The 56,910-nt window shown below is 69.0% G+C and carries 52 protein-coding genes and 3 pseudogenes (1 of these 55 only partly in view); 19 read left to right on the forward strand and 36 right to left on the reverse strand.

The window, feature by feature from the left end; genetic code table 11:
* Positions 1–160: 160 nt before the first annotated feature.
* Positions 161–2,707: a magnesium-translocating P-type ATPase gene (mgtA, locus tag AB0I04_RS42695; protein ID WP_360898283.1), complete on the forward strand. Its 2,547-nt coding sequence runs from the start codon at positions 161–163 to the stop codon at positions 2,705–2,707.
* A 157-nt stretch (positions 2,708–2,864) separates the two neighbouring features.
* Here the strand turns inward: mgtA and AB0I04_RS42700 are convergent, their stop codons facing one another.
* The gene (locus AB0I04_RS42700) at positions 2,865–3,326 is read right to left on the reverse strand and encodes an ATP-binding protein (RefSeq protein ID WP_360898285.1); all 462 of its coding nucleotides are present in this window, start codon (positions 3,324–3,326) and stop codon (positions 2,865–2,867) included.
* On the opposite strand from AB0I04_RS42700, the gene AB0I04_RS42705 reads away from it, so the two are divergent.
* Together AB0I04_RS42705 and AB0I04_RS42710 are read left to right on the forward strand one after the other, a co-directional pair.
* Positions 3,298–3,510: a hypothetical protein gene (locus AB0I04_RS42705; RefSeq protein WP_360898287.1), complete on the forward strand. Its 213-nt coding sequence runs from the start codon at positions 3,298–3,300 to the stop codon at positions 3,508–3,510. The genes AB0I04_RS42700 and AB0I04_RS42705 overlap by 29 nt on opposite strands.
* Before the next feature lie 401 nt (positions 3,511–3,911).
* Positions 3,912–4,883, forward strand: a pseudogene (locus tag AB0I04_RS42710) (putative PEP-binding protein); the annotation flags it as partial.
* Between the two features lie 142 nt (positions 4,884–5,025).
* Here the strand turns inward: AB0I04_RS42710 and AB0I04_RS42715 are convergent.
* Positions 5,026–5,249 (reverse strand): annotated as a pseudogene (locus AB0I04_RS42715) (glyceraldehyde 3-phosphate dehydrogenase NAD-binding domain-containing protein); the annotation flags it as partial.
* Positions 5,250–5,484: 235 nt separating this feature from the next.
* Between AB0I04_RS42715 and AB0I04_RS42720 the strand changes: the two are divergent.
* Together AB0I04_RS42720 and AB0I04_RS42725 are read left to right on the forward strand one after the other, a co-directional pair.
* On the forward strand, positions 5,485–6,717 hold the full coding sequence (locus tag AB0I04_RS42720; protein WP_360898289.1) for an acetyl-CoA hydrolase/transferase C-terminal domain-containing protein: 1,233 nt from the start codon (positions 5,485–5,487) through the stop codon (positions 6,715–6,717).
* 524 nt (positions 6,718–7,241) lie between these two features.
* Positions 7,242–7,904: a response regulator transcription factor gene (locus AB0I04_RS42725; protein WP_360898291.1), complete on the forward strand. Its 663-nt coding sequence runs from the start codon at positions 7,242–7,244 to the stop codon at positions 7,902–7,904.
* A gap of 298 nt (positions 7,905–8,202) precedes the next feature.
* On the opposite strand, the pseudogene AB0I04_RS42730 reads toward AB0I04_RS42725, so the two are convergent.
* The 5 genes and pseudogenes from AB0I04_RS42730 to AB0I04_RS42750 form a co-directional block, all read right to left on the reverse strand.
* Positions 8,203–8,778 (reverse strand): annotated as a pseudogene (locus AB0I04_RS42730) (cytochrome ubiquinol oxidase subunit I); the annotation flags it as partial.
* Between the two features lie 52 nt (positions 8,779–8,830).
* Positions 8,831–9,820: a hypothetical protein gene (locus tag AB0I04_RS42735; RefSeq protein WP_360898293.1), complete on the reverse strand. Its 990-nt coding sequence runs from the start codon at positions 9,818–9,820 to the stop codon at positions 8,831–8,833.
* A 71-nt stretch (positions 9,821–9,891) separates the two neighbouring features.
* Positions 9,892–10,449, reverse strand: a complete 558-nt coding sequence (locus AB0I04_RS42740; protein ID WP_360898295.1) for a hypothetical protein — start codon at positions 10,447–10,449, stop codon at positions 9,892–9,894.
* Between the two features lie 213 nt (positions 10,450–10,662).
* Positions 10,663–11,118, reverse strand: coding sequence for a pyridoxamine 5'-phosphate oxidase family protein (locus tag AB0I04_RS42745; RefSeq protein WP_360898297.1), 456 nt, complete (start codon positions 11,116–11,118; stop codon positions 10,663–10,665).
* 127 nt (positions 11,119–11,245) lie between these two features.
* Positions 11,246–12,958, reverse strand: coding sequence for a GAF domain-containing sensor histidine kinase (locus AB0I04_RS42750; RefSeq protein WP_360898299.1), 1,713 nt, complete (start codon positions 12,956–12,958; stop codon positions 11,246–11,248).
* Positions 12,959–13,041: 83 nt separating this feature from the next.
* Between AB0I04_RS42750 and AB0I04_RS42755 the strand changes: the two genes are divergently transcribed.
* A complete protein-coding gene (locus tag AB0I04_RS42755) occupies positions 13,042–13,704 on the forward strand; it encodes a response regulator transcription factor (protein ID WP_360898301.1) in 663 nt (220 codons plus the stop codon).
* Between the two features lie 330 nt (positions 13,705–14,034).
* On the opposite strand, the gene AB0I04_RS42760 is transcribed toward AB0I04_RS42755, so the two are convergent.
* The gene (locus AB0I04_RS42760) at positions 14,035–16,722 is read right to left on the reverse strand and encodes an HAD-IC family P-type ATPase (RefSeq protein WP_360898303.1); all 2,688 of its coding nucleotides are present in this window, start codon (positions 16,720–16,722) and stop codon (positions 14,035–14,037) included.
* A 379-nt stretch (positions 16,723–17,101) separates the two neighbouring features.
* Here AB0I04_RS42760 and AB0I04_RS42765 point away from each other — a divergent pair, with 379 nt between their 5' ends.
* Positions 17,102–17,881: a PIG-L family deacetylase gene (locus AB0I04_RS42765; protein WP_360898305.1), complete on the forward strand. Its 780-nt coding sequence runs from the start codon at positions 17,102–17,104 to the stop codon at positions 17,879–17,881.
* Positions 17,882–17,930: 49 nt separating this feature from the next.
* Here AB0I04_RS42765 and rnhA read toward each other — a convergent pair whose 3' ends face one another.
* From rnhA to AB0I04_RS42815, 10 genes are all read right to left on the reverse strand, one after another.
* The gene (rnhA, locus tag AB0I04_RS42770) at positions 17,931–18,308 is read right to left on the reverse strand and encodes a ribonuclease HI (protein WP_360898307.1); all 378 of its coding nucleotides are present in this window, start codon (positions 18,306–18,308) and stop codon (positions 17,931–17,933) included.
* Between the two features lie 352 nt (positions 18,309–18,660).
* Complete coding sequence (locus AB0I04_RS42775) at positions 18,661–19,149, reverse strand: hypothetical protein (protein ID WP_360898309.1); 489 nt, start codon at positions 19,147–19,149, stop codon at positions 18,661–18,663.
* Positions 19,150–19,500: 351 nt separating this feature from the next.
* Positions 19,501–20,568: a cytochrome c oxidase assembly protein gene (locus AB0I04_RS42780; protein WP_360898311.1), complete on the reverse strand. Its 1,068-nt coding sequence runs from the start codon at positions 20,566–20,568 to the stop codon at positions 19,501–19,503.
* Positions 20,565–21,788 (reverse strand): Dyp-type peroxidase, encoded by a 1,224-nt coding sequence (locus tag AB0I04_RS42785; RefSeq protein WP_360898313.1) that lies wholly within the window; start codon positions 21,786–21,788, stop codon positions 20,565–20,567. Before AB0I04_RS42785 ends, AB0I04_RS42780 begins: the two co-directional genes overlap by 4 nt.
* Positions 21,789–21,825: 37 nt before the next feature.
* Entirely contained in the window at positions 21,826–22,314 is a 489-nt protein-coding gene (locus tag AB0I04_RS42790) for a copper chaperone PCu(A)C (RefSeq protein ID WP_360898315.1), read from the reverse strand.
* Positions 22,311–23,006: an SCO family protein gene (locus AB0I04_RS42795; RefSeq protein WP_360898317.1), complete on the reverse strand. Its 696-nt coding sequence runs from the start codon at positions 23,004–23,006 to the stop codon at positions 22,311–22,313. Before AB0I04_RS42795 ends, AB0I04_RS42790 begins: the two co-directional genes overlap by 4 nt.
* A gap of 142 nt (positions 23,007–23,148) precedes the next feature.
* Positions 23,149–23,826, reverse strand: a complete 678-nt coding sequence (locus AB0I04_RS42800) for a hypothetical protein (RefSeq protein ID WP_360898319.1) — start codon at positions 23,824–23,826, stop codon at positions 23,149–23,151.
* A 64-nt stretch (positions 23,827–23,890) separates the two neighbouring features.
* Positions 23,891–24,085 carry a hypothetical protein gene (locus tag AB0I04_RS42805; RefSeq protein ID WP_360898321.1) on the reverse strand — a complete coding sequence of 65 codons (195 nt, stop codon included), beginning with the start codon at positions 24,083–24,085 and terminating at the stop codon, positions 23,891–23,893.
* Between the two features lie 54 nt (positions 24,086–24,139).
* Positions 24,140–24,760 (reverse strand): TetR/AcrR family transcriptional regulator, encoded by a 621-nt coding sequence (locus AB0I04_RS42810; protein WP_360898323.1) that lies wholly within the window; start codon positions 24,758–24,760, stop codon positions 24,140–24,142.
* 135 nt (positions 24,761–24,895) lie between these two features.
* On the reverse strand, positions 24,896–25,357 hold the full coding sequence (locus AB0I04_RS42815) for a hypothetical protein (RefSeq protein WP_360898325.1): 462 nt from the start codon (positions 25,355–25,357) through the stop codon (positions 24,896–24,898).
* A gap of 58 nt (positions 25,358–25,415) precedes the next feature.
* On the opposite strand from AB0I04_RS42815, the gene AB0I04_RS42820 reads away from it, so the two are divergent.
* The 7 genes from AB0I04_RS42820 (at position 25,416) to AB0I04_RS42850 (ending at position 33,073) form a co-directional block, all read left to right on the forward strand.
* On the forward strand, positions 25,416–26,408 hold the full coding sequence (locus tag AB0I04_RS42820) for a winged helix-turn-helix domain-containing protein (protein WP_360898327.1): 993 nt from the start codon (positions 25,416–25,418) through the stop codon (positions 26,406–26,408).
* The gene (locus tag AB0I04_RS42825; RefSeq protein ID WP_360898329.1) at positions 26,365–27,324 is read left to right on the forward strand and encodes a glycosyltransferase family 2 protein; all 960 of its coding nucleotides are present in this window, start codon (positions 26,365–26,367) and stop codon (positions 27,322–27,324) included. The genes AB0I04_RS42820 and AB0I04_RS42825 overlap by 44 nt, the downstream gene beginning before the upstream one ends.
* 32 nt (positions 27,325–27,356) lie before the next feature.
* On the forward strand, positions 27,357–27,995 hold the full coding sequence (locus AB0I04_RS42830) for a DUF2064 domain-containing protein (protein WP_360898331.1): 639 nt from the start codon (positions 27,357–27,359) through the stop codon (positions 27,993–27,995).
* A 216-nt stretch (positions 27,996–28,211) separates the two neighbouring features.
* Positions 28,212–29,426 carry a molybdopterin-dependent oxidoreductase gene (locus AB0I04_RS42835; protein WP_360898333.1) on the forward strand — a complete coding sequence of 405 codons (1,215 nt, stop codon included), beginning with the start codon at positions 28,212–28,214 and terminating at the stop codon, positions 29,424–29,426.
* On the forward strand, positions 29,423–30,052 hold the full coding sequence (locus AB0I04_RS42840; RefSeq protein ID WP_360898335.1) for a hypothetical protein: 630 nt from the start codon (positions 29,423–29,425) through the stop codon (positions 30,050–30,052). Before AB0I04_RS42835 ends, AB0I04_RS42840 begins: the two co-directional genes overlap by 4 nt.
* Before the next feature lie 12 nt (positions 30,053–30,064).
* Entirely contained in the window at positions 30,065–31,906 is a 1,842-nt protein-coding gene (locus AB0I04_RS42845; protein WP_360898337.1) for a glycoside hydrolase family 15 protein, read from the forward strand.
* Positions 31,907–32,089: 183 nt separating this feature from the next.
* The gene (locus AB0I04_RS42850; protein ID WP_360898339.1) at positions 32,090–33,073 is read left to right on the forward strand and encodes an NAD-dependent epimerase/dehydratase family protein; all 984 of its coding nucleotides are present in this window, start codon (positions 32,090–32,092) and stop codon (positions 33,071–33,073) included.
* A 25-nt stretch (positions 33,074–33,098) separates the two neighbouring features.
* On the opposite strand, the gene AB0I04_RS42855 is transcribed toward AB0I04_RS42850, so the two are convergent.
* The 16 genes from AB0I04_RS42855 to AB0I04_RS42930 all read right to left on the reverse strand — a co-directional run bounded on the left by AB0I04_RS42855 (position 33,099) and on the right by AB0I04_RS42930 (position 51,751).
* A complete protein-coding gene (locus tag AB0I04_RS42855) occupies positions 33,099–34,493 on the reverse strand; it encodes a hypothetical protein (RefSeq protein ID WP_360898341.1) in 1,395 nt (464 codons plus the stop codon).
* 822 nt (positions 34,494–35,315) lie between these two features.
* Complete coding sequence (locus AB0I04_RS42860; RefSeq protein WP_360898343.1) at positions 35,316–36,737, reverse strand: M20/M25/M40 family metallo-hydrolase; 1,422 nt, start codon at positions 36,735–36,737, stop codon at positions 35,316–35,318.
* A 13-nt stretch (positions 36,738–36,750) separates the two neighbouring features.
* Positions 36,751–37,386: a DUF5825 family protein gene (locus AB0I04_RS42865; RefSeq protein ID WP_360898345.1), complete on the reverse strand. Its 636-nt coding sequence runs from the start codon at positions 37,384–37,386 to the stop codon at positions 36,751–36,753.
* 3 nt (positions 37,387–37,389) lie between these two features.
* Positions 37,390–39,237 (reverse strand): RiPP maturation radical SAM C-methyltransferase, encoded by a 1,848-nt coding sequence (locus tag AB0I04_RS42870; protein WP_360898347.1) that lies wholly within the window; start codon positions 39,235–39,237, stop codon positions 37,390–37,392.
* Positions 39,238–39,352: 115 nt separating this feature from the next.
* Entirely contained in the window at positions 39,353–40,519 is a 1,167-nt protein-coding gene (locus tag AB0I04_RS42875) for a cytochrome P450 (RefSeq protein WP_360898349.1), read from the reverse strand.
* Between the two features lie 21 nt (positions 40,520–40,540).
* Positions 40,541–41,542: a methyltransferase gene (locus AB0I04_RS42880; protein WP_360898351.1), complete on the reverse strand. Its 1,002-nt coding sequence runs from the start codon at positions 41,540–41,542 to the stop codon at positions 40,541–40,543.
* Entirely contained in the window at positions 41,542–41,664 is a 123-nt protein-coding gene (locus AB0I04_RS42885) for a hypothetical protein (RefSeq protein WP_360898353.1), read from the reverse strand. Before AB0I04_RS42885 ends, AB0I04_RS42880 begins: the two co-directional genes overlap by 1 nt.
* A gap of 736 nt (positions 41,665–42,400) precedes the next feature.
* On the reverse strand, positions 42,401–43,234 hold the full coding sequence (locus tag AB0I04_RS42890; protein WP_360898355.1) for a class I SAM-dependent methyltransferase: 834 nt from the start codon (positions 43,232–43,234) through the stop codon (positions 42,401–42,403).
* Entirely contained in the window at positions 43,231–43,881 is a 651-nt protein-coding gene (locus AB0I04_RS42895) for a YHS domain protein (RefSeq protein ID WP_360898357.1), read from the reverse strand. The genes AB0I04_RS42890 and AB0I04_RS42895 overlap by 4 nt, the downstream gene beginning before the upstream one ends.
* A 140-nt stretch (positions 43,882–44,021) precedes the next feature.
* Positions 44,022–47,123: a BTAD domain-containing putative transcriptional regulator gene (locus tag AB0I04_RS42900; protein ID WP_360898358.1), complete on the reverse strand. Its 3,102-nt coding sequence runs from the start codon at positions 47,121–47,123 to the stop codon at positions 44,022–44,024.
* 170 nt (positions 47,124–47,293) lie between these two features.
* The gene (locus AB0I04_RS42905; RefSeq protein WP_360898359.1) at positions 47,294–48,499 is read right to left on the reverse strand and encodes an ABC transporter permease; all 1,206 of its coding nucleotides are present in this window, start codon (positions 48,497–48,499) and stop codon (positions 47,294–47,296) included.
* A complete protein-coding gene (locus AB0I04_RS42910; protein ID WP_360898361.1) occupies positions 48,496–49,185 on the reverse strand; it encodes an ABC transporter ATP-binding protein in 690 nt (229 codons plus the stop codon). The genes AB0I04_RS42905 and AB0I04_RS42910 overlap by 4 nt, the downstream gene beginning before the upstream one ends.
* Positions 49,182–49,646: a hypothetical protein gene (locus AB0I04_RS42915; protein WP_360898413.1), complete on the reverse strand. Its 465-nt coding sequence runs from the start codon at positions 49,644–49,646 to the stop codon at positions 49,182–49,184. The genes AB0I04_RS42910 and AB0I04_RS42915 overlap by 4 nt, the downstream gene beginning before the upstream one ends.
* Complete coding sequence (locus AB0I04_RS42920; protein ID WP_360898363.1) at positions 49,564–49,914, reverse strand: peptidoglycan-binding domain-containing protein; 351 nt, start codon at positions 49,912–49,914, stop codon at positions 49,564–49,566. The genes AB0I04_RS42915 and AB0I04_RS42920 overlap by 83 nt, the downstream gene beginning before the upstream one ends.
* Before the next feature lie 410 nt (positions 49,915–50,324).
* On the reverse strand, positions 50,325–50,597 hold the full coding sequence (locus tag AB0I04_RS42925; RefSeq protein ID WP_360898365.1) for a trypsin-like serine protease: 273 nt from the start codon (positions 50,595–50,597) through the stop codon (positions 50,325–50,327).
* A gap of 347 nt (positions 50,598–50,944) precedes the next feature.
* The gene (locus AB0I04_RS42930; RefSeq protein ID WP_360898367.1) at positions 50,945–51,751 is read right to left on the reverse strand and encodes an NmrA/HSCARG family protein; all 807 of its coding nucleotides are present in this window, start codon (positions 51,749–51,751) and stop codon (positions 50,945–50,947) included.
* Between the two features lie 68 nt (positions 51,752–51,819).
* Between AB0I04_RS42930 and AB0I04_RS42935 the strand changes: the two genes are divergently transcribed.
* Complete coding sequence (locus tag AB0I04_RS42935) at positions 51,820–52,248, forward strand: MarR family transcriptional regulator (RefSeq protein ID WP_360898369.1); 429 nt, start codon at positions 51,820–51,822, stop codon at positions 52,246–52,248.
* A gap of 206 nt (positions 52,249–52,454) precedes the next feature.
* Here AB0I04_RS42935 and AB0I04_RS42940 read toward each other — a convergent pair whose 3' ends face one another.
* Positions 52,455–53,099 (reverse strand): helix-turn-helix domain-containing protein, encoded by a 645-nt coding sequence (locus tag AB0I04_RS42940; RefSeq protein ID WP_360898371.1) that lies wholly within the window; start codon positions 53,097–53,099, stop codon positions 52,455–52,457.
* 103 nt (positions 53,100–53,202) lie between these two features.
* On the opposite strand from AB0I04_RS42940, the gene AB0I04_RS42945 reads away from it, so the two are divergent.
* Positions 53,203–55,074: a CocE/NonD family hydrolase gene (locus AB0I04_RS42945; protein WP_360898373.1), complete on the forward strand. Its 1,872-nt coding sequence runs from the start codon at positions 53,203–53,205 to the stop codon at positions 55,072–55,074.
* A gap of 9 nt (positions 55,075–55,083) precedes the next feature.
* On the opposite strand, the gene AB0I04_RS42950 is transcribed toward AB0I04_RS42945, so the two are convergent.
* A complete protein-coding gene (locus tag AB0I04_RS42950; protein WP_360898375.1) occupies positions 55,084–55,203 on the reverse strand; it encodes a 3-hydroxyacyl-CoA dehydrogenase family protein in 120 nt (39 codons plus the stop codon).
* A 234-nt stretch (positions 55,204–55,437) separates the two neighbouring features.
* On the opposite strand from AB0I04_RS42950, the gene AB0I04_RS42955 reads away from it, so the two are divergent.
* The 3 genes from AB0I04_RS42955 to AB0I04_RS42965 form a co-directional block, all read left to right on the forward strand.
* Entirely contained in the window at positions 55,438–55,911 is a 474-nt protein-coding gene (locus AB0I04_RS42955) for a hypothetical protein (RefSeq protein ID WP_360898377.1), read from the forward strand.
* Between the two features lie 194 nt (positions 55,912–56,105).
* Complete coding sequence (locus tag AB0I04_RS42960) at positions 56,106–56,537, forward strand: response regulator transcription factor (RefSeq protein ID WP_360898379.1); 432 nt, start codon at positions 56,106–56,108, stop codon at positions 56,535–56,537.
* A 278-nt stretch (positions 56,538–56,815) separates the two neighbouring features.
* Positions 56,816–56,910, forward strand: partial view of an aldo/keto reductase gene (locus AB0I04_RS42965; RefSeq protein ID WP_360898381.1) — the beginning only. 880 nt of this gene lie beyond the right edge of the window; only the first 95 of its 975 coding nucleotides appear in the window; its start codon is at positions 56,816–56,818; its stop codon lies off the right edge, out of view.

Consider the following 56,910-nt stretch of genomic DNA (forward strand, 5'->3'; position numbering starts at 1 on the left):
GACTTCGATGTCCAGGACACATGAGTGCTCACTTGCCGGCGGCTACCAACCAACCCAGGAGTCTGCCGGATGGCAGGCTCCCAGAACTGATTAGGTACACGGAACGATGAACGGATCGCCGGATCCTCTCACCCCCGAGCGGTCACGTGACACGGATTTGGTGACGCTCGGGCTGACCGACGCGCAGGCGGCGCAGGTCCGCCGCACCGCCGGTCCCAACGCCGTCCGCAGCCATCGGACCAGTCCCTTCGCGGTCCTGCTGCGTCAGCTGCGCAGCCCGCTGCTGATCCTCCTCATCGTCGCCGCGGGTGTGTCCTTCGTCGTCGGGGAGCGGACCGACTCGATCGTCATCGCTGTCATCGTGACGATGAGCATCGGCCTGGGCTTTTTCAACGAGTACCGCGCCGAGCGGGCCGTGAACGCGCTGCACGAACGGCTTCGCCACCGGGCTCTCGTTCATCGCGACGGCCGCCTGGTCTCTCGGGACGTCGCCGAACTGGTCCCCGACGACCTGGTCGAACTGCGGCCGGGCACGGTCGTGCCCGCCGACCTCCGGCTCACCGCGGCCCGTACGCTCGAGTGCGACGAGTCGGTGCTGAGCGGCGAGTCCCTTCCGGTGGCGAAGGGAGCCGGAGACACGGCGCTCATGGGCACGGTGGTCGCGTCGGGCACCGCCACCGGGCAGGTCACCGCCACGGGGGCGCGTACGGCGTTCGGGCGGATCGCGGCCGGTCTGGGGGAACGGCAGCAGCAGACCGCGTTCCAGGCCGGACTGGGCCGGTTCTCGATGCTGCTCGTACGCGTCGCCGCCGTCCTCACCGCAGGTATCTTCGTGGTGAACCTCCTTCTGCGCCGGCCCTTCCTCGACGCGCTGCTGTTCTCACTCGCGATCGCGGTCGGGATCACCCCTCAACTGCTGCCCGCCGTGGTCACCACCAGCCTCGCGACCGGAGCGCGGCGGCTGACCCGCCTGAAGGTGCTCGTCAAGCGGCTGGTCGCCATCGAGGACCTGGGCGACGTCGAGGTGCTGTTCACCGACAAGACCGGCACGCTGACCCAGGCGGACATCACGCTGCGCGAGACCGTACCGGTGGCCGGTGATCCGGGCGACACCACGCTGCTGTACGGCCTCCTGTGCACGGGGATTGGCCGGGCGGAGAGCTCCGACCCGCTGGACGCGGCGTTGTGGCGGGCGCCGGCCGCGCGAGCGCTGTCGGCCGACCGCTACCGGCGCCTCGACGACCTGCCGTTCGACCACGAACGCCGGATGGCGTCCGTCCTGGTCCAGGGCCCGGACGGCGCACGGACGGTCATCACCAAGGGAGCGCCCGAAGCCGTCTTCGCACGCTGCGGCAACGTTCCCGGCAGAGCGCGTGCCATCGCCGAGAGGCGCTTCGCGGAGGGCAGCCGCGTCATCGCGGTGGCCACCCGACCCGCGGGTGACGCTACCGGGAGCCTGACGCGAGCGGATGAGAAGGATCTGCGGCTCAGTGGGTTTCTCGTCTTCGTCGACCCGCCTAAACCGGGTGCGGCCGACGCGCTGGCGCGGCTCGCGGCGGTGGGCGTGACGGTGAAGATCGTAACTGGCGACAACCCGCTGGTGGCACGGAAGGTCTGCGCCGACCTCGGACTCGGGACCGGAGAGGTGCTCACCGGCGAGGACATCGAGGACCTCGATGAGGACCAGCTGCGCCGGGCGATCTCCCGTACGACCGTGTTCGCGCGCATCGGACCCGTACAGAAGGCGCGGATCGTCCAGGCTCAGCGGGAGCATGGCCTGGACGTCGCGTTCCTGGGCGACGGCGTCAACGACGCCCTTGCGCTGCACGCCGCCGACGTCGGCATCTCCGTCGATTCGGCCACCGACGTGGCCAAGGACGCGGCCGACGTCGTCCTGTTGGAGAAGGATCTCGGGGTCTTGGCGGACGGCATCGTCGAGGGCCGCCGGATCTTCGCCAACACGATGAAGTACGTGCTGATGAGCACGGCGAGCAACGTCGGCAACATGTTCTCCGCCGCCGCGGCGTCGGCGCTGCTGCCGTTCCTGCCGATGCTCCCCGGCCAGATCCTGCTGAACAATCTGCTCTACGACACGAGTCAGCTCGCCATTCCCACCGACGCGGTCGATGAGGAGCAGCTCGCCCGCCCCGCCCGCTTCGACCTGAGGCTGATCCGCCGCTTCATGCTCGTGTTCGGCCCGCTCAGCTCGGTGTTCGACCTCACGATGTTCTGGCTGCTGCGCGGCGTCTTCCACGCCGGACCGCCGCTGTTCCGCGCCTCATGGTTCGTGGAGTCCCTGGCGACCCAGACGCTCGTCATCTTCCTCGTACGGACCCGCCGGACACCCTTCTGGCGCAGCAGGCCCGGCGCCGTCGTGGCCTTGGCCGCCCTGGCCGTCGTCGCCGTCGGCGCGGCACTGCCGTTCACCTCGGTCGCGGCCGATCTGGGATTCTCCCGGGTTACCGGCGCGATCCTCGCCGTCACCGCCGGGATCGTCGTGGCGTATCTCGCGCTGGTCGAGCTCATCAAGACGCGGTTCTACCGAGCCCAGCCGGTACCCGGCCCCGGTCGCGGAACGGATCGACACCGGCGCCTCCACCGCCGGGCCGCCCCCTTCAGCATCCCCGCCCCGATCCACCGGTCTGGTGGCCGGCCGCCGCGAACACGGCGCCCGGCCCCGCCGGCCGAGGCCGGCATCGGCCAATAGTGCTGAGCGCCGTCGGCGCGCCGCCATAGGTCCCCGAGGGAGCCTGCGGCCGATCGCGCCGACGTCTCAGGCCGTCACCCACATCAATCAGTGCTGTCTCAGCTCAGCGAGAGCTGACCAACCGGGACGTTCCCCGATCTGAGACTCCGAACCTGGGTCAGGGTCCCGCCTCTGGCAGTGGGACGGTCCATTCCAGGACGGTGCCGGTCGGCCGGTGCGGGCTGAGAGTGAGGGTGCCGCCGAGCTGTTCAGCGCGGTGGCGCACGTTGGCCACGCCGCTTCGGCGGGTGACGGCCGGGTCGATGCCACGGCCATTGTCGATCACGCGAAGTTCCAACAGCGTGTCGGTGACCTCGGCGGCGATCTCCACGGCGGTCGCGCCGGCGTGACGCGCCACGTTGGACAGCGCTTCGCGCAACACGGCCACCAGGTGCTCAGCGTGCTCGGGCGGCACGCGGGTGTCGAGCAGGCCGGTCATGCGCAGGGCGGGGGTGAAGCCGAGGATCTGGCCGGCGCGCTCGACCTCGACGATCAACTGTGCCTGCAGACCGGCCTCACCGGAGCCGTCGTCATGCTGGTGAAGGGCGTAAATGGAGGAGCAGTGGATCAGGGATGTCACGATCACGACCGGCCTGGTCGACACCTACTCCACGCCGACCCTGCTGCGCTTGCTCACCGGTCGCCAGATCGACACGGGACAGTTCGTGACCCATCGCTTCTCCTTGAGCGAGTTCGACCGGGCGTACGAGGTGTTCTCGGCCGCCGGTGAGACGGGAGCGCTGAAGGTCGTCCTGACCCGCTGAGCGGGTCGGCCGCCGGTCGGCCGGCACACCGAAATGGAGCACCGTCGAAGACGCAGGAACATCACCCCGATCGGTTCGGGGCGTCGGCGCGGGATCGCTGCCGATCGGACGAGAGGGATGAGATCACATGTTCTACGGCGACCACATGAGCGGATGGGGGTACGGCTTCATTTCCATCGGCATGGCGCTGTTCTGGGCGGCGCTGATCGTCGGTGTCCTCCTGCTCGTGCAATACCTCGGCCTGGCCGGGCACCCGGGCGCGGCGCCGCCCCGGCCCACGCCTGAGCGGCTCCTGGCCGAACGCTTCGCCCGCGGCGAGGTCGACACGGACGAATACATCGGGCGTCTCGATGCCCTGCTTTCCGGCGGCCGACCACCCCGACCCGACGAGCCGCGCACCCATGTTCCTCGGCGACCGGCGACCCCTGGTCGAACGCCTCATCCTCGCCGAGACACCCGAGGAGCACCGATCCTCCCTCGACGCGCTGATGCCGCTGCAACGGCAGGACTTCACCGAGATCCTGTACGCCATGGACGGGCTGCCGGTGACGATCCGGCTGCTCGACCCTCCCCTGCACGAGTTCCTGCCGGACCTGACCGACCTGTCGGTCCGGGTCGCCCTCGCCGATGAGCGCGGTGAACCCGATGAGGGCCAGGCCCGGCTCCTGGGGGCCGTCCGCCGTCTGCACGAGGAGAACCCGATGCTGGGGCTGCGCGGCGTACGGCTCGGGCTGGCGGTCCCTGGACTGTTCGCAATGCAGGTACGGGCCATCGCCGAGGCGGTCGCGGCCCGCCGGTCCAGCGGCGGTGACCCACGCGCGCAGATCATGATCCCGCTCGTCGCCGACACGGCCGAGCTACGGATCATCGTGAAGCAGTCGAGGCAGGTGCTGGCGGACGTCGCCGGGGAGACCGGCGTCGACGTGGCATGCCCGATCGGCACGATGATCGAGCTGCCGCGGGCGGCGCTCACCGCAGGCCGGATCGCCGAGGAGGCGGACTTCTTCTCCTTCGGCACCAACGACCTCACCCAGACAACGTGGGGCCTGTCCCGTGACGACGTCGAAGGCGCGTTCTTCGCCTCCTACCTCGACAAGGGCATCTTCCGGACCTCGCCCTTCGAGTCGGTGGACCCGGACGGTGTCGGACGACTCGTCGAGCTGGCCGTACGGGAAGGACGGGACACCCGGCCCCACCTGGAGCTGGGCGTCTGCGGTGAGCACGGCGGCGATCCGGACTCGGTGCACTTCTTCCATCAGGTCGGACTGGACTACGTCTCCTGCTCGCCGTTCCGCGTTCCGGTGGCCAGGCTGGAGGCTGGGCGCGCCGCAGTCACGCGGAACGGCCGAGACTCCTCCTCGGACGCCCGCTGATCCCACGGCCATAGCTCGCTCTGCCGACCGATCTGGTCGGCAGAGCGGCGACCGCTGTCCCACGGGTGAGCGCGAAGATCGCGGTCACTGCAGGGAGCAGGAAATTGCCGAAGACGCCGACGCCGCGAAGTGAGGCCCAGCCTGCGGGGTCGCGTTCGGCCGACACCGCGATACGGCGGCCGTCGACGATGATGGCGGTGTCGTCGTGGCCGACCTCGCGGTCGAGTCGTACTTGAGCAGATGGGCCAGTGTGGCGGGGTCGGCGACGTCGTTGACGGCCACCAGCTCGTGCCCGCGTCGCAGGGCCAGCCGCAGGTAGTTGCGCCCGATCCGGCCGAAGCCGTTGATGCCGATCCGGATGCTCATCCGATCCTCTATTCTCTCCGTCCGCCCCGGCATCGAGCGCGGCAGTCGAGCCGCCGAGGGGCGAACGGCCCTCGACTCGAGGGCACAACGGCCTCTTTCAGATCAGCGCTGCGGTGGGAGAGGACCTTGGTCTGTGGCGCGCCGGGCGGCCGGCCGTGTGTGCTGGAGCGGTCGGTACGGAACCGGGCGCGCGCCCGCGAAGCGGGCCCGTCCGGGCGATGGTGAGGAGTGACTGATGCGGGTGGTCTCGGAGTCGCGGCTGGCGGCGGTGCTGGCGGGCCTGCCGCACCGGCCGCGTGTGGTGGCCGGTGGCAACTTCGCCACCCCCTGGCGGGCGCTGGCCGTGCTGGATGAGGCGGTCGCGGAGCACCGGCTTTTCGTGCTCAACGGCCAGGTGGGCCTGCCAGATCGGGAGGGGGTCGTGCTGGAGACCCCGTTCGTCGGCCCGGGGCAGCGCGGGCGCGCCGGCCTGCGGTACTTCCCGTGCAGGCTCTCGCTCGTGCCGCACCTGCTGAACGAGGTGTTGGTGCCCGACGTCGTGATCGTGCAGACGTCCCCGCCGGTGGACGGGACGGTGTCCCTGGGCATCGAGGTGAACGTGCTGCCGGCGGCGATCGAGGCCGCCCGGGCTCGTGGCGGGCTGGTCGTCGCACAGATCAACCCGCAGATGCCGTACACGTTCGGGGACGCGGTCGTGCCGGTCGGTGATGTCGACTTCGCGATCGAGGCAACGTGCGAACTGTCGGGGCCGGAGCGTCGCGCACCGAGCGCGGTGTCGTGCGCCATCGGAGAACGGGTCGCGGCGCTGGTGCCGGAGGAGGCGACGCTGCAGCTGGGCATCGGGGCGGTGCCGGACGCGGTGCTGGAGTCGTTGCGGTCCCGGCGTGGACTGGGCGTCTGGTCGGAGATGTTCAGCGACGGGGTGCTCGCCTTGGAGAAGGCCGGAGCGCTGTCGCCGGCGAACCCGATCACGGCGTCGTTCGCGTTCGGGTCGCGGGAGCTGTACGACTGGCTGGACCGTAACGAGCGGGTGAGGATGCTACGCACGGAGAAGACCAACGACCCGGGCCTGATCGCCCGGCAGCCGCGGCTGGTGTCGGTCAACTCGGCGTTGCAGGTCGATCTGTTCGCCCAGGCCAACGCCGCGCGTGTGCACGGGGTGATCTATTCGGGGTTCGGCGGGCAGACCGACTTCGTGGTCGGCGCGCTGCACTCTCCCGGCGGTCACGCGATCATCGCGCTGCCGTCCTGGCATCCCAAGGCGAATGTCTCCACCGTGATCCCGCGGTTGTCCGGCCCGGTCACCTCCTTACAGCACAGCTTCATCGTCAGCGAGCAGGGCACCGCCGCGATCTGGGGTCACGACGCGGTATCCCAGGCACAGCAGATCGTGGACCGGGTCGCACACCCCGACGCCCGCGACGACCTGCGCGCGGGAGGCCGAGACCTCGGCTTCCCACTGCGCTGACACCCGTGAGGCTTCTGCGAGCGGACGGTTCCTCAGGCGACACAGACGGCGTACGGTCGGGAGGTCCTTCATGGTTGGTCCAGCTACCGTCTGGTCCAAGCTTTCGGTCGCTCGTCAGGTGCGGCGCTGTGACGCCGCCTCACTGTTCGTTGCGCGGTTCACGCCTGAGCGTGTGCCTCGTCGACCGTTCGGGTGTGCGCAGACAGGTCGAGTCGGCCCCCGGCGACGTGGCGGCATTCGATGCGGATGAACCGTGTGTTCGGCAAAGGCAAGGCATTTCGCCTGGTCAAAAACCGCGGACTCGTCCAGGTGGGGGTTCATGACACAACGATGCGGTTTGTTCGCTGTCATCCGTATGGGCGAAGGTCCCGCCTCCGGCCGACATAGGGCCAGCGTGGCCATGTGCAGAAACGACAGCCCTGGTCGGTGCCGTCGGACGTCGGCTACGTTCCGTTCGAAGCAGGTCGCCGAGTCGAGCCTCACCGGACCGCCATACCACGCCCAGCGGCTGTACGGTCGTGGGCATGACCATCCCCATCAAGGTCTTCCTCCTCGATGACCACGAGGTCGTGCGGCGGGGTGTCGCCGCCCTGCTGGATTCCGAGGACGACATCACCGTCGTGGGTGAGGCCGACACCGCCGAGCGTGCGCTGGCGCGGGTGCCAGCCCTGCAACCGGACGTCGCGGTGCTGGACGTGCGGCTGCCCGACGGTGACGGCGTGTCGGTGTGCCGGGAGCTCCGCTCGCGAATGCCGGAGCTGGCGTGCCTGATGCTCACCTCGTTCTCCGATGAGGAGGCGTTGTTCGAAGCGGTGATGGCCGGCGCCTCGGGGTATGTGCTCAAGCAGATCCACGGCTCGGATCTGGTGGGCGCGGTCCGTTCGGTGGCGGCGGGCCAGTCGCTGCTCGACCCGCGCAGCACCGCGAAGATGCTGGAACGCCTGCGCCGCCCTGCCCGCCAGGATCCGCTCGCGGACCTCACCGAGCAGGAGCGCAAGATCCTCGACCTCATCGGCGACGGCCTGACCAACCGCCAGATCGGCGAACGCCTGTTCCTGGCGGAGAAGACCGTCAAGAACTACGTCTCCGGCATCTTCACCAAGCTCGGCATGCACCGCCGTACGCAGGCGGCGGCCTTCATCACTCGCCTCCGCGCGGATCGGCCTTCCGGCCTGCCGCAAGAGTAGGACCATCGTCCGCCGACACCGGGCGGTGGCCGTTCCGCTGCGAACCGCCACGCCCGGGCGCCGGCGTTCGGCTCGTCCGGGGCGTCGTTGATCGCGGGACGAAGGTCCCGCGAGGGTACGGCTTTGGCCTCTGCGGTGCCATGGGGGTTCGCGGTTGAGTGAGATCAGCCGGAAGGGATCCGGCCTCAGAAGAGGTGAAGACGATGGCCGTCACCGACCGCCGCCCCGCGACCCCCGCCCGCACGCCCGCCGGTTCCGTGCCGAGCCGGTGACCGAGCGGCCCGCCGCCCGCTACGTGTGTGATGAACGCGCCCGCCAGCACGTGCGGGTAGGTGACCAGCGTCGTGGAGTTGGTGAGCAGCTTCCCGATGCTGGTCAGCTCGGCCCGGTGGGTGACCGGGTTGATCCGGTAGCCGACCGGGTGCTGCATCCAGGAGTTCGCGGCCAGGATGAAGTACGCCGACAGGTTCGTTCCGATCGTGGCCAACCAGATCGTGGCCAGGTGCAGACGCGGCGGCAGTTTGTCCCAGCCGAAGATCCACAGGCCCAGGAAGGTCGACTCCAGGAAGAAGGCGAGCAGTCCCTCCATGGCCAGCGGCGCGCCGAACACATCGCCGACGAACCGCGAGTAGTCCGACCAGTTCATCCCGAACTGGAATTCCTGCACGATGCCGGTGACGACGCCCATCGCGAAGTTGATCAGGAACAGGGCGCCGAAGAACTTGGTCATCCGCAGATACAGCGGATCCTTCTTGACATGCCAGATCGTCTGCATCACCGCGACCAGGGCCGACAGGCCGATGGTCAGCGGCACGAAGATGAAGTGGTAGACGGTCGTGATCCCGAACTGCCAGTCGTGATCCCGAACTGCCATCGGGCCACATCGAGCGCGTTCACATGGTCTCCGGCATGGGATCTATCTGCGGTCAGGGCTCTTGTCGGGTGATGTCGGCGATGGGGCGCCGTACGCCGCCGCGGCGGCCCTCGGCGCGGCCGAGCCGCATCAGAATCTGGGGAAAGGCGCCACCGCAGAACCGGGAGCGGATCAGAGCCCTCAGCTCACCGATCTCCAGTGCCTGGGTGTGGAAGGCGGCGGAGACGTCGTCCTCAGCGGCGCACAGCAGGATCCGCTGCAGGGCCATGCCGGCCGTGAGCCGGTCGGCCGGGGTGTCGCGGGAGGTCATCAGCATCAGGACCGTGCCGGTCACCGAGCCGGTCAGGTCGTCGGGCTCGTCGCCGGCGTGGGCCCAGCCCATCCCGCGCGCGAAGTCGCGTGCGGCGAAGTACGGGTCGGTGTGCACAGGCTCGCGCGGATAAGCGCCGGGATCCACACCGTCCTGCCGGTGCCTGCCGGGAGCGGGCGCCCAGCGAGCGACCTCGGCGACGTACGCCGGGTCGAGTCGCTGGATCTGCTCGCCGGCCTCCGACAGCGCCGCCAAGGCCAGCTTGGCGCGTGGATCGGCGACGAGACGGAGTGTGGCGCCCTCGTGCCGTGCCTGCGCGTACAGCCTCGACGACAGGGCGGTTGGGAGCGGGTCCGGGGCGAACCCGCCGCGGTGGCTGCGGCGGGTCGTGATCTGCTCGAACATCCGCTCCTCGACGGTGGTCGGCGGACGTTGCCCGCTCAGGTCCACATCGGCGAGCAGGCCCGGTCGCTGCGGATCGGGCAGCAGCCGAACCGCGGGCACGTGGCCGAGATGGCGGGCGGCCAGCCGGAGGTTGAACAGCGCGGCACCGCAACTGATGAGCATCTCGCGGCCATCCGGATCGGCCGTCTCCAGCCGCCGGTCGAGGTCGGCGTGCACGCTCAGCCGCGATCCGCGTACGCCGAACCACCACGGCTGGGTGTTGTGCACCGACGGCGCCCACGAGGCGGCCTCGATGAGCACGGTGGCGATGTCGTCCTGTGTCCTCATCATCATCTCCCTGCCTTCGGGTCCTTGGGCCGGCGACGGCGCGGGCACTGCGGCCGCGTCCGGTGTTTCGGTTACTTCAGGATCGGGAGGCGGCGGACCAGGCGGGTCTCGGCCCACCGGCGGCCAAGGCCGAGGGTGTCGCCGGCGCCGGCCAGTGCGAGGCCGATGATGAGCAGCGCGTAGATGAGGTGGTCGTCCATGAAGACGTTGTTGGCCGGGGGAAGGACGACGCTCCACATCATCACGAGCATGACCGCGCCCGCTGCGGCGGCGACACGCATGCCGATGCCCAGCAGCAGCGCCGCGCCGATGCCGGCGAGGCCGAGCATGAACAGCCAGTCGGCCCACGCCGCTCCGGCGATGTGGTGGTAGAAGCCCTTGAAGGGTCCGGCCGCGGAGAACTTCAAGAAGCCCGTCGTCGGGTGGCCCCCGTGAATCCAGGCCTGCTTGGCGGTGGTCTCGTGGCCGAGCCCGAACAGCTTGTCCACGAACGCCCACATGAAGACGAATCCCAGCGAGAGCCGGGCGAGGGCCCAGACGTACCGGGCGGCCGAGGAGATGGGGAGTGGCACGTCCTGGGCCGGGCGGACGCGGCGGCGGAGGTGGAGCCTGCGGTCGGCGATTGCCATGGGTCTCACTCCTTCGGCGTGCCGGAGCGTTTCCGGCTGCCTTCACCTAACGCCACGCGCCAGGGCCGGCCGCAGAGGCGAAGGCACGCGTGCGAGCGGGACTTTCGTCCCCCGCGTGAGAACAGGCGAGTACCGGCAGGCCAAGGTGAGGCGGGTGACGACGTTCAGCCCCCGGGTCGGCTTCGTCACGGCTCGTCGGCCGTCGATCGGTCGTCAGGTCTCGGCCTGAGCGACAGGCCCGTCCACCGGATCGGCGTGCGCCGCCAGGTCGAACCGCCCTCCGGCGACGTACTGGCACGAGATGCGGACGAACTGCGCGTTCGGTGCCTGCACCCATGGCCGGAGCGGCAGCCGGTTCGCGTACGCGACGTCGACGGTGGCGCCCAGCAACTGTGTCCGCCCGGTGACGGTCACCCACCAGCCGTTCCCGGTCTCGGAGTCAACGTGGTCGACTTCGAAGGCCGCCACGGTCCCGCGCAGGGCCGCGGCCAGCGTGGAACCGGATCCGGTGTGGATGATGACCGCGTCGCCATCGACGACGAAGTTCACCGGTGTGACCGCCGGCAGCGCCTGGTCGGTATAGACCACCCGGCCGATCGGCACGGTTCTCATCAAGGTGAGGCACTGCGCACGGCCAAAGACCGGGAGCTCGCCCGCATCGGCGTCCATGGCTCAACGATGCCGTTCGTTTCGTGCGGTCCGTACGGACGAAGGTCCCGTCTCGACCGCTAAATTGCGCGAAGCGCCGGACGCCACCGGTGCCCGCGCGTCCGCCGGACCGCGCGCACGGCGTCGGTCACCGTTCCTTTCGGTTCAGCGGTACGCGCCAGTCCAGGATGGTGCCGCCGCCCTCGCGGGCACCGACGTGGAAGATGCCGCCCAGGCGTTCGGCTCGATCGGCCATGTTGGCCAGACCGCTGCGTCGATCCGGCTCCCCGGGGATGCCGACGCCGTTGTCGGTGACGTGCAGCCGCAGGTCGGACCCGGCGACGACGCTGACCTCGACGCGGCTCGCGTGAGCGTGGCGGGCGACGTTGGTCAAGGCCTCTTGGACAACGGCGAGCAGGTTTTCGCCGGTCGCGTCATCGACGGTCAGATCGATCGGTCCGTCCAAGCGTACGGCGGGGGCGAACCCCAGGCTTTCGGTCACGCCGTCGATGACCTCATGCAGCCGTGAGCGCAACCTCGGTGGTTCGCCAGGGGGCGCCTGCAACGCGAAGATCGTCGAGCGGATCTGCCGGATGGTGTCGTCCAGGTCGTCGACCGCGCGCTGGACCCGCGCCGCCACGTCGGGTTTCTGTGTGATCTTGATGGCGCTCATCAGCGTCATGGCGGTCGCGAACAGTCGTTGGATGACGGTGTCGTGCAGGTCCTTGGCGATGCGGTCGCGGTCTTCCAGCACGACGAGCCGTTCGGCGTCGCGGCGTCGCTCGGCCAGTTCGAGTGCGATCGCGGCTTGGGCGGCGAAGGCCTCCAGCAGCCGCCGCATCGACTCACCGAGCAGGACATGATCGGCGATGTTCGCGACCGACAGCACGCCGTGGGCGGCCGCTCCGGCTCCCAGCGGCACCGAGAGCGCCGTCCCCAGCCGTACGCCGGGCTCCGACGGCGCGGCTTCGTCGACCTGTGCCACCGTCTGTGACGATCCGCTGGTGAAGACCTTGTCGGCGATGGACTGATCGAACGGCACCCGATCCAGCAACCTGACATCCCGGGCATCGGACGCCCGCACCACCAGGTCGCCCCCCGAGCCGTCGGCCAGGGACACGGTCGCCAGGTCGGCGTCGCAGATCTCTCGGGCACGCTGCACTACCAGGTCCAGGACATCGGCGGGATCGGTGCCGGACAACAGGGCCGTCGAGACCTCCGCGGATGCCTGCAGCCAGCGTTCGCGGCCGCGAGCCTCCTGGTAGAGACGGGCATTCTCGATCGCCACGGCCGCGGCGGTCGCCAGCGCCAGCACGACCTTCTCATCCTCATCGTCGAACTCCACACCACCGGCTTTTTCGGTCAGATACAGATTCCCGAAGATCTCCTCCCGCACCCGAATCGGAACGCCGAGGAACCGCCGCATCGGTGGATGGTTCGCCGGAAACCCGTACGACTCGGGGTGCATGGAAAGGTCGGCGAGCCGGATCGGCCGCGGATCCTTGATCAACAACCCGAGGATGCCCAGCCCATGAGGCCAATGCTCGAGGGCGTCGATCTCCTCCTGGCTCACGCCGGTGGTGATGAACTGGTCCAGCCGCTCACCCTCTCCGACCACGCCCAGCGCCCCGTACCGGGCGTCCACCAACGTGATCGCGGCCTCGACGATGCGTCGCAGCATGGCGTCCAGCTCCAGATCGCTGCCGATCGACACGATCGCCTCGAGCAACGTGTGCACGCGATCGCGGGTCGCCAGGATGTCGTTGATCCGGCCCTGCAGTTCGGTGAGCAGGTCATCGAGCCGCAGCTGGGGTATGACCGGAGGCGTACGCTCATCACTCGGCAGGCCTTCGAAGGACACCGATCCAGATCCTTTCGGATGCGTTGGGGGCCTCTATCATCGCCTGACCGCCCGTACCGGGCCAACGGTTGTACCGTCTGGGCATGACCACCCCCATTAAGGTCTTCCTCCTTGATGACCACGAGGTCGTACGACGGGGCGTCGCCGCCCTGCTCGAGTCCGAGTCCGACATCACCGTCGTCGGCGAGGCCGACACCGCCGAGCGCGCACTGGCCCGCATCCCGGCGCTCAAGCCCGACGTCGCAGTGCTGGACGTGCGACTCCCCGACGGCGACGGCGTGACGGTCTGCCGTGAACTCCGCTCGCGGATGCCCGAGCTGGCGTGCTTGATGCTCACCTCCTTCACCGACGAAGAAGCGCTGTTCGACGCGGTGATGGCGGGCGCCTCGGGATACGTACTCAAGCAGATCCACGGCTCGGACCTGGTAGGCGCGGTCCGCACCGTCGCGGCCGGCCAATCGCTGCTCGACCCGCGCAGCACCGCGCAGATGCTCGAACGCCTCCGCCAGCGTTCCGGCAAGAACCCCCTCGCGGACCTCACCGAGCAGGAACGCAACATCCTCGAGCTCATCGGCGACGGGCTGACCAACCGCCAGATCGGCGAACAGCTGTACCTGGCGGAAAAGACCGTCAAGAACTACGTCTCCAGCATCTTCGCCAAGCTCGGCATGCATCGCCGTACGCAGGCTGCTGCCTTGATCACCCGGCTTCGCACGGAGCAGGCACGCGGCACCACTCATGACTGATCCCCGCTCGCCGGTCCGTGAACGCGAAGCTCGTCGCGTGAAACGCCGGGGCTAAACCGATGCCGCACAGTCCCGTAGTGGTTGTCGTGGTGGAAGCAGACGGCGGGCATGTGAAGAGATGGGTCGTATCTCGACCCCGGGCGTGTCCCGGCTCCTGGCGTGGCCCGCGCCTCCTCACACGCCGTCGGCGCTCCTGCGAGGGCGAGAGGCCATCAGCGTCGCGGAATGGTCCGGGACGTAGGTCTGCAGACCGCGTGGCATGCGTTCGTAGCCGGTGGCGGGCGGGCGTGGCGGCAGCTGCAGCGGTGCTGCAACCGCCGGAGCTCTGGCTCATAGATCGCGCGAGACAGCCGCCCGCCCTTGCCGCTCTTGCCCATGAACGACTCCCGCCTGCCCACGCGCCGACGTCAGCGCCTTGGCCGCCTCCACCACACCGTAGGAGATGGCGGCCACGACGGTGACCCGCAGCCACGCGGCCCCACCGAGCGGCACCGACCCGAACAGCGTATTGGCGACCGGCAGGTAGGTGTAGAGCAGCTGCAGACCCACCAGCACCAGCACGGCCGCGGCGATCGTGGGATTGCGGCGCACTCCCGACCACAGCAGCGGACGGTCCAGCGACAGGCAGTTGAACAGGTACGTCGTGAGCGTCAGCGCGAACACGTTGACGACGACCGTGCGCGCCTCGGCGATCGGCAGGCCATGCGCCCGCTCCCAGTGGGACAGCCCGAACGCGCCGGCGAGCAGTATGGCCGAGACCAGCAGGACACGCCCGGCGAGTATCGCGGTGAGTAGCGGCCGGGACGGATCGCGGGGCGCGCGGCGCATCGCGTCGGGGTCGGCGGGCTCGACCGCGAACGGCAGCCCGAGCACGAGCACGGCCGTCATGTTCAGCCATAGCACCTGGACCGGCTCGATCGGCAATGTCACCCCGGTGACGATCGCGGCGACCAGGACGAGCCCCAGGCCGACGTTGGCGGGCAGCGCCCACACGATGAACCTGATGAGGTTGTCGAAGACACCACGTCCCTCCTCGACGGCCGCCTCGATCGAGGCGAAGTCGTCGTCGGTGAGAACCATGTCCGCGGCCTCCTTGGCGACCTCGGTCCCGCCCAGCCCCATGGCCACCCCGATGTCGGCCTGTTTGAGGGCGGGGGCGTCGTTGACGCCGTCACCGGTCATCGCGATCACGTGCCCGCGGCCTTGCAGGGCCCGTACCAGACGCAGTTTCTGCTCTGGGGAGACCCGCGCGAAGATCGTTGCCTGTTCGGCTGCCGCACCGAGCCGGTCGTCGGGACACCCGACCAGCTCCGCGCCGGTCATGAGCGCACCGTCCAGGCCGATCCGGGCGGCGACGGCCGCCGCAGTCGCCGGATGATCCCCAGTGATCATCTTAACGCTGATTCCGGCGTCCCGGCAGGTCCGCACGGCCGCAGCCGAGGCGGCCCGCGGCGGGTCGGACATCCCCTGCGATCCGAGGAACGTCAGCAGAGACAGCGTCCCCTCGGGCATCGCGGACATTCCCGGCGGTACCTGCGCGCGGGCGAACGCCAGTACCCGCAGGCCGTCCCGTCCCAGATCGGCGGCCGCCTCCAGCGCGGCGTGCCGGTCGAGGGGCACGAGCCGGCCGGTGCGGTCCATCTGGGTGGCGCACAGTTCCAACACCTCTTCGATCGACCCTTTGACGTAGATGACACCGGGGTGGAGCGTGGCCATGTAGCGGCGTTCGGCGGTGAACGGCATGGTGTCCAGGCGGGGCGGCGCGGCGGTCAGGCCCGCCGCCTTCGCACCGGCCAGCAACGCTGCCTCCGTCGGATCCCCGGTGATCTCTCCGCCCGGCAGGATCTGCGCGTCGTTGCACGCCAGGCCCGCCACCAGGCACTCCCGCAACGCCACGTTCCTCTCCAGGTCACCGGCAAGGCCGCTGCCGTCCCGGCCGGTCAGGTCATAGGTGCCGGCACCGGCGAGGACCGTGCTCACCGTCATCCGGTTCTCCGTCAGCGTCCCGGTCTTGTCGGTGCAGATGACGGTCGCGCCACCGAGTGTTTCGACCGCCGGCAGCCGGCGGACGATGACGTTGCGGCCGGCCATCCGGGCCACCCCGAACGCCAGCACGATCGTCACCATCGCCGGCAGGCCCTCTGGTATCGCCCCGACGGCCAACGCGACCGCCGCCGTGAGCATCTCGGCCGCGGACTGCCCGCGGGCCAGCCCCACCGCGAACGTCACCGCGCCCAAGACCACGACGGCGACCGTGACGACCCTGCTGAACCTGGCGATCTGGCGAGCCAGCGGCGTCTGCCGCGTGACGGTCCGCGCCACCAGCCGATGGATGAGCCCGAGCTCGGTCCGCGCTCCGGTCGCCGTGACCACCCCCGTCCCGGACCCGTACGTCACCAGGGTTCCCGAGTGGGCCATGTTCCCCCGGTCCGCGAGCGGGGTATCCGGCGGCAGCGGCGCCGGATCCTTGCCGGCCGGCGCCGACTCGCCGGTCAGCGCCGACTCGTCAATGCGCAGCCCACAGGTCCGTAGGAGACGCATGTCGGCGGGGACCCGGTCACCGGCCTCCAGGACGACCAGGTCACCGGGGACCACTGCGGAGGAGGGAACCGGCAGCCGCCTGCCCTCCCGTACGACGGTAGCGACGCTCTCGCTCATCGCCGCCAGAGCGGCCAGGGCGCCTTCGGCCCGTGACTCCTGGGCGAACCCGATCACGGCGTTCACCAGCACGACGGCGAGGATCACTCCGGCGTCGATACGTTCACCCACCAGGGCCGCGGCGACCGCCGACACCAGCAACACGTAGATCAGCGGGCTGTGCAGCTGCAGCACGAACCGGACGAACCCGCCGTGGGATCGCGCCGCGGGCAGAATGTTGAGTCCCCAGCGCGCGAGCCGCGCCGCCGCCTCCGCTTCACTCAGACCGGTCTGCGCGTCACCGTCCAGGGCCATGGCCGCGTCGGCGGCCGAGAGTTCCCACGGCTGGCAGCGGGCATCGCCCCTCAGCGTCGATGTCATGCCCTGAAGATCCACCATGGGGGTGTCCGGCAGGAGGGCCGAAGGTCCCGCCGGGACGGGCCATCATTCCGCGGCCCATCGCACGGTCGGTCCCTCAGTCCGGCGTCGGCCGCGGGCGATGCCGCCAGACGTACTCGGCGCCGTGCGGCCGCACGGCGCTCAGCGTCCGGACCGCCGACTTTTCCACCGGCCCGCCGTGTCCACCGTGACGGCCTGCGGCCACGAATCCGCCACCTCGGCCATGCGGGCCGCGATCACAAGGGGCCCGGCATCTCGAGGGTGGCCGAAGCCCCATCGCCTCGGGACCTTCGCCACTGCCGCCGCACGTCACCGTCAGGGAACCTCTGAGATAGCACAGACCGCTGAACAGGAGGCAGGAATGACGACCAGCGCCGGGATCGGTGTACTGCCGCCCATCAGAGCGCGCCAGGCGAGGAGGACCCAGAACATGCGCCTCGCCACCGCATTGCCGATGGCCCGCAGCGTGCTCGCGGTGGTGGCACGGCCAGGAGATGAGTCCTGGTACCTGGGTGCGATCCTGGACGCCTTCCACGCCCAGGGCAGCCGGCTGAGCGTGCTGTCCTTCACGCGCGGAGAACGGTCAGGGTTCAACGACTCACTGCACCGGCTGGAGTCCATCCGCCCGTGGGAATTCGAAGCCGCCGCATTCGCGCTGGGCGCCGACCACTGCACCATTGCCGACTATCCGGACAAAGCGCTGAGCAGGTTCCCGATCGAACGACTCACCGAGCACGTGACACGTGAGATCCGGGAACGGAACGTCGACCTGCTCCTGACGGTCGACGGGCGCCTCACCGAACGGATCGCCCCGCACGCCGCCGTCCGCGCCGGACGCGAATGCGGTGTCCCGGTCCTGGCCTGGACGCTGCCGCACGGCGTGGCGCAGGCGGTACGGCGGGTCGCCGGCCTGGCGGTGACCGGGGATCCCGACCACCGCATCGACCTGGAGGTGCCAGTCCGCAGGCAGCGGCAGTGGCAGGCGACCGGCGAACACCACAGTCAGGCCGCAGGAGACAGCGTCCAGCGGGCCCGCCTGGCCGTCCAGGGCGACCGTGAATGGCTGCGCTGGCTGGTTCCCCCCGACATCCGGACCATGCCGGCCTTCGGCGCCCCGACATCACAGGAGGCGCCGTCATGAACCTTTCAGTGGCCGACGTCATGAGCGATCACGTCATCGCCGTGCGGAATCACCACCCTGCGCCGCCGGCACAGGGAACAGTGCAAGATGACCGCCGTGACCGCAGCTCAGCTTCAAGCCGCCGCCACAGGTCGGCGTTCTTCACCGGCTGCTTGGCCGCCGTCATCCAGCCGTTGGCGCGCCAGCGCGGAACCCACTCGGTGATACCCCGCCGCAGGTACTGGCTGTCGGTGTGCAGTCGCACGAGCGCCGGACGGGTCAGGCTCTCCAGCGCGCGGCATGCCGCCATCAGCTCCATCCGATTGTTGGTGGTCTCCGCCGGTTCACCGCCCCAGATCTCCTTATGGTGGGGGCCGTACCGCAGCACCACGCCCCATCCGCCCGGCCCAGGGTTGGGCACGCAGCCGCCATCGGTGTAGATGTCCACCGGTGGTCGATCACCGCCGACGGCAGGAGCCGGTCGGGGCACCGCCGCAGGCGGAACCGACGTCGCCAAGGCCTGCTTGCCGTCGGCGGCCCCGCCGTGGTTCTGGCACGGTCCCCCACCAGTCGCCACCGTGCAGGGCCGGCCAGAGCGGGTCGGCCGGCCGCACTGCACGGCAGGATCATGAACATGACACAACCCGGACGGCCGCGCGCCGTTCGGACACGGCTTCCCCTGTTTCGTCATGGCCGAGCACTTCGCCATGACCGCGACCGTAGTACGTTCCTCCACCTGCCAGGCGCGACATGATCGTGTCCCGGTCTTGGAATCCGCCTCCAGATCCACCGCCCGATCTTTAGTGATGGCCGGGACCGCAGCTAAACCGACGAGTTGTCGGCCACGTGAGGCGCGGTGAGCGCGCCGGCAAGGCCGGCGTTCTTGACCAGACGCCCCCAGTGGGAACTCCGATCAAAGCGTTTCGCGATGACCGCTCCCCCGGGCAGCTGACCGTTCTCCGCACGGCGAGGTCGTTGGCCATCAAGAACGCGGCGCGCACCTGCGGATCACGCCCCGGTGCCGCCATCCCCGCCTCCGCCAGAGCACCCAGTGTCGCCTGGCCGGCGTCGAACAGGCGCCGGAACAGCAGTGCTCCCGTGTCGCCTCCGTCCAGCAACAGTCTGCGCAGATAGGCCGGAAGCGGCGAGTCGGATGGCAGGTGCCGCAGCATCATCTCCACCAGCGACCCGGTCGCCGCCGGATCGTAGATATCAGGAGCGCCCGGCCGGGTCATCTCCCCGAGCATCGCAGAAGCCGAGGTTTTCGAGGTACGCACCGCAGCGGACATGAACGCTTCGATCAGCTACGGCCCGTTACCGCGTGGATGGTCGGAAGATGTCCGTACAGGCGGGGACGCGGAGCAGGGGGCGCATCATCGAAGGAGCCAGAACAGCCAAGGCCGATCCGATCGCTCGGTGGTTGCCGTTCGCGATGATGGGGCCGTCGCCTGCTGCGCCTTCGTCCTCGGCATATCAACCGCAGCCCATCGGTATGAACCGAGATATTCAGGAGAGCTCGAGTGGAGGCGAGGAGATGCGGCTGCTTAAGTTCCGGGCGCTCGTCACCATCGACCCGGAGCCGTGCCGACCGGATCCTTGCTGCCGTCTCCGCCGACCGGGTCGGCGGAGACGGCTGTGCGTCATTCCCCGAATCGGCGATCGGTCGGTCGGTGGGCGTCGCGCCCCCGGGAGTCGAGGCGGGCCAGGAGCGTGTTGTACGCCTGGAGCGCCTCGTCGTCCTCGTCGAGATCCGCGCTCGCCCTCAACCGTTCCCGATCCGCGTCATCCGTGCCGGGAGCGGCCTCCTGCGCGGTGGCCGCCAGAGTGACCTGCCGGACGGACTCGAAGAACGTCCCGGCCTTGGCCGCCTCCGGCGATCGGTCGAACAGCCAGCGCAGCATGACAACGATCGTCATGACGAACATCAGGCCGTCACCACCGATCCACATGACGGCACCGCCGCCGTGGATATCGGCGAGCGGACCCGGACCCCACGAGGGGTGCATCCGGGCGTAGGCCGGGAACGGCGGTTCGGTCGCCTGAAGCAGGACGATGCCCACGATGGTGTCGGCCGACATCCCCATGAACAGCGCGAACAGGCGCAGCGGGTCGGACAGGTCCCGGGGCGGCGAGTCGCGGGTCAGCAGCTGGGAGAAGTACAGGTATCCCCCGACGAGGTACAGCGCGTGCTCGAGGACCATGAGGGCGGGCGAGCCCATCATGGCGTCCATGAACGAGGACAGGTGCACGCCGAAGAGCACCACGGCGTAGACCGTCAGGCCGGTGATCGGTGAGGTGAGGAACGCTGCCGCCTTGGACTGGCGGATCGCCTCGACGCGGTCATGGAGGCGGCCGCGTGTCGCGGTCCGCAGCAGGGTGAGCGGGTGTCCTGAGCACAGCAGCCACGGTGCGACCATGATCAGCATGAGGTGCTGGATCATGTGCACCCAGAACAGGCCCCCGTCGCCGTACACCGCCGGACTGCCCATGAGAGCCACGACGATCACGGCGAGCCCCGCCGCGAACGCCGCCGTACGAGCGAGGGACCACCTCTGACCGCCGTCGCGCACTCGGAGCACTGCGACGACGTAGAGGCTGAGCGCGGCGGCCACGAGGACGGCGGTGATCGGTGCGAAGTGCCAGGCGGTCAGCGCCCGCGTCCAGGTGAGCGGCGCGAGCATGTCATCCATGCCGTGCGGGTGGGTCACAGTGCCTCCATGAGGTCCTGGCCGAGGTAGCGTCCCGGCCGGCAGGCGCGCGGGATCGCGAACAGTGCGCTGGAGGTGTGCCGGATGAACCGGCTGAGGTCGTCGGCGAGGGCGAGACGCTGCTGGATGCGCGTGAAGCCGTTCACCGGATCGGACTGGAACGCCATGAACAACAATCCGGCGTCCGGCGTCCCATCGGTGGTCTGGCCGTCGTAATAGGAGAAGCCTTTGCGCAGGATGACGGCACCGTCGTTGGACTGCAGGGACGCCTGCCGTACGTGGGCGCTGGGGCCGATGGCCAGGCTGCCGTCGGGGTTCTGCTTGTCCAGGCCGAGCGGCGTGAACTCGGTGCCGCCTGACAGAGGCGCTCCGGTGTCCTTGCGCCGCCCGACGACCTGCTCCTGACGGTGGCGAGAGAGCGTGTCCCATTCGTCCAGCAGCATGCGGATGCGGCGGAAGACCAGGTAGCTGCCGCCACGCAACCACGCCGGATCACCGGCCGGCCCCACGAAGACGCTTTGATCGAACCCGGCGTCGCCCGGACGGGGGTTCCCGGTGCCATCGAGTTGGCCCATGAGATTGCGGGGGGTGGCGTGGCTGCCGGTGACCACGCCGTCGCTCGTACTGAACCCGCTCATCTGCCAGCGGACGTGGGCGGCTCCCCGGGACAGGCGGGTGAGGGTCCGCAGGGCGTGGGCGACGACGATCGCGTCGTCCGCGGTGAACAGCACCCCGATGTCCCCGCCGCTGCGCCCCGGGTCGATCTCGTCGCGGGGAAAGGGCGGGATGGGGGCGAGTGCGGCGGGCACCGGTGCGCGAAGCCGGCGGAGCAGTGAGGCACCGAATCCGACGGTGATGGTCAGTGAAGCGGGACCGTAGCCGGTCGCCATCGCGTCATCGGCCGGCGGCGGGCGGCCTTCGGTCAGCCGCCGTGCCGCGTCGGTCCACGACCGAAGGAGCGCTTTGACCTGCTTGGCACCGCGCCCCGGCTCGACGTCGAAGGCGGCGAACCAGCCGTGGGCGGCGTACGGCGCCAGGATCCCGGCCTGGTGTTCGCCGTCGAACGGGATGCGGCGTTCGCCCCGTGCCCGGGCGGACTCCCCCGCCACCGCGGCGGCGGCTCCGGCCCCGCCGGTGGCCGCCGCGGCGGTCCCGGCCAGTGTCGTCAGCGCGAGCAGACGGCGCCGCGTCACCGCGGGTCGCGGGCTTTCTGTGGTCATGAGTCCGTCTCCCGGCGGGGTCGGAGTGCCGTGCCGGTCATCGTGAGGTCTCCGGCCGGTAGCCGATCGGTTCCACCGGGGCGTCGACGGTCATCGCGGCGGACCGGCGGAAGCGCAGCGTGAGCCGGACGTGGTCGCCCTGTCGCAGGCTCCGCACCGGGTGTTCGAGCATGACGTGGTACCCACCGGGCGCGAAGGTCAGACGTCCGTGCGCCGGGACGGGGATCCGCTCGAGCATTCGCATGGTCCCGGCGGCGCTCTGGTGCATCATCGCCTGGGCGGAGACGTCGGCGGTGACCCCGGTCAGCTCATCCGCCGAATCGCCGGAATCCACGATGGTGAAGTAGGCGGCCGCGACGTCCGGCGAGGCCGGGCGGGGAACGTACGCACCCGACACGCGAAGCCGCGGTCCGCCGGGGCCGGCTGAGCACGCGTCGAGCGTGACGGCCGTCGTCGACAGGAGTACCGCCGCCATCACGGCGGCCGGGGCACCGGTCGTCCGATGCCGTCTCGCGATCGCGGTCATGCTCCGCCGCCCTTGGATGTCGCCGCCGGCATGCGAGCCAGCAGCTTCGGCAGGTCCGCGGCGAAGTCGCGGGAGGACACGCCCGCCGTGTAGACGACATGGGCGAGGTGGTCGGTGCCGAACGGCAGCACCTCCGCACCGTGACCGACCTCGTAGTCCCCGCTGGTCCGCGATGGGCGTTCCAGGACGATCCCCACCGACTTCGCGGCCGCCTGGATCTTGGCGTAGTCGCCGGTCAGGCCGATGAAGGAGGAGTCGAAGGAGGACAGCCAGGACTTGATGACTTTCGAGGTGTCACGCCACGGGTCCGTGCTGATGAACACGACGGCGATACGAGCCCGTTGCGCCGGGGTGAGCAGCCGGAGGGCGCCGGCGAGGTCGGCCATCGTGGTCGGGCACACATCCGGGCAGTGGGTGTAGCCGAAGTACACCAGCGTCAGTTTGTCCTTGGTGGCCTCGCGCAGGTCGACCGGCCGACCGGTCTTCCCGGTCAGGGTGAGGTCGGGCTCACGGATCGGAGTGCCGAGTGTGGCGGCGTGCAGATCGGAGGTCGGCGCGGAGATCCGCACCGGAGACGACGACTGCGCGTGCGGTGATCCAGCGCACCCCGTGGCCACGGCGGCGAGCATCAGCGACGCGGCGAAAAGAGGCGACGCCCGGTGGGTACGAAGCGGTGATCGAGAAAGAAACATGGGTACGTCCTCAAGGCATACGGAAGCGCGAGCGCAGCGGACTCGGCACACCGTTCACCCACGTGGGGGCATGAGCGAGGACGGCCGGTCTCCCGACCGGCTTTGCGGACGTCCCGCTCCGGGACGACGATTCAGGACGGCGTCAGCCCGCCGCGGCTGCGGCGAAAAGGAAACGGTCACAACACGCGTGCGCGGGCGGGCCTCTGCGGATCAGGGTGTGACGAAGTGCCTCGATCCGGGGCTCCGGGTCATCACCGAAGCCTTGAGCGATCCCCGGTCTCCGTGGCCGCTGGGCGACCGCGAAGCCGAGGAGCAGCGCGAACACCCGTAGGGCCGGCGTCAGGAGGAACCTCGTCATCGCGGCCAGAGCGCGCCAGGCGGACCGCTCACCGGCCGCCAGCCAGAGCGCGACCAGCGCGCCGGCGACGGCGTGCGCCACCAGCATCCCCCAGCCGGACATGCCCGAGTGCGACATGGACGGGGCCACAGTGCCGGCGGCGATGTGACCCATCCCCGGCATGGAATGGTGCATCCGCGCCGCGTCCCAGCCGGTGCCGGCGGAAGTCGGGGCTGAGACCGCGCTGAACCACAGGTGGAGGCCCACCTGTGTGGCCTCCACTGCGAGCAGGAGCCACCACGCCGATCGCCGGCGGTCGGCCAGGCAGTACCCGACACCGGTCAACGCGGCGTACGCGACCCAACCGGCGTACGCCGGTAGTGGGCGTGGGTTCATCAGGGCATGCGCCACCGCGGACAGCACGACGCACACCGCGGCGAACGCCCCGGCGCGCATCAGGCGGAACCATGGTGGAAGACGCATCACCTCACCATAACTACACGCCGTAGTAGATGGTCCCCCTCCCCGGGGTTGCGCCGCGGTGGTCTCAGTCCCAGCCGAGCGGGATGGCGTCCCGGGAGGATTCTCCCGCCGAGGGTTCGCCGCCGGCGTCGGTGAAGGCCCGCAGTGCGGTCACCAGCCCGGAACGCTGCTCGGGGGGCATGGCGGCGACGATGGCGGCGATCTCCGCCCGGCGGCGGGCGGTGACCTCATCGACGATCTGGCGCCCGGCTTCGGTCACAGCGCTCCTCGTTGCTAGGTCAGATCATCGCGGTACGTGTGGCGGCGGGCCGGGTCACGGGGATGTGGCGGGGTACGGGCCGCCGCTGAGAGCGTGCAGAGCCGTAGTCGTCGTCGCCAGCAGGTCGGCCGCCGCCGCACCCGCCCGCGAACGAAGGTTCACGCCGTAGGCCAGCAGTGCCAGCAGGTCCGCCGCGGAGTCCAGGTCCAAGCCCACGGGCACCTGGCTTCGGGCGCGGGCGGCTTGGAGGGCGGCGTGCATCGCCTGCCGCAGCCCGTCATGGTGGGTGTCCAGGACCTGCCGCACGTCCAGGTCGTCCCGGTCCGGTCCAGCGTGGGCGTTGGAGACCATGCACCCCCACCGGGCGTGCTCGCCTGAGCAGCGCGATCGCACCAGCCGCTCGAAGAACGCCGCGATGGCCGGCAGGCCGCGGCCGTCGTCGGCCAGCCGCCGGAACACCGGGCGGGACTGCTCATCGACGTACCGGCGCAGCGCCGTGACGTACAACTCCTGCTTGCTCCCGAACGTCGCGTACAGGCTGGAGCGGCTGAGCCCTGTTGCCTCCACGACATCGGCGATCCCGGTCGTGGCGGCGCCACGCTCCCAGAACAGAGCCACGGCCCGGTCGAGTACGGCGTCCGGGTCGAAGTGTTTGACGTCGGGCAATTCCCGCATCTCCTCATCTCGGAACGATCGTTCCAAGATTCTCATGGCGCATCACTGCCGCGCAACCTTCGACAGGGCGTTCCCTCGGTTCCGAACGAGTCACGACGCCGGGACGACCTGCCGGGAGGGGCAGGAGCCCGTATCTCAGTGTGCTCGGAGTCGGCGTACCGTGCCGGATACCAGGGGGGCTACCGCGGCGGCGGACGAGACGATGCCTGCGGTGGCAGCCACCCGGAAGCCGCCGAAGGCATGGGTGAGGGGAGCGACGCTGAGCTGGCCGATGGGGATCGTGACATAGGACAGCAGGTCGTTGTAGGACGCGACACGGGACAGCACGTCGCGAGGAACGTGCTCATGCAGCGAGGTCTCCCATGCGATGCCCGTGACGGAGATGCCGAGACCAGCGATCAAGGCCGCCGTGACAAGCCATGGGGTGTCCAGTCGCGCGCTGAGTGCGAGCAGGGGCAGAGCTGCGAGTGCGCCCGCCAGCTGACCCAGCCGCACGAAGGTCAGCGCGACCGGAGCCATGGAACTGCCGAGCAGGGAGATGGCCTGCCCAGTGAAGAACCAGCGGAATTCTTCCTGTTTCAGAACGGATGAGCGCACCGGCTCGAGTGTGGGGACGTGCCTTGGCGAACTGTATTGTTTCGGCAGGAGGCGAAAGGTGACGCTGCTGCGACTGAGCCCGGCGGCCCTGTCCCGATCCCGGTTCGCCCTGTCTCCGCTGGCCGAGACGATGGGCTCGATGCTCGTGTTGAGCAAGTCGTGCTCCGACCCTTGGCTGACCGCCTGGCATGCCCGGCACTGCGGCGCCCTGAGCGCCGCCCTCCATGCCGATCCGTTCGCCAAGGGCTTGGTCGGCCTCCTCGGCTCGACCAAATGGATCCCCGAGTTCATCGCGATCCCGCCAGCGGACGGCATGCACACCCGACTCGCCGACGAACTTGCCGCCCTCGCCCGCGCCTCCGACGAAGAGGTACGGGCCGGACTGGAGAAGTCCGTCGCCCACAGCTGGAAACAGCACGACCTGAGCTGGCTGTCCGGACACGGATGGTCCGCCAGGATCGCTGACCTGCTCCAGTCGGTATGGCGGGTCCATGTGGTCCCGGACTGGCCCCGCCGCCGAGCGGTCCTGGAGAGAGACGTGATGTACCGGGCGGGGCTGCTGGCCGCCTACGGCTGGCCCCGCGCTCTGCAGCAGATGACCCGCCGCAGCGCCTGGGTCGGCGCCGACGCGATCCGGTTCACCAGCCACCAGGGCCCGGACCGCATCGTCGGCGAGGAGGGGATGCTCTTCGTGCCCATCAGCGCCTCCACCGGCAGCTGGCTGTGCGCGGCACCACCGGCAGGCTACGCCCTGGTTTACCCCGCCCGCGGAACCGCCCCGGCAACCCAGCGCACGCGGCACGAAGACGCGCTGGCACGATTGATCGGTACGGGCCGCGCCGCGATTCTGCAGGAACTCGAACACCCGGCGACCAGCAGCGAACTCGCCGCTCAGCTCGGCCAGTCTCTCGGCACCATCGGCGGTCACCTGGCCGTACTGCGCGATGCGGAACTGATCGTCGGCACGCGAGTCGGCCGGCGCGTGGTCTACCGCCGCACCCGGGCAGGTGACCTGCTGGCTGCACGTTGCCCAGACGGCGCGGAGGATTGATCCGGAAGCCTGCTCAACCACGGCGTTTCTCGAGGCCGCGTCCGACGGAGTCTCAACGACCAGCGCGACCCTTCCCAGAGTGGCCAATATGAAATCGGTCAAGCGACCACTGAGGGCAACCGCGGTTGTCGCGATCACGTCTCGGGGTCCGCGCTCACCGCCAGGACGGATTCTTTCGCTGGCCGTCCCAGCAGCGATGCTCGTAGGGCGATATCGGAATCGTGTGGTCCTGGGCAACGAGGGAATATCACTGATCGTGACCGGTGTGGTCGTTGACGTGATCCTGCCGTGCCTCGATGAGGCCGCAGCCCTGCCGTGGGTACTCGGTCGGTTTCCTGAGGGTTTTCGCCCGATCGTGGTCGACAACGGTTCGGCGGACGGGTCGGGTGACGTGGCCCGGTCGCTGGGCGCGGTGGTCGTCGGGGAGCCACTACGTGGATTCGGCGCGGCATGTCACGCGGGTCTTTCGGCAGCTGAGGCCGAGGTGGTCTGTTTCTGTGACTGCGATGCGAGTCTGGATCCGCGCCAGCTTTCGCGGGTCGCCATACCGGTCGTGGACGGTTCGGCCGATCTGGTGCTGGGGCGGCGGCGGCCTGTCGCACGTGGGGTCTGGCCGCTGCCGGGTCGGCTGGCCAATCGGGAGCTGGCACGGCGTATCCGGCGCCGTACCGGCGTCCGGGTGCGTGATCTCGGGCCGATGCGGGCGGCCCGGCGGGTGGATCTCCTCGCGTTGGAGCTGGCCGATCGGCGGTGCGGTTATGCGCTGGAGATGGTGGTGCGCGCGGCGGAGGCCGGCTGGCGGGTGCGTGAGGTCGAGGTGGACTACCTGCCGCGGATCGGCCGGTCGAAGGTCACCGGGACGCTGCGTGGCTTCCGGCAGGCTGTCCAGGACATGAGCGCGGTGCTCACCCGGTGAAGGGCGGTGGCGCGTTCACGTATGACGGCGCTGTGACGACTCTGCTGGTCATCGCGAAGCAGCCGATGCCGGGGCGGGTCAAGACACGGTTGGTGCCTCCGTACTCCTTTGAGGAGGCGGCCGTGCTCGCGGAGGCCGCGTTGGCGGATACGTTGCGTGTGGCGCTCGCCGCGCCCGCCTGCCGCCGGGTTCTGGTCCTGGATGGCCGGCCCGGGCCGTGGGTTCCGGAGGGATTCGAGATCGTCCCTCAGGTCGCCGGCGGACTGGATGAGCGATTGGCGGCGGCGTTCGCGGCGGTGCGGGGGCCGGCGCTGCTGATCGGCATGGACACTCCGCAGATAACGTCTGATCTGCTCACCGTCGGCTGGGACGGGGTGGACGCGTGGTTCGGTCCGGCCGCCGATGGTGGCTTTTGGGCCTTGGGATTACGAGAGCCTGACCCTGGTCTGCTGCGGGGTGTGCCCATGTCCACTCCGGCCACTGGCGCCGTACAGCGCGCACGGCTGTGCGCCGCCGGTCTGCGGGTGTCCGATCTTCCTGTGCTGCGGGACGTCGATACCGCCGCAGACGCCGCCGCGGTCGCTCGTCTCGCCCCACGAACCCGTTTCGCCGCCTGCGTACGCGATCTCACTCCTCCCGTCGCATCGCCACTGCGGCGGTTCGACCCATGACCGCGCCCTTGTATGGGGAATCGGGCCGGATGTTGCGGGGAATGGGAAGAGGGGTGGCTTTCGGGGGGAGCCATGGCAGATCAGCCAATGCCACGAGACGAACGGAACGAGGCCCGTTCTGATGAGCGTTCGGGCCGGCGCAGGCATGAGGTGAGCGCGTGGCTGGCCGCACATCCACCGCCTGGGCCGTTCCGTCGTGAGTTCTGGCGGAGCCCGGTGCGTGGGCCGTGGCTGACGTCGGTGTTCGGTGTCGTCCTGTTGATCGGCATCACTCTGATCGCGATCACCGGGCTGCTGTCTTATGCCGCCTACGATCCGCGGCTGGCGGGCAACGACCTGACACCGCAGAAAGGCGTCCTGGGCTTCTACCTCTTCGATTGGCCGACCCGTCCGGCCTGGCTGTATCGGCTCAGCCAGGCGGTCCACGTCATTCTCGGGATCACGCTCGTTCCTGTCCTGCTGGCCAAGCTGTGGTCGGTCATCCCCAAGCTGTTCGACTGGCCGCCGGCGCGTTCGCCGGCTCAGGTCCTGGAGCGGATCAGTCTGCTGCTGCTGGTCGGTGGCGCGGTGTTCGAGTTCGTCACCGGCATCCTCAATATCCAGCTGTTCTACGTGTTTCCGTTCTTCTATCCGGCGCACTTGTACGGGGCGTGGATCTTCCTGGGCGCGTTCGTGGTCCATGTCGCGTTGAAGCTGCCACGGATGATCAGTGCGCTGCGTTCGCGGAGCTTCCGCCGGGAACTGCGTACCGGTCTGGCGGAAACCCGGCCCGAACCGCCCGACCCCGATGGTCTGGTCGCGGTTCATCCGGCAGATCCGACCGTCTCACGGCGCGGGCTGCTCGGGTTCGTGGGCGGCGCGTCACTGACCTTGTTCGGCCTGTCCGTCGGCCAGACGATCGACGGACCGCTACGGCGTACCGCAGTGCTTTCCCCGCACGGACGCGAATACGGCACCGGACCCAATGATTTCCAGGTGAACAAGACCGCGGCAGCCAAGGGGATCACGGCCCGCGATGCCGGACCGGGCTGGCGGCTGGACCTGGTCGGCCCACAGCGGATCCGCCTGTCCCGCCCGGATCTGCTGGCCATGCCCCTGCACACCTACGATCTGCCGATCGCGTGCGTGGAGGGATGGTCCACCCAGCAAAAGTGGACCGGTGTGCGCCTGGCCGACCTCGCCCGGCTAGCCGGAGCCACGCCCGGCAGAGACGAGGTCTTCGTCGAGTCCCTCGAACGCGGAGGGGTCTTCGGCCACGTGACCCTCAGCGCCCGGCAGGTGGCGGACCCGGCTTCATTGCTCGCGCTTCGCGTCAACGGCGCCGACCTGTCCCTCGACCATGGGTTCCCCGCCCGAATCATCGTCCCGAACGCTCCGGGCGTGCACAACACCAAGTGGGTCACCCGGCTCACCTTCCGGCCCGCATCATGAGCACCAGGCCACCGTCCCCGAGCGTCCGCCGACGGATCGCCACGAACGCCCGTCAGCGAATCGCCACACGCCACTGGGGCGACCTTCGAAGTCGGCTCGGTACCGTCCGCGAGCGGGCCGCCGCGCACTACGGCGCCGATCCCCTGCATCTACTCGCCCTGCTCGCCTGCTTCGCCCTCGCCGGCTACGCCGCGAGCCGGGTCGCCGCCGCCGGGATCTGGGTGGGATTCTTGATCTGGTTCGTCGGCGCGGCGATCGTGCACGACCTAGTGCTGTTCCCGCTGTACGCGCTCGCCGACGTCGCCGTGCAGCGACGCCGGTGGGGACGGCGCCGACCGGGCCCGCACGTGCGGTGGCGGCCATGGATCAACTACGTTCGCGTACCCGCCGGGCTGTCGGGGCTCCTGTTGCTCGTCTGGTTCCCGCTCATCCTCCGGCAGTCCGGAGAGACGTACCGGAAGGCGGTCGGGCTGGGCCTCAGCCCCTACCTGGGGCGGTGGCTCCTGGTGACGGGCCTGTTGTTCGCCGGATCCGCCATCATCTACGCCGTGCGCCTGCGGTCCGCGGCGTCCACTCGGCGCGGACCGCGCCCGAAACAGCGGCCGGAAAGACTCCGCCGAAAGTAGGGGGGCCGCCTGGTGAGCACACGGCCGATCAGCGACTACGCGTTGCTGGGGGACTGCCGTTCGGCCGCCCTGGTCGCCTCGGACGGCTCGGTCGACTGGCTGTGCTTCCCCCGGTTCGACAGTCCGGCGATCTTCGCCCGCCTGCTCGACGACGACGCCGGACACTGGTCCATCCGCCCCACCGGTCCCGCCGAGACCACCCGAAGGTACATCGAGGGCACGCTCGTCTTGGAGACCATATTCCGCACGCCGGACGGCACGCTCGTGCTCGTCGACGCGCTCGCGCTGGGCAGGCGCGAGCGCGGACACGGCATCGGCGCAGCCTCGCCGGGTGTCCTTCTCCGCGAAGCGACCTGCGTGGAAGGCACCGCCACCCTGGCCGTCACCTACGCGCCACGCCCGGAGTTCGGTCTCGTGCGCCCCCTGATGGAACCGGTGCGCGGTGGCCTGATCGCCCGTGGCGGCGCCCACGTTCTCACCCTGTCGATCCCCGCCGATCTGCGGACCGACGGTGCCACCGCACATTCCACGGTCACCCTGACGGCGGGGCAACGCTTCGGCCTCGCATTGCACGCCGGCGCAGCGTGGGAGGCCGAACCGGAGTGCTGGAACCAGCGGCTCATCCACCGCCGGATCAAGGACACCATCGAAGGCTGGCGGTCCTGGTCCCGACAACACGCCCGCTACCAGGGACCCTGGCAGAACCAGGTGGCCCACAGCGGACGGGTGCTTCGCGCACTGACATTCGCCCCCACCGGAGCGATCGTCGCCGCGGCGACCACATCGCTGCCAGAGGAGGCCGGCGGAGTACGCAACTGGGACTACCGCTACACCTGGATCCGCGACGCCAGCCTCACCTTGCAGGCCCTCGACAGCGCGGCATGCGAGAAGGAGGAAGCAGCCTTCTTCGGCTTCCTCGCCCGCGCGGCGGCCACCCGACTCGACCACGCCTCCGATCTGCAGATCATGTACGGCGTCGGCGGAGAACGCGACCTCAGCGAACGCCCGCTGCCGCACCTGACCGGCTGGCGCGACAGCGCCCCCGTACGCGTCGGCAACGACGCATGGCGCCAGCGCCAACTCGACGTCTACGGTGAACTGCTCGACGCCGCCCACCAACTCCGCTCGACCACGACGCACCGCCAATACGACCCCATCACGCGAACGTTCCTGCTCGACGCCGCCGAGACGGCCGCCCACCGCTGGCAGGAACCCGATCAAGGCATCTGGGAGATCCGCGGACCGAGCCGGCACTTCCTGCACTCCAAGCTCATGTGCTGGGTGGCCCTCGACCGCGCCATCGCCCTGGCCCCCGCCCTCGGAGCGACCGACCGCGTCGGCGACTGGGAACGGATCCGCTCCCAGATCCGTACGGCGATTCTCACAGAGGGCTGGGACCCGGAGGTCGGCGCATTCACTCAGTCCTTCGGCGACCCGAGCCTGGACGCATCCGCGTTGACCATCCCCATGGTCGGATTCCTGCCCGGCGATGACCCCCGTGTCCGCGCCACCGTGAACGCCATCGCGACACACCTCACCGACGCCCGCGATCTCGTACGCCGGTACACCACCTCGGACGGGCTGCCCGGCGGCGAAGGAACCTTCCTGCTCTGCACGTTCTGGCTGGCCCATGCCCTCGCCCTGACCGGCCGGGCCGCACGAGCTGACCAGGTGTTCCAGACCGCGATCTCCCATGCCAACGACGTCGGTCTGCTCGCCGAAGAGGTCGACTCGACCACCGGCGAGCCCATCGGCAACTTCCCCCAGGCGTTCAGCCACATCGGCCTCATCAACGCCGCGTGCGCCATCCGCGACCGCCAAGCCACACGTTCTGACACCGGGCCGCCATCCTGAGCTAAAGCCATCGGGCCTCGGAACCATCGTGCGCACAGCAGCCACCCCGCCAACGAGGACAGCACGCGCCCGCTATATCGATGAATGGTCGACGGCCACGCGAACGCTGGACTTCTTACAGGGTGCGTACAGCCGGTCGCGCCGCGGCATTCCGCGAGGCCCTCTCTGGCTAGCGTGCCGGACATGCGCATACTCGTCACCGGCTCGGCCGGGTTCATCGGCTCTCATGTCGTCGAGGCACTGCACGAGCGTGGCCATGACACACGCCCGCTCGACCTGCGGTCCGATCAAGACGTACGTGACGAGTCGACGGTCGCACGCCACCTGAAAGGAGTAGAGGCGGTCTGCCATCAGGCGGCCAAGGTCGGCCTCGGCGTCGACGTCTCCGACCTCCCGGAGTACGCCTCGACGAACGTCTTGGGCACCGCCGTGCTGCTCGCCGGCATGGCACACGCGGGTGTGAACCGCCTCGTGCTGGCCTCCTCGATGGTGGTGTACGGCGAAGGCGCCTACGACTGCCTGGACCACGGCCGGGTCCGGCCCGGCCCCCGCGCCGCCGACGACCTCGCGGATGGCCGTTTCGAACCGCGCTGCCCGGCCTGCGCGGCGCCGCTGACCCCCGGCACCGTCGACGAGGATGCCCCGATGGACCCGCGCAACGCCTACGCCGACACCAAACTCGCCCAGGAGCACCTCGCGGCGTCGTGGGCGCGGGCGACCGGCGGATCCGTCGTGGCACTGCGCTACCACAACGTGTACGGGCCGCGGATGCCGCGCGACACCCCGTACGCGGGCGTCGCGGCGATCTTCCGTTCCCGCCTCGAACACAACGAGCGGCCGCTCGTCTTCGAGGACGGCGGCCAGGGGCGTGACTTCGTCCACGTCCGGGACGTCGCCCATGCCAACGTCCTGGCGCTGGAGTCCGAGCCCGATGCGGGTGAACGGCGCGCCTACAACATCGCCAGCGGCGAGCCGCACACCGTCGGGGAGATGGCGGCCGCGCTCGCCAAGGCCTACGGCGGCCCCGATCCGGTCGTGACCGGCGACTACCGGCTGGGCGACGTCCGGCACATCGTCGCCGCGCCCGACCGGGCCGCCGCAGAACTCGGCTTCCGCGCCTCGATCCGCTTCGAAGACGGCATCGCCGAGTTCGCCGGACGCGCCTGAGGAGTTCCACAGAACAACGTGTGCCTCACCATGGCGAGCGCGTAAGGGCCTCGATCACAAGGGCGATCACCGTCTGGGCGAGCAGCATCGTACGGGCCGGTGGCCGATGGACGGCCGTCACGGTCACGACCCACGCCGCATACGGAATCCAGATGCGCTCGACCTCACCAGTTGTGACGCCGGACAAGTCCAGAGCGAGCACCCCGGCGAGCGTGGCCGCAGCGAGCCACCCGAGTCTGTCCGAGCCAGAGCCTCCTCGCCCGCCCGGTGATGCGGTGAACACCAGACTAGCGGCACGCCCCAGCGCGGTCGGGAGGGCAGTCGCTACCGCCGGACCGACCAGAAGCGCCAAGACAGCAAAGTTGGCGACCAGAAAGTACCCGTACGGTCGCCTGGAGCCATGAGAGATGAGCCAGGCGGTATGTGTTCCAACCACTCCCTCCCACCAGGAGAACCCGGCGATGGTGAAGGCGATCGGAACGATTATGGATCCGGCCGCGAGCGCCATGGGAACCGGCCATGCCGGCCGCGTCAGGACGAGTACCACGAGCGGCAGCGCGAAGATCGGCAGCAGGCCATAACTCAGGTACGGCAGGGACCCCAGCAGCAGCCCGCCCGCGAACGCGACCGTCACACGCGTGGATGACCCGATACGCGCGCTCCGGTCGGCCATACCGCTCAGGAGCGAGCCCGACCCGGCGGCCGCGACGGCGACCAGCGCCACCGCCCACGCCGCCACCCCGAGAAAGAGGGCGTCCATACTGGTGGCGACCCACAGCGCGACCGGCGAGAGCACAAGGAACGGCACCGCCCGGCGCGCGACGTCCTCACCAGCGATCACCCGCACGGTGACCGCGATGGCAGCCGCCGCCGAACCCCCAACCGCTATCACCAACGCAGCCGCCCACGCCGGACCGGCCAGCCCCATCCACTGGATCGTCCACAGAACCAGCATGGGAAGCGGCGGATGCCCCTTCACGTGCGTGGGAAGCGCCTGCATCTCCGTGGTGAAACCGCGCAGCCAGTCCAGGGGATCATCACCCATCGCGGGCAGCTCGGCGAGGTACTCCGTCGGGGTGGTCAGCGGCCGGGAAATGCCATCGGGAAGCTGGAGCACCACCGCCCAGCCCACTGAACCCAACCACGCGACCGCCGGCAGCGGCCGCCATGCCAACCGCCGCGCCGTCACCGGCAGGACCGCGACCCCGACCAGTCCAAAGGCCACCGCTGGCAGCAAGGGACGGAGCAGTAACCGAGCCTGGGCATGCAGCGGCGGAAACTCATCCACCGGCATCGCCCCGGCCCGGCGCAGGAGTGCGCCTATCCCGAATGCGCCGACGATCAGCGCAGCCCAGCCGACGAGAGACAGCCAGCCCACCCATCCCGGTTTCCGCCGCACCGGTCCGCCGCCATTCTGCATTCGGCGTGGCCATCCCGGACGTTGACGGGCTCCTACCTTCCGACGGGTACGTGAAGGTGGCCCGTCGCCCCACTCCGAAGAGAGCTGAGACCGGTCGTACCTTGAGCCGGCGCCTGACCTCGCCGACCGAAAGCGGATCATTCCTTCACCGTAGGTGTGGCCAGGCAAGGTATTCGGCTACGCCGTCACTGTGAAGGTTGATTTCGACAACCAGGCGCGCGAACGACGATGACGAAGCGCGGAATCAGTCTTGCCAGCCTGGCGCATGCGCGGGATCCGGCTGGACCAGAAGGATGTACAGCGCGGGCAGGTGCACCAGAATGCGGTCCTCGCGGATATAGAGGTTCTTTGGCCGCTTGGGATCCCTCTTGGGCCCGGGTGGCCATCGCCGTGGGCACCCGGATCCGGGTCCGGGCGATCTCCCGCTTGGACTGAACACCCAGCGAGATCATGAGCTGTTCGTGGTCTTCGGCTGCAAAGTCGATCCGGCCAGCCGGCCTCGGGCATCCACAACTGCACGCCGTAATGCTCGAACAACGGCGCCATCAGGCTGAACTGATTACCGTAAAACGCGGCGTAGCGCCGCTATGTAGAGGGCGGCCGTGGGCTGGTGCCAATACGCCGGCGAGGATGGGGTACAGGTGTGGTCCGGGGTCCACAGCGGCGGGCTGGTGACGATGCAGTCCACCGAGCCGCCGTCCATCTCCTGAAGCACCTCGCGGGCGTCCCCGCGGTCACCTGGAAAACGTTCGATGATCGCGCGGCGGCCCGAGCCCGGTCAGGGGACCAAGGCCGCCGCGCTGTGGTCAGTTCGGTCTTGGCCTATTTCACATCTGAGGTGTCCATGGCGAAGCGGCCGATGGTCCACGCGATCGCGGGCACGTTCTCGTCCAGGACCCGGAGGTTGAGGTTGGCCACTCGGTCGCACGCCTGGTGATAGCAATGGTCGTACTGCTGTCCCGCCTGCCCGCCGAAGATCTTGGCCTCCTCGGGCGTCTTCAGCCCGATCGTGCCCATGTCCATCCCGCCGACCGCTATGCCGGCCGTCACGAACGGTGCCTGGTCTGAGCCGACGCCCGTCACCGGCTCGGTCTTGAACGGCAGGCCGGTGCGGGTGAAGTACTGCTCGAACACCTTCGTGACGGTCGCCGATCCCGGTGCCTCCGGCACGTTGCCATCAATGAGGAAGCGGGCGAAGTTGGGCGAGGCGATCAGCTCGAAATTCTCGTAGAGGTCGATGGCGGACTTCTCGGCGGACGACAGGTGCTCGATGTAGTAGTCGGAACCGACGTCGACCTGCTCTTCTGCTCCCCAGAATGCGAACCGCACCTTGTTACGCACCCGGTTCTGGAACGGGGCGAGCTGCTTGGCCGTCTCCATCAGGGCAGCCACGCTGCTCACGTTGTCGTTGATGCCCGGCCCCTCGGGCACGCTGTCCAGGTGGGCACCGGCCATCACGATGTGGTCGGCAGAGCCGCCGCGCGTCTCCGCGAAGAGGTTGACGGTCGTCTTGTCCGCGAAGTGCCCGCGGAGTTCGAGGTGGAAGGTGACGGGCTGCTGCGCGGCGTCGGCGCTCAGTTGTCCGGCCTGCTCAGGCGAGATGGTCGCCGAAGGGATCGTGAAGTCCGACGGGGTGAAGACGTGCAGCCGGTAAATGTTCTTGGGGTCCGGCACCGGCAGGTACAGCAGCATCGCCCGGCCACCCAGCCCGGCGATCACCTTCTGCTGGTTGGTGTACCCGCAGGAACTGCGCGGGGTGACCACGATCGCGCCCTGTACCGGGAGCCCGTCGTAGTCCGCGGCCGTGCACCCGCTCGTGCCGTCCGCCTTGACCGGCGCGAAGACCAGGGGAGCCGTGAAACCACCCTCGGGGGTGACCGGCGAGCCGTCCATCATCAGCGTCCGGATCGTACGAGCGTTCGGCGCGGTCTCCTGGCCAGACTCGGCGTCGAACATGAACTGCCGATAGGGCACCGTCTGGCTCTTCACCGTGTACCCGGCGTCGGTGAGCTGTTTGGTGACGTAACGCGCCGACGCCTCGAATCCCGGCGTGGCCGTCGCGCGCTGGCCGCCGTTCTCGTCGGCGATCCGTTCGAAGACTCGCAGGTGCTTGAGGGCCTTCTTCCCGGACGTGGTCTTGGCGAGGTGGTCGGCCAGCCAGAGATCGTCAGCCCGAGCTGGGCTGGCCGCGGTCAGCGAGCCGGTGATGGCCACTGCGGCAACGGCGGCGATTAGGGTCTTCATCGGACTCCTCAGGTCAGATGGCGGTGCACGGTATCGGCCATCGACGCAGCCGATAGGGCAGACAGAGTGCGTCACGACCGTGACTGATGATCAAGCCCGATTGCAGAAGCGCGACAAAGGCGGAGGATTCCTCCGACTGCCCCGGGCGATCGAGATCCCGGACAAGCCGGATTTCATGCGTTTCCCCGAGAGTGATGGGCACGGTCGGACCACGCCGCTGATCGGTGACGGTCACGAATCCCGGTCCGACCCGGTAGTGACACAACCCGTACCGGTAGGCCGAACGCCACGACGGATCCCCGGCCGGTGGGGGCAGGTGATACAAGAGCCGGGCATCGCAGCCGAGACCACCCGCGCTCTCCCAGACGACATTGATGTCATAGCTCGCCGCCTCCCGCAGGAAATGCAGGAAATGCAGGATTCCGTCGTCAGCGCCGACGGTCTCTCGTATCCGTACCTCCCGCACGCCGGCCTGCCACAGCAGGTCTCCGGTCACCGCGTCCAAGCCGGGCGCGTACGGGGTCCCGGTGACGAGCAGCACCGGGGCGGTCGTGCCGCCCGCGAGGCATTGCGGCAGGTCCGACGCGCTCACCTCGACGCGATCACCGATCGCGGCGCCCGGCTTCCGTACGGTGAGTGTGGTGTCCATGGCTCACCCCACCTCGGCGACGCGCAGCGGCCTGCAGTTGGTGGCCAGCGCGACGACCCGGTCGCCGTCCTCGAAGATCAGCCCCGCGCCGCGGAGTTCACCGATCCATTGCCGCAGTGTCTCCTCGCTCACCGCGAACCCCTCTGCCGCCAGCTCACGCGTGAGGGCCGCGATCGTGCGGGGCCGCTCCATCAGCCGATACGAGCGGGCCTGGGCCGGATCGCTCAGGACGTACTCACATCGGGGCCGGCCCGCGCGGCCCTCCTCGATCACCAGCCCGCCTTCGGTCTCCCGCCAGGTCAGCGTGCTGCCCGCATGGCCGCGCCGCCAGGCCACGATGGCGGCCCGAAGGCCGGACGCGACGTCCTCATCGATGCCCTGCGGCGGCGCCTCGAACTGATACGCCACGTCTTCGAGCTCCGATTCGGACAGGTCGTAGACGTGCTGGTACATCCGCGAGGGACGTCGCTCGGCAAAACCCCGCTCGGGTGACTGGAAGTGCGGGCTGAACCGCTCAATGAGGATGCGGACGGGGCCGCCCGGAGGCTGGAGATGCACCATCGCCGGTATCTGCTCGATGACCGGCCAGTAGTCACTTGCCCGCTCGTCGGGGAACCCGTACAGGTAGTTCCAGTCCACGGTGAGCTGATGCTCATCGGCCGCGCGGAGCAGGAACACGTTCTGCGTGCCATGCACGCCCTTGTCCATGAGCCGCAGCGCACGGGAGTTCAGGCTCTCGATGCCGGGCTGGATGTGCGTCACGCCCGCGTCCCGCAGCACGGCGAGCTGGTCCGGCTTGAGGTTGGCCTTGACCTCGTACCGGATCCGCAGGTCCCAACCGGACTCCTGAATCCGCGGCATGAGTTCGGTGAGGTACGCGACGTCGAGGATGTTGTCCACGGTGACGATGTCGAGCACGCCGTGGGTCTCCACCAGGTGGGTGATGTCGTCCCAGACTTGTGCGGCCGGCTTGGCGCGGAACTTCATCGTGGTGCCGTTCAGGCCGCAGAACGTGCAATGGTGCTTCTCGCCCCACCAGCAGCCGCGGGCCGCCTCGTACAGCAGCACCGGGCTCAGCCGTTCGGCGAATCTGCCGTTGCTGTAGGCCGACCACCAGGCCGTGAAGTCGGGGCGGGGCACCATGTCGATCGGCACCATGGCGGCGGGCGGTCCCGCGACGCTCTCGCCGTCGGGCCCCCGAGTGACCAGCCCCGGTACGCCGACCGGTGTGCGTCCCTCGCTCAGCGCGTCGAGCAGCGCGACGAAAGCGAGTTCGCCCTCGCCGCTCACGACATGGTCGATGAACGAGAAGTTGCGGTGCAGGGCCGCGCCCATCGGACCGTCGCAGTTGCCGCCCCCGAACACCACCTGGACGTCGGGGCGCAGCTGTTTGACGCGCCTGGCGACCGCGAGCGAAGAGACGTTCTGTTGGAACGTCGTGGTGAAGCCCACGAGGTCCGGCCGCTCTTCCAGGATCTCTCGGGCGGCCAGCTCGACGAAGTCGGCGGCGTGCTCGCGCATGCGCAGCGAGGCGCCGGGATCGAGGTTCCGTGCCTCCAGATAGGCACGGTACGTGTCCACGCGCCAGGCCGGATCGTCGTACAGCGCCCCGGCGAAGATCCACTCGCCCATCGCGTGCCAGACACCGCGGTCGGAGACGTAGGAGTACTCGGCCTCGGCGATCTGACCGCCGGAGACGTCGAGGAGGTATTCGGCCCAACGCAGGTTGCCGTAGTAGTCGATGACGGTATGCCGGTCGCGGCAGGCGCCGACACGGGCGCGCAGTAACCCGATGGGCAGGCACGGCGTTTCGAGCAGGTGCCAGGGCATCGAAACGAGGCAGATACGCATGAGGGCCTCCTGGGTTGGCTGAAGGGAGCCCCTGTACCCCGGGCACCAGGCTGCGGGGCACAGGGGCGATCACTGGGTTCAGTGCACGTAACGCATTGCACACCTCCTTTGCGTGTCAGGTGATGCGGGCCTCGAACCGAGATGGCCCGCGGAGGGTCAGGTTGCGCCGGTAGACCGGTGCCGTGACGGCACTGATCTGACTGCACTCGGCCGCGAGGATCTCGAAGACGACGCCTGCCTGGAGCGTCGCGAGAGATTGTCCGAGGCACGAGTGCGCGCCCCTGCCGAAGCCGAGATGCGGGTTCGGGTCACGCCCGAAGTCCAATGCGTCCGGGTCGGGGAAGCGCGCCGGGTCCCGGTTGGCCGCGCCCAACAGCATTGTGACCGCCTCGCCACGGCGGATGACCGTCCCGCCGATCGAGGTCTCCTCGACGCAGGCCCGGCCGTCGGCCTGCACCGGCGCGTTGTAGCGGACCAGTTCCTCGACCGCCGTCGGCGTCTCGGCCGCCGCGAACCGGCAGAGCGCGTCCGGTACCGCCGCCATCGTGGCAAGGGCATTGGCGAGCAGCCGCCCGGCCGACTCGAACCCCGCGTGAAGCACCGCGCGGAGCGTGTTGAGCAGGACCGGCCGCTCGATTCCCGAGTCCGCGCCGTGAGCCGCCACGTAGCCGACCAGACCGGCGTCCGCCGGATCGGCGAGCCAGCTTTCGGCGAGCTCGGCGAGCCGTGCGCGCGCCGCCACCGCCGGCTCGTGCGTCTCCGGCCACAACCCGGCGTCCATGCCGTCGACGATCGCCTGGGAAGTCGGCAGGAACCACTCGGGATCCGGTCGCGCGATGCCGAGCACCGCGACGATGGTGTCCAGGGCGATCGGGGCGGCGAACTCGGTGACGGCGTCGAACGAGTCCTGCCGCCTTACCGCCGCGAGCCGGTCGCGGACCAGGTCGGTGATCATCTTCTGAAGCGCCGAATAGTCGAGGGTACGGACGGCGCTCACCATGAAGTGGCGGATCAGCGTGTGCTCGGGTGGATCGAGCGACTGTATGCTGAGCAGCGGAGTCGGGATCTGCTCTCCCGTACGGCGCCAGTCCGACGCGAACGCCCGCGAGTTCCGCAGAACGGCCGCGCAGTCCTCGTAGCGCGTCAGAACCCAGGAGTCGATCGCCTCGCTCCAGTACACGGCTTCGGCCTCCCGCATCCGGGCGTACGCGGGATACGGATCGCGGAGTGTCTCCGGCTCGGCTAACGCGAGGATCCGGTCGGTCGACGGGGCTTCAGACATCGGAGCGACCTCCTGAGGACATTACGCGGCCCTGTCTGGCCGAGCTTCGATCAGGCAGAAACCGGAGGGCGCGGTCAACGTCTGTTCCACCGAGAATCCGGCCTGTCGAAGCAGTGCCTCATGCTCCTCGACGGAACGGCTCTGCCCCCCGAGGAGCACGAGCATGGCCAGGTCCCGGACCGCCGCTTCCAGCGCATCGTCGATCTTCAGCGCGTGCTCGATGAGAAGTAACCGTCCGCGTTCGCCGACCGAGGCCCGGCAGTTGCGCAGGATCCGCAGCGCCGATTCGTCGTTCCAGTTATGGATGACCGACTTGATGACGTAGATGTCGGCGCCTCGGGGGACCTCGGCCAGGAAGTCGCCCGCGGCGAGTTCGCACCGGTCCGCGACACCGCGATCCTTCATCGTCTGCCGCGCGACGGCGAGGACGGCGGGCTGCTCGAACACGATGCCGCACAGCTTCGGGTAGCGCACCAGGAGCTCGGCCAGCAGGGTGCCATCGCCCGCGCCCAGGTCGGCGACCACGCCGTCATCCGGGAAGTCGTACAGGCCGAGGATCTCCTCCAGGAAACGCTCGGTGTTCAACCGCATGGTGCGCGCGAATGACACCGCGGCGTCGTCGTCGCTATCGAAGTGGTGCCACAGATCACAGCCGTACCGGTGCTCGAAGGCGGAGTCGCCGGTCCGCAGCGCGAAGTCCAGTTCGGACCAGGCTTCGTAGTACTCCATGCCCGCCATCAGCGCGTGGCCGTAGAAGCTGCCGGTGTCACGGCGGAGCGGCTCCATCAGCGCCGTGCCGCGATACGCGTTCTCCCCGGCCGACTCGACGAGTCCGAGCCCTTCCAGCGCCCGCATGTACCGCCGCAGCGTCGGGACGCCGATCCCCGTCAGCCCGCTGAGCGCGGCGTCGGTGAGCGTCCGGTCCGCGAGATGGTCAGGGATCCGGAAACGGACCGCCGACGCCACCAACTGGGTACGGATATGACCGTCCACCAGGATGTTGAGCTGCTCGAACACGCCCATCAGAGCGGCGTCCGCCGCACCCGCTCGGTAAGCGTGTGCCCGTCACGCACGCGGAGCTCGCCGTAACCGGGATTGAAAGCGCAGGGATCAATCGGATTGACGACGTCAACGGTCGCGGCCACGTTGCCTCCACGTTGAACTCGCACTAGTGTCCGGCGTGCATTCATCCAGATGTCTGGATTATTACACGAACAGGCCTAAGCACAGTTTCATCCCGGTTTCACCTGCGTTTTGGCCGCCATCGGCCTCTCGTACAGGATTGACGTCTCAGGCAGCGCCTTCCATGCCTCCTTAGTCATCGGCCGGTGTCTCCGGCGCGTCGGCAACTGCTACCGTGTGCCGCTCGAATATTGAGTTATGGAGCCTGATCTGGGGTTATGCGGCGCGGTGGTATTCGTTGATCACGCCGGTAACGACGGCTTTTCGCCGGATGGGTCGTAGGTCGGTGAGCTCGACTGCGCGCGGGGTCGGCCTGGTTTCGGTGTCCGGTGGTCGCTGTCGCCGAGACTGGTGCGGGCGGTGGAGGTTGTAGTGGATCAGGTACTCGCGGAGCACCCAGGCCAGATGCCGTTCGCCGAGAAGACGAAGGGAAGGTCGGCAGTAAGGATCACGGGCCCCGGGGTCCAGTCACTCCTCGGACACACAGTTTGTCCATGTCCGGTTGTTTCCGGGCACGACAGAGCGCCATCATGTGCCTGGCCTTCGGCTGGGCACCAAGCATGGGTACCGCTTAGGTTCCTCAGCTGCACGCTGACACGCGTCCGTAGAAAGCGAACCGCAGCCCGCCTCCGCCTGGCTTCGCCACCGAGCACTGCCGCGAGTGCCCCCAGGCCAGCAGCGTTTCGCGAACAGCGCCGGTCAGGCAGTCCGGATCGCGGTGTGCAGCCATCCTGCGGCGGGCAGCCGTACGACGTCGGTGTCAGCGAAGGGGCGGAGAGCGGCCGCAATGGCGGTGTGGGCCCGGCTCAGCGCCTCGTCACCGGCGCCTCGGACGAAGGCGCGCAGGTTGCCGTTGAGCAGGAGGGCGGCGGCGTCGGGTGCGGTCGCATGGATCGTGCTGGCGAAGTCGAACGGTACGGCTGTCTGGCTTCGGAATCCTGCTGTGGTCAGGATGTCGCGTACCTGGTCGGGGTCGGTGAAGGCGGCCACGCCGGGGGCCTGGGCGGCCAGGTCCGGGGTGATGCCGGCGCCCAGCAACGCCTCGAAGACGGGGTTGTGCTGGGAACTGCCGTGGCAGACGAACACCAGGCGGCCGCCTGGTTCGAGCGCGCGGCCTATGTTGGCGAACGCGGCGACAGGATCGGCGAAGAACATCACGCCGGCCCGGCTGATGGCCACGTTGAAGGTCTCGGCCGGGAACCGGTGTATCTGGGCGTCGCCGAGCACGAAGGTCGCGTTGGGCAGGTTCTCCTCGGCCGTGCGGCGTCGTGCCAGGTCCAGCATCGGCTTTGAGATGTCGATGCCGGTCGCGTGGCCACGGTCGGCGCGGTGGGCGGCCAGGCGGGTGGTCTGGCCGGTGCCGCAGCCGATGTCGAGGATCCGGTCATCCGCTGTGATGGCGGCCGCGGCGAACAGGCGCTCGGTGAATCCGCCTGCCATCGTGTCGTAGCGGTCGGCGTTGTGGACCCAGTGGGCGGCGTCCTCGCCGTTCCACTGCTCGGCCTGGTCGGCGTTCGGGGCGGTGGAGGTCACTGGGACACCTCCTCGGTCAGCTTGTCGGCGAAGTGGCGGCGGCAGCCGGGGCTGCAGAAGCCGTAGGTCGTACCGTCGTGTTCAAGGGTGGCCACCATGTCGCTGGCGACCATGCCGCACACCGGGTCGAGGAGCATATTCGGATCGTCCGGGAGTGGGGTGTCGGTCTTGGCGTCGCTGATCATCTCTATGAGAGCCGATTCGCCGACGACCCGGCCGAACACCCCGTATCCGCCCTCCGATACGCCGATGACGTGCACCTCGACGCACGGCTCGCGATAGCACCGCTCAGGTTCGGGGTCGGTCTGCGAGAGCGCTCGGGTGATGCTCGCTATGAGGAATGCGCTTATCGCCTTGCGCCAGGGGCCGGGCACGTGGACGCGCGCCACGTAGCGCGGTGGCTCGGCCGGACCCAGCGGACGCCCGTCGACGATCCAGGTGCCGATCTCGTGTACGACGACATGGTTGATCGAGTCCAGGAAGTCCAGCACTCCGGGATTGGCGCTGGACGCCTCGCTGGCGCCGATCACGTCACGGATGGCGTCCACGTGGGTCAGCAGTTGCTTCATGGTGAGCCGCTCGGCAAGCCGTCGCAGCTGTGCGGCGTTGTACGTCCCGCGTGGGACGAACAGCTCAAGGAACATCATCTTCGAAGCCTCCATGGTCTCGGCTGAGTCGACGCTGGTCGGGCGCGTCGAACGGGCTGAGACCACACCATGGCCCGGTGGTCTGTCAGATGACTCTCAACCGAGTCTCAGCCGACTGCCGCGAGACTGCTGGGCGACGGTCAGCGCACCAGTCGACCGGCGATGGCGGCGAGTGCGTCGTCACGGCCGAGGCGCCGTCCACGGTCGTAGGCGGCCTGGTATGCGTCCGGGTCGAGCGTGGTTCGCAGCTCGTGGCTGAGCCTGCGGACGTCCAGGTTGCTTGTGGCCGGGGCACCACGCAACGCATGGGCCGCACCGAGCACGCAGGCGGCGTCCTTGGCGGCTCCGCGTCGCAGGGTGAGTTCCGCCACGCCCACCGCGACCTCCGCCACCATCGGCATGTCCGGCATCGAGGAGGCCAGCGTGAGCGCCTCCCGCAGGTGAAGGCCGGCGGTATGGAGATCGTCACCGGCCACGGCCAGCCGTCCTTGGCCCAACCGCAGCAACGCGTCGTTGAAGCCACCGTCGCCCAGGTGTCCGGCGGCCAGGTCGATCTGGGTCGTGGCTTCGGCCAGCTCACCGCGGTGCCGAGCCAGATCAGCCAGAGAGAGCCGGGCCAGCGCCTCGATGAGGCTCGGTACTCCCTCGTTGAGGACCGTCTGCAGTTCGGCGTGCGCCGCCGCCGACTGTCCGATCTGGGCATGCAGCATGGCCAGCCAGGTGCGCTGAAAATGATCGGTGCCGCCCAGGTCCCGGATTAGCGTGATCGACTCCTCCAGCGCCGAGACGGCCGCGTGGACATCGTCGGCCATGCCTTCGGCGAGCCCGAGATAAGTCAGCGAAGTGGCCAGCCCCCAGCGTTCCCCGGCGTGGCGAAAGGCCGCCGCTGCTGCCGCCAGGTCCCCCCGCATCGTCGCCGTGTCTCCGCCGGCGCCGGTCAGCATCGCGCGGGCAAGAGCCAGCATTCCTCGTTGCCAGGGATCCAGCGGCGGCTGTTGCCGGTCGATCGCGGTGAGGCCGGCGCGAACGTCGTTGTCGATCAGCGCCAGCAGTGCCGCCGCCAGCGTCGCCATCGGTTCGCCGGCAACACTCTCCGAGAACTCGACGACCGCTTCAGCCACTGAAGTGACCGCACCCATGTCCGGTGCGCGCCCGGCGAGCACCGCGTGGAACAGGTACTGCGCCGCCACCTCGATGCTCGCCGCCGCCGGCGCCGTCCCTCGGACGGTCAGCGTGGCGTGCAATCGCTCCGCAGCCCCGGCGTGGCCGTCCCGGATCGCCCAGAACAGGCCGAGCCCGGCGCCCAACCTCCTGGCCGTGGCGGCATCCCCCATATCCGCCGCGAAGTCCAGAGCGGCGAGCAGGTTGTCCTGTTCCGCCGCCAACATGTCGAGCCAGCGCAGCTGGCCGGCACCGCGCAGGTGGGGCGACGCGCGCTCGGCAAGCTCGAGAAAGCAGGCCGCATGCGCGGCGCGCACCGAGTCGGCCAGACCGCTGTCGGCGAGCCGTTCCAGGCCGTATTCGCGGATCGTGGCCAGCATCCGGTACCGCTCGCCCACCAGGTGCAGCAGCGACTTGTCCACCAGCGTGTCCAGCGTCTCCCACGCGACGCCCACATCACCGGCGGCCTCGGCGGTGAACGAGGACGGGAACACCGCCAGCCGAGCCGCCTGCTCACGCTCCGCGCCGGTCAGCAGATCCCAACTCCAGGCCACCACCGCCCGCAGGGTCCGATGCCGTTTCGACGCCGTACTCGCCCCTGAGGTCAACACCGTGAAGCGGTCGTCGAGACGGGCCGTGAGCTGCCCGAGCGTCATCACTCGCAACCGGGCGGCGGCCAACTCGATCGCCAGCGGCAGCCCGTCCAATCGCCGGCACACCTCGGCCACTTCGACCGCCGCATCCTCGGTGACCACAAAGTCGGGACATACCGCGACCGCCCGATCGGCGAACAGCCGTACCGCCGGGCTCTCCGCGGCTGGGGCGCCCGGCGCCGGCAGCGGCAGCGGCGCTACCGGGCACAGCCGCTCGCCGGCGACACCGAGGGGTTCGCGGCTGGTGGCCAGCACCCGCAGACGGCGGCACCGGGCGAGCAGCTCATCAACCAGGCCCGCGGCGGCCTCAACCACATGCTCGCAGTTGTCCAGCACAAGCAGTGCCTCGCTGTGCGCCAGCACCTCGATCAGGCGGCGCATCGGATCACGCGACCCGGCCGAAGCATCCGGCATACCGACCTCGCGTGGCCCCAACGCGGCGAGCACGGCGCGCGCGACGTCACCGGCGGCGGCCACCGGCGCCAGTTCCACCAGCCATACCCCGCCATCGACACGGTCCGTGATCCCGTCCGCGAAAACGGTCGCCAACCGTGTCTTGCCCACGCCTCCCGGGCCGACCAGGGTTACCAGGCGGCCTTCTCGCAGCCGCGCATGAATCCGCGTCAACTCCTCAGCGCGCCCGATGAAATTCGTCAGCGGTGCGCGCAGGTTGTCCTTCGGCCGACCCCTCTCGGGCCGGTCACCGCGCAGCACGGTCAGGTGCGCTTGCCGCAGCTCCGTCCCGGGGTCAGAACCCAGTTCGTCGGCCAGCCGACGCCGGATACTCTCGTACGCGGCCAACGCCTCCGCAGGCCGGCCATCGACGCTCAGCGCCCGTATCAGCAAGGCGCACAGCCGCTCGCGCAACGGATACGTCGCAGTCAACTCGGTCAACTCGGCCACCAAGGACGACGCCGGCTCCCGCCCCAGATCAGCCTCCGCCCGATCCTCAACCGCGGTCAGCCACAGCTCCCGCAGCCGGACGCCGGCCGCCACCGCGTAGGGCGCGTCGATCACGTCGATCAGCGGCTCGCCCCGCCACAGCGCCAGTGCCTCCCCCAACCGGTGCCGCGCCAGTTCGGCCTCGCCCGCCCGAAGCGCACGCCTGCCTTCATCGGCCAGCCGCTCGAACAGACAGGCATCCACGGCGTCCGGAGGTAGGTCAAGCTGATACCAGCCACTCCCGGACCGTACGATCTGCCCGTTCGGAAGCGCCTGCCGCAGGCGCCACACCAGCGATTGCAACGCTGCCGCGGGATTGGCCGGAGCCACCTCCGGCCATACCGCGTCCGCCAAGGAGTCCGCGGTGACCGGATGTCCGACGTTCACCGCGAGCCGGATCAACAGTGCTCTCAGCCGTCCGCCGCCGATATCCACCATCTCGTGGCCGTCGGCCACCTCCAGCGGCCCGAGCATCGACACCCGCATACCAACACTCTGCCACGGGCGATGACCCGAAGATCAGCAGCGTTCGTATCAGAGTTGGCCACGCACACGGCCCCGGCGAGCGGGGAAGGGCTTCTTGAACACACGCGACGGTGTGCTTGCCGAAAATCTCATCCACGCAGCTCAGGCGGCCCGTTCGGACGCCGCAGCGGCTATGCGTTCAGCGATGCTGTCGGCGGGGTTCTCGCCGCCCGGATGGCCGGGTAGAGGCCGGCGACCGCTCCGATCAGGAGCGTCGCGCCGATACCGGCGGCGAACACGGCGGGCGGCACCGCGATGGGCCAGCCGTTCATCCTGGCGAACACCGCGACGGCTCCGAACCCGATGGCCGCTCCGGCCACGCCGCCGAGCGCGGACAGCAGCAGTGCCTCGACGAGGAACTGGATCCGGATGTGTCCCCGTGTGGCGCCGAGGGATCGCCGGAGCCCGATCTCGTGGCGGCGTTCGAGTACGGAGATGACCATTGTGTTGGCGACGCCGATGCCTCCGACGAGCAGCGCGACGGAGCCCAGTCCGACGAGCAGGCCGGTGAACGTGAGGTTTGCGGCGTTCTTGGCCGCCAGGGCGTCGGAAGGTCGTGAGACGTCCACGTTCTCGGGGTTCTGCGGGTTGACGGTACGGGGCAGGAGGGCGCGTACCGACCCGACGTCCGCGTCGGCCGAGCGTTCGTAGATGGTGGTCGGCTTGCCATCCCAGCCGAACCGGGCCGTGGCGTACGCCTCGCCGATGAGCGCGGAGCTGTCCAGGTCTGGTGCGAGGGGAAGGGCGTCGAGGATGCCGATGACCGTGAACTGGGTGTCGCCGAGCCAGATCTGGCTCCCCGGGCTCACGATGCCGAGGCGGTCGGCGGCGATGCCGCCGAGTACGACGGTGGGGTAGTTCGCAGTGGCCTTGGTGAGCCAGGTTCCCTCCCGTAGCCGGCCGCCCAGGAGGTCGAGAAGGTCGAGGTCGGTGGCTCGCACATCGATGCCGCCGGTGTTGTTCGGGTCGATGAGCCGGCTCCGGTACACGTCCACGTCCTTCAGACTGGCGACCGCGCCGACCTTGGTGACCCTGCTGATCAGCCCGATCTTCCCCGGGGAGTCGGCCGGCAGGGTGGTGTCCTGGCCGTCGATGGACGTACCCGGCTTGATGGTCAGCAGGTTCGTGCCGAGCACGGCCAACTGGTCGTTGAGCCTGGCCCGGCTCGAGGTGGAGATGCCCACGACCGCGATCATCGCCGCGATGCCGATCGCGATGCCGAGCGCGGACAGGATGACCCGGGTGGGGCGTGCTCTCAGCCCTGCCGCGCCCACGCGGTACACGTCGGGGTAGAGCAGACGCGACCGGCGCGCGTGGGCCCGCTCGCCGTGGCTCATCCCGTCACTTCTCGGTCGTCGGCGACGATTTGGCCGTCGCGCACGCTGATCCGCCTCGGTATCCGTTCGGCGAGCCGCACGTCATGCGTGATCACGATGATGGTGGTGCCCGTCTCGTTGAGCTCCTGCAGCAGTTCCATCACACCCGCGCCGGAGCGCTGGTCGAGGTTGCCGGTGGGTTCGTCCGCCAGCAACAGCGCCGGGTCGGACACGGTCGCCCGGGCGATGGCGACGCGCTGGCGTTCACCGCCGGACAGTTGGTTGGGATTGTGGTGGAGGCGGCCCGCCAGGCCGACGCGGGTCAGGCTCGCCACGGCCCGGCGCCGCCGTTCGGCACGTGGGGTTCCGGTGTAGAGGAGACCGTCCGCGACGTTGTCGACCGCACTGACCCCGGATGCGAGGTGGAACTGCTGGAAGACGAACCCGATGCGGTACGCGCGCAGCGCCGACAGCGCCGCGTCGCTCATCGCGCCGACGTCGAGACCGTCGACGAGCGCGCGTCCGCTCGTCGGGCGGTCCAGCGTGCCGATGATGTTGAGCAGGCTCGACTTACCCGAGCCGCTGGGGCCGACGATGGCGGCGAACTCGCCCGGTGCGACCGACAATGAGACGTGGTCGACGGCTCGAACCGGTGGGTTGCCGTGGTCGCGGACTACCCGGTCGAGTTCGATGACGGAATCGTTCACAGCGCCGGTACCACGACTTTCTGGCCCGCGGCGAGCCGGTCGCCGGTCACTTCCACGAAGCCGCCGGCGAACAGCCCGGCCTCGACCTTGATCGTCTCGGTCCTGGCCGCGTCCCGGACCACCTCCACGCCGTACCCGCCGTCCGGCAGAGCGATGAGAGCCGAGACCGGCACCGTCAGGACGTTCTTGCGGCTGGCGGTGGGGAAGTCGACCAGCACCGAGACCTGTTGCAGGGCACCCGCGTCCGACAGATGGTCGAGGGTGATCGTCACCGGAACGACGACGGTCTTCTGGCCGCTCTGGTCGACCTGCTCGGGCGCGCCGACCCCGGAGATGGTGCCGGTCGTCGTCTTGCCGGAGGGCAGATCGACGGTCACGTCACCGCCCACCTTGGCCACGGCCTGGTTCGCGCTCTTGAGCTGGGCGGAAACGACCTTGCGGAGGCTCGACAGTTTCAGCACGGCCATACCCGCCGCGACCCGGTCGCCGAGGTGTGCCACGGTCTGCGCGACGCGCACGTCGCCGGAGGCGAAAACGACCTGTCCGAGCTGGATCGTCCCGGTCTCCTCCCACCTTGCAGGCGCCTTGCCATCGCCGGATCGCGGCCTTCGTCGCCGCGTCGAAGTGAGCGTCGGGCGCACCGGTGAAGTAGCCGAGCGTGGCGAGGCGCTGCTCCAGCTGCCGTATGTCCGGCCCGTCGGACATCCCGCTCTTCAGCGTCCGCCACATCGGGGTGTGTCTGGTAGTCGGCCTCCCGTAGGTGGGGGACTATGGCCTGCGCGGTGCAGTGGAGGCGTTTGACGCTGTAGGCCATGGTCAGCGGGTCGCCCGCGCGTACGGGGGTGGTGGTGAGTTGGAAGACTTTCGCGCCCTTGGCCGTCAACTGCGCGTAGGTCTGGTCCAAGCGGTACAGCGCGATGTCGGTGCCGGTCATCGTCGCGTACTCCAGCCGGCTGGCGTGGGCGGTGGTCTGGGGGTAGCCCTGCGGGCCGGCGATCGGCACCTGCTGGTCGGCGGGCTGGTCCACCAGCGCCTTTCCGGGCGCGGGCCGCTGGGGCTGCACGCAGTGACCGTTGGTCAGCATCAGCGCCCCATCTTGCGGCCGGGATGCCTGGCCTTGACCGGTGTCTTCAGGTGCATCAACGCCAGGTCCTTGCCGAAGATCCCCCCGGATCGTGGAAATCCGCCATCCGGTAGTAGTGGTCGACCTCGGCGACCTCACCACCGGAGGTGGTGTGCAGCGACCCGATGCGGACCTTCCAGCCACGCGGGACACCCACCTTCGCGTTGGTCGGGTTCGTGCCAGCGCAGTGGCTGGCGGTCAGCACCCATTGCGGCGCAAGGACCTCCACACCGCAGGCGTGCCCGTCCGGACGCGGTGGCGGGGGAAAGATCCCCTGGAACGAGCCCATGAACGAGTAGGGCTGGGTTGATTCGGTGCCGCCCTTGATGGCCTACGCCGGAACGGCGACCAACGGGATCGCGGTCAGCGCGAGTACGACACCAAACAGCAGAGAACGGCTTCGCATACGCCTCATGTTGGACACCGGAGGTATCCGGGCCGCCCCAACACTGTTTCAGTGACCGCTTAGGCCTGTATCAGCTCTGTATCAAGCAGCTCTGTGTAATAGCTCGTTTCCGATGACCACACGTGCGCGGGCCGATCGGCCCAAATCGGCCGCGACAGCGGCCATCGCGGCACCGCCGCGCCCAGCGTATTCGCCAGGCGTGCTACCGAGATACCCCCTCACAAGGACCGTCAATGGGGTGGTTGGCCAGTGAGCCAGGTTCTGAAGTCGAGGAGTTGGGGGTGGCGGATGCGTAGCTCGGGAATGTCGGCCTTGTAGCCGGATTCGGCGAACCAGAAGAACATGCGGGCTTCGGGGCCCATTAGGCGGAGCAGAGTCTTAGGGAGCGTCACATAGCGTTTGCCGGTGGCGTCGGCGATCTGCGGGACGGTGAGCTCGTCGCCCGCCAGTTCGAGGGCCCGACCAAGGTAGTCGTCGGGGTCGGCGAAGGCCAGGGCGGCGAAGATGCCGATGTCGCGGACGGCGATCATTTGGAGGGTACGGTCGCGGCCGAGGGTGGCCGCCATCATGCTGAGGCCGATCTGGGCGGCTCCGCGCATTGTGAACCCCTCCATGTAGCTGGCGGGACGCAGGATCGTTGCGGGGACGTCCAGCGTGTTCAAATGTTGTTCGATCTGCCACTTGCTGTCGAAGTGCGGAATGCCCCGGACCCGGTCGACGCCGCCGACCGAGGAGTAGACCAGGTGGGACACTCCGGCCTTGGCAGCAGCGTCGGCCAGCGCGATGCCCTGGGCGGCCTCACGCCGACCACGTCCCTGGACGCTGAAGACGCCGTGCACGCCTCGCATCGGTGCGGTCAGGGACACGGGCTCGTCCAGATCGCCGGCGACCACTTCGACCCCCTTGGCCTTGAGGGACGTGGCCCGTTCCGGCTGGCGGACCAGCGCGCGCACGTCCCAGCGGCCATCCGCGAGCAAAGCGTCGACGACCGCTCCGCCCTGGTTCCCGGTGGCCCCGGTCACGAGGATCCGTTCCATAGTTACCTCCTTGATAGTTACCGCCTTCACTATATAGGTGTTCACTTTATTCGGCTAGAATGATCGTCATGCCGTCAGAACCCGGCCAGGTCACCGCCGCCGAACTGGGCGAACTACTCCAGCGCGCCGCGCACGTCTTCGCCCGCCGCGGCATCGCTGCATTCGCCGAACACGATCTGTCGCCAGCCAGAGTCCGCCTGATCGTGACCGTCGGCGAGAGCCCGAGCATCAAGATGTCGGAGCTGGCCACCCGGCTGGCCGTGACCAACCGTGCCATCACCCCGCTGGCCGACGGGCTGGAGGCCGAGGGGCTGCTCGTTCGCGAAGCCGACCCCACCGACCGGCGAGCCTTCCGCCTCACGTTGACCGATCGAGGTCAGGACGTGCGGCAGACCATCTCGGCGCTCCAGCAGTCCGTCAGCGATCACATCTTCGGCGCAATCCCCCAGCCCGACCGCGACCACCTCGCCAGACTTCTGCGCGCGTTCCTCACCTGAGCCATGACCAGGCTTCTCACCGCCTGACCGTGCTCACGCGGCTCGACCAGGCCACCCGTCTACACGCGGGCGGGGATTGTGGTTCCTCTTGCCGGAGAAAAGGAGCCGCCGATGTGACCGTCCGGATTGCCGGTGAGGGGCGTGTCCAGTTAACGGTTCTGTCGCTCTGACCGTGCAGTCCCGGCGCACCCTACCCGGTCTTCTGCTCAGGTCCGGCGCAGGAGGCCGTTGACCAGATCGTCGAAGAGCGCGGCGAGTTCGTCGTCGGTGATGGCGTCGGGGCGGGTCAGCACCAGGTGTCCGAAGTGCTCGGCGGCGGCGACCACGGCGTGAGCCGTCCAGAGGTGATGTCGGGCGGTGGCGGCGTCCAGGTCGCGGCCCCTGCCGATGAAGTCGGCGAGGGCTTTGCGTACGACCTCGCGACCCTGCTCGATCCGGTCGAGGACGGGCGCTGGTGTCTGCGCGCCGGTACTCAGGACGGGCGTCCATGTCTGCGGGTTCTCGCGTACGGCCCGTGCCCATGCGCGGGCGATGTCTCCTGCGAGGTGCTTCGAGGTGAGGCGACGCGGATCCTGCGGGAAGGCGGCCAGGAGCTGGGTGACGGCATCACTCTGGGTCCGGTCGAGGAGCGCGGTGAGCAGGAGTGAGAGATTGGCGTAGGCGCTGTAGACGACCGGCTTGGTGACCCCTGCCTCCTGGGCGATCGCCTCGATGGTGAGGCCGGCGTACCCCTCGCGGACGATGAGCGCGAGTGCCGCGTCGAGCAGCTGCCGGCGGCGCTGCTCGAGGGGCATCCGGGGTGCGTACGCGCGTCGCTGTCGTCGCGTGCCCACCTCTGCCTCCTTCGTCACGCCGGACAGGGTAGCGGCCTTTGGAACGGGTGCCCCTTGACAATTACTACCGTCACGTAGCAATTTACTACGAAGCAGTAGTAAATGCGCCCACAGGGGACCCATGAAGCTGAACGCTCGCTCGTTGATGTTGCTGCCCGTCCTTGCGCTGGTGCTCGCGTCCGTTTCCGAGGCGCCCGCTCGATCGGCCTCGGCACCGCTTACCGACAGCTGGAAACCGCGACCCGCGCAGTGGCACAACACCGTGACGCGCAAGGACCTGGCGATCCGGATGAGTGACGGGAAGATCTTGCGCGGTGACCTCACGCTCCCGGCGACCGCCGACGGCAAGGTCGTGAAGCAGAAGCTGCCCGTGCTGGTGACGATCACGCCGTACAACAAGCGGCTGCCGATCGGCACCAACAGTGGCGCTCTCCTCGGCACCAACGTCCCTGCTGACTACTTCGTCGACCGTGGCTATGCGGAGCTCTGGGTCGACGCGCGTGGCACGGGCAGCTCCGAGGGCCGATGGTCTGCGTTCAGCGAGAGGGAGAACAAGGACGCTGGCGAGGTCGTGACCTGGGCGCACAGGCAGCCATGGAGCGACGGCAAGGTGGGCATGCAGGGCGGTTCCTACCTCGGCATCGAGCAACTCTTCGCTGCCGAGCAGCAGCCGCCCGGGCTGAAGGCGATCTTCCCGACGGTGCCGGCCGCCGATCCCTACCGCGACGTCACCGCCGCGGGCGGGGAGATGGACGCAGGTTTCCTGCCGCAGTGGTTCATGCTCGTCTCCGCGGCCGGCGCGATTCCCCCCGCGTTCAGCCTCAAGGAGCCGAAGTCGGCCCTGACCATGGCGGTCGACCACATCGCCGGCGGCGTCGGCGGCACCCTGCCGGAGGTGCTTTCGGGAGTGTTGGGCGGGGATGTGGCGTACGACGGCCCGTACTGGGCGGAGCGCAAGCCGATCACGCGCATCGACAAGGTGAAGGTCCCGACGTTCATCATCGGCGGTGAGTACGACATCTTCCAGCGCGGTGAGCCCCTGCTCTTCGAGGGAATCCAGCGCAACGGGACACCCGTGAAGTTCATCGATGGGCCGTGGAACCACCTTCAGGCAGGGTCGGGCAAGGGCAAGGAGTTCGGCGCCGCCGGCTACGGGTCGCTGGCCCAGCTCGAGCTGCGCTGGTTCGACCACTGGATCAAGGGGCAGGACACCGACCTGGACCAGATCGCGCCGGTGACCTACTACGAGCAGGGCACTGGACGATGGGTGCGGAAGCAGAAGTGGATCGCGAGCGACCTGTCCGCGAAGACCTTCAAGCTCTCCGGGTCCTCGACCGCCGCGGTCAAGTCCGGTGGCCTGACCACCGGAACCTCGGCCTTGGGGAGGTCGACACTCCAGCCGCTACCGGTCAGTGGCCTGTGCACGCGCTCGACCGACCAATGGACCGGCGGCCTGGCGAGCGCGGTGCTCAAAGACCTGCCGTGCTGGACCGACAACCGGCTCAACGATGCCACCGGACTCACCTTCGACTCCGCGCCTGCGACGAAGACGCTGCGCTTCCAGGGGCCGATCAACGCCCACCTGTACGTCTCGACCAGCACCGGCGACGGCATGCTGTCGCTGGCGGTCGAGGACGTCGCGCCCGACGGCAGCGTCCACCGGATCACCGGCGGCTGGGAGAGCATCTCCCAGCGGGCGCTGGACAAGAAGAAGTCACGCTACCTGGACGGCAAGATGATCCAGCCCTGGCACCCGTTCCTGAAGTCGACGAAGAAGGACCTGACGCCGGGCACGATCGCGCCGGTGGACGTGGAGATCTTCCCGACAGGTGCGGCCATCAGGCCCGGGCACCGACTGCGGCTGGCGGTCGAGGGCTTCGACGTACCTCACCTGGCGCCGCAGCTGGACGGCGGCGTCAAGACGCTCGGGCCGATGACGATCTACACCGGCGGCGATCACCCGTCGTCGGTGACGATGCCGGTGCGGGAGTAGCCGTCTGGCTCAGTCGCCGCTGTAGCGGTACCAGCCCTCGCCGGACTTACGGCCGAGCTTGCCCGCGTCGACATACTTCTGGAGCAGGTCGACCACGAAACGCGGGAAAAGCGCCGGGATAAACCACAAGGCCGGTGCGTGAGCACGGGTCCTATTCATCGGCCAGCCCTCACGACAATTATGAGAGCTTCGCCTCGCTCCATTTGTTCAGCGGCCGGCTCTTGAATCGAGTGAGGGTGTGACCGGGCACGGTACGTGACGGTCACAGCCGATGAAGATGCTCCCATGATCAGACCGGTGCCGGCGCGAAATATGATTCATCCGCACCTTCCACAGGCCGAATAGACGATAGAATTACGTCTCATGATGTTTCATCCGATTGAGAGCGTTCCAGCGGTTCGGCTGGCCCACATGCTCGGCAAGACCGAGCGGGTCAGATCGACGACCTACCACTACATGACCTACCCGATCAACAGCCCTCGACCGGCCGATGGCGTCGCGACCGTCCGCGCATACTGCGGCAACTGCGACACCACCGTGCTGGTCACCATCCCCTCCGCAGGGGAGATGCAGAAGCTGCGGTTGCGTCGGCTCGCCGTCGCGATGCCCGGCCTGATTTTCGGCATCGCGATGATTGCCGCGTACAACAGCTCGATCGGCGGCGGAAACGGGTTGTGGGTGCTCTTCGGCATCATCGGCTTCATCGTCGCGCTCGTCGCGTTCAGCATGTGGTGGAGCGACCACGGGGTCCGGGTCTCCAAGAGCGAGCCGGTGGTATCACAAGGTATGCACTCGGTCCGAACCCGTCAGCCGGATAGGACCAACGCCCGCTCCTGACCCGGTCGACACAACCGTGCCGCTCGAATATTCATAGAATGCGTATGCCGGGTTTTTGAGTTGCTCGAGACAGGAGGATTCAGGCGCAGCTACACCCTCGTTTGTGAAGAGCCGCTAAACCGACGGACTCTCGGCGACGTGAGGCCGGGCGAGCGCACTTGGATCACCACCGTGACCTTTCCCCTGGCCCCCTCATGACCTTGCGTGTCCTGGTCGCCGACGACCACGCCATGTTCCGCTCAGGTCTGCGCGCCGTCCTGGACACCCAGCCCGACCTCGCATGCGTGGGAGAGGCGTCGGACGGCCGGACCGCCGTGAGCGACGTGCTCCGGCTGCGTCCCGACGTCGCGATCATCGACATCCGCATGCCTCGGCTCGACGGCCTGCGCGCCACGGAGGCGATCCTCGCCGACCCGGCCAACACCACCAAGGTGATCCTGCTGACCACCTATGACTGTTCCACCACTCGGGTGCCAAAGACCGGGCGCCCGGTCCGGACCCCGAGCGGGGCAGTTACGCGTCGTTCGCCTCGTTCGCGGACCCGGACGGCAACGGCTGGACGCTGCAGGAAATCACGGAACGCCTGCCAGGCCGGTAACGCCGCTCGGATCCGAGCTGGCAGCTGACGGGAGAGAAGCCCATGCCTGTGACATTCGCTTCGGCGTTCGACGGGACTGCGGGCCGGCGCGCGGGCCGGCCTGCGCACCGCTCCGATCGGGTCACCTCCGCTCCGACAGGCGCTGGAAGTTCCGGCCTCTGACGTGCAAGGAAACAGGTCCCGGCCCAAGCCCTCCTGTTCTTTGACTCCCCCTGCCCAGCCACCTATGTTCCAATAGCCGACCGGTCGACTAATGACGGCGTCGGTTGCTATATCCCCCGATCCGATGCGAAGGCAGAACACAGTATGCGTAAAACCACTCTGGGCACCCACGGACCAGCGGTAGGCGTCATCGGCCTGGGCGCCATGGGGATGAGCTTCGCCTACGACATGGCCGCCCC

Origin of the sequence: Actinoallomurus sp. NPDC050550 (genome assembly GCF_040655075.1) — a bacterium.
Taxonomy (GTDB): domain Bacteria; phylum Actinomycetota; class Actinomycetes; order Streptosporangiales; family Streptosporangiaceae; genus Actinoallomurus.

Excerpts from the sequence above, each read along its gene's own strand:
- AB0I04_RS42725 (WP_360898291.1), top strand. The coding sequence starts at position 7,242 with ATGACCATCCCCATCAAGGTCTTCCTCCTCGATGACCACGAGGTCGTG.
- AB0I04_RS42880 (WP_360898351.1), bottom strand. The coding sequence starts at position 41,542 with ATGGGCGTGTTCGAGCAGCTCAACATCCTGGTGGACGGTCATATCCGT.
- AB0I04_RS42740 (WP_360898295.1), bottom strand. The coding sequence starts at position 10,449 with ATGGCAATCGCCGACCGCAGGCTCCACCTCCGCCGCCGCGTCCGCCCG.
- AB0I04_RS42865 (WP_360898345.1), bottom strand. The coding sequence starts at position 37,386 with ATGGACACCACACTCACCGTACGGAAGCCGGGCGCCGCGATCGGTGAT.
- AB0I04_RS42755 (WP_360898301.1), top strand. The coding sequence starts at position 13,042 with ATGACCACCCCCATTAAGGTCTTCCTCCTTGATGACCACGAGGTCGTA.
- AB0I04_RS42855 (WP_360898341.1), bottom strand. The coding sequence starts at position 34,493 with ATGCAGAATGGCGGCGGACCGGTGCGGCGGAAACCGGGATGGGTGGGC.
- AB0I04_RS42960 (WP_360898379.1), top strand. The coding sequence starts at position 56,106 with ATGACCTTGCGTGTCCTGGTCGCCGACGACCACGCCATGTTCCGCTCA.
- AB0I04_RS42925 (WP_360898365.1), bottom strand. The coding sequence starts at position 50,597 with ATGGGCTCGTTCCAGGGGATCTTTCCCCCGCCACCGCGTCCGGACGGG.
- AB0I04_RS42900 (WP_360898358.1), bottom strand. The coding sequence starts at position 47,123 with ATGCGGGTGTCGATGCTCGGGCCGCTGGAGGTGGCCGACGGCCACGAG.
- AB0I04_RS42840 (WP_360898335.1), top strand. The coding sequence starts at position 29,423 with ATGAGCACCAGGCCACCGTCCCCGAGCGTCCGCCGACGGATCGCCACG.
- AB0I04_RS42785 (WP_360898313.1), bottom strand. The coding sequence starts at position 21,788 with ATGACCACAGAAAGCCCGCGACCCGCGGTGACGCGGCGCCGTCTGCTC.
- AB0I04_RS42810 (WP_360898323.1), bottom strand. The coding sequence starts at position 24,760 with ATGCGGGAATTGCCCGACGTCAAACACTTCGACCCGGACGCCGTACTC.
- AB0I04_RS42870 (WP_360898347.1), bottom strand. The coding sequence starts at position 39,237 with ATGCGTATCTGCCTCGTTTCGATGCCCTGGCACCTGCTCGAAACGCCG.
- AB0I04_RS42935 (WP_360898369.1), top strand. The coding sequence starts at position 51,820 with ATGCCGTCAGAACCCGGCCAGGTCACCGCCGCCGAACTGGGCGAACTA.
- AB0I04_RS42720 (WP_360898289.1), top strand. The coding sequence starts at position 5,485 with ATGCGGGTGGTCTCGGAGTCGCGGCTGGCGGCGGTGCTGGCGGGCCTG.
- AB0I04_RS42860 (WP_360898343.1), bottom strand. The coding sequence starts at position 36,737 with ATGAAGACCCTAATCGCCGCCGTTGCCGCAGTGGCCATCACCGGCTCG.
- AB0I04_RS42705 (WP_360898287.1), top strand. The coding sequence starts at position 3,298 with ATGGAGGAGCAGTGGATCAGGGATGTCACGATCACGACCGGCCTGGTC.
- AB0I04_RS42850 (WP_360898339.1), top strand. The coding sequence starts at position 32,090 with ATGCGCATACTCGTCACCGGCTCGGCCGGGTTCATCGGCTCTCATGTC.
- AB0I04_RS42955 (WP_360898377.1), top strand. The coding sequence starts at position 55,438 with ATGATGTTTCATCCGATTGAGAGCGTTCCAGCGGTTCGGCTGGCCCAC.
- AB0I04_RS42790 (WP_360898315.1), bottom strand. The coding sequence starts at position 22,314 with ATGACCGCGATCGCGAGACGGCATCGGACGACCGGTGCCCCGGCCGCC.
- AB0I04_RS42875 (WP_360898349.1), bottom strand. The coding sequence starts at position 40,519 with ATGTCTGAAGCCCCGTCGACCGACCGGATCCTCGCGTTAGCCGAGCCG.
- AB0I04_RS42775 (WP_360898309.1), bottom strand. The coding sequence starts at position 19,149 with ATGTCCGCTGCGGTGCGTACCTCGAAAACCTCGGCTTCTGCGATGCTC.
- AB0I04_RS42795 (WP_360898317.1), bottom strand. The coding sequence starts at position 23,006 with ATGTTTCTTTCTCGATCACCGCTTCGTACCCACCGGGCGTCGCCTCTT.
- AB0I04_RS42930 (WP_360898367.1), bottom strand. The coding sequence starts at position 51,751 with ATGGAACGGATCCTCGTGACCGGGGCCACCGGGAACCAGGGCGGAGCG.
- AB0I04_RS42920 (WP_360898363.1), bottom strand. The coding sequence starts at position 49,914 with ATGTGGCGGACGCTGAAGAGCGGGATGTCCGACGGGCCGGACATACGG.
- AB0I04_RS42745 (WP_360898297.1), bottom strand. The coding sequence starts at position 11,118 with ATGGACGCCGATGCGGGCGAGCTCCCGGTCTTTGGCCGTGCGCAGTGC.
- AB0I04_RS42905 (WP_360898359.1), bottom strand. The coding sequence starts at position 48,499 with ATGAGCCACGGCGAGCGGGCCCACGCGCGCCGGTCGCGTCTGCTCTAC.
- AB0I04_RS42760 (WP_360898303.1), bottom strand. The coding sequence starts at position 16,722 with ATGACATCGACGCTGAGGGGCGATGCCCGCTGCCAGCCGTGGGAACTC.
- AB0I04_RS42895 (WP_360898357.1), bottom strand. The coding sequence starts at position 43,881 with ATGATGTTCCTTGAGCTGTTCGTCCCACGCGGGACGTACAACGCCGCA.
- AB0I04_RS42945 (WP_360898373.1), top strand. The coding sequence starts at position 53,203 with ATGAAGCTGAACGCTCGCTCGTTGATGTTGCTGCCCGTCCTTGCGCTG.
- AB0I04_RS42765 (WP_360898305.1), top strand. The coding sequence starts at position 17,102 with ATGACGACCAGCGCCGGGATCGGTGTACTGCCGCCCATCAGAGCGCGC.
- AB0I04_RS42800 (WP_360898319.1), bottom strand. The coding sequence starts at position 23,826 with ATGCGTCTTCCACCATGGTTCCGCCTGATGCGCGCCGGGGCGTTCGCC.
- AB0I04_RS42735 (WP_360898293.1), bottom strand. The coding sequence starts at position 9,820 with ATGAGGACACAGGACGACATCGCCACCGTGCTCATCGAGGCCGCCTCG.